The organism is Pseudomonas sp. B28(2017), from assembly GCF_002113025.1.
Taxonomy (GTDB): domain Bacteria; phylum Pseudomonadota; class Gammaproteobacteria; order Pseudomonadales; family Pseudomonadaceae; genus Aquipseudomonas.
In genome coordinates this window covers 57,672-114,551 of sequence record NZ_NEJH01000005.1, presented here as the reverse complement: position 1 = coordinate 114,551, position 56,880 = coordinate 57,672, and the positions used below count along the sequence as shown (strand labels likewise).

At 58.3% G+C, this 56,880-nt stretch carries 52 protein-coding genes and 3 pseudogenes (2 of these 55 running past the window's edge); 28 read left to right on the top strand and 27 right to left on the bottom strand.

What is annotated here, in order from left to right:
• Positions 1–1,563, bottom strand: partial view of an acetate--CoA ligase gene (gene acs, locus CAF65_RS16055; RefSeq protein WP_085717156.1) — the 5' portion only. The gene continues 393 nt to the left of window position 1, outside the view; the window shows 1,563 of its 1,956 coding nt (coding positions 1–1,563); it begins with the start codon at positions 1,561–1,563; its stop codon lies off the left edge, out of view.
• Between the two features lie 470 nt (positions 1,564–2,033).
• Here acs and CAF65_RS16050 point away from each other — a divergent pair, with 470 nt between their 5' ends.
• The 3 genes from CAF65_RS16050 (at position 2,034) to CAF65_RS16040 (ending at position 4,520) form a co-directional block, all read left to right on the top strand.
• Positions 2,034–2,297 (top strand): DUF2790 domain-containing protein, encoded by a 264-nt coding sequence (locus CAF65_RS16050; RefSeq protein WP_085717155.1) that lies wholly within the window; start codon positions 2,034–2,036, stop codon positions 2,295–2,297.
• 190 nt (positions 2,298–2,487) lie between these two features.
• Entirely contained in the window at positions 2,488–2,763 is a 276-nt protein-coding gene (locus CAF65_RS16045) for a hypothetical protein (protein WP_085717154.1), read from the top strand.
• A 509-nt stretch (positions 2,764–3,272) separates the two neighbouring features.
• Positions 3,273–4,520 carry a ribonucleotide-diphosphate reductase subunit beta gene (locus CAF65_RS16040; protein ID WP_085717153.1) on the top strand — a complete coding sequence of 416 codons (1,248 nt, stop codon included), beginning with the start codon at positions 3,273–3,275 and terminating at the stop codon, positions 4,518–4,520.
• Between the two features lie 183 nt (positions 4,521–4,703).
• Here CAF65_RS16040 and CAF65_RS16035 read toward each other — a convergent pair whose 3' ends face one another.
• Positions 4,704–6,383, bottom strand: coding sequence for a DNA cytosine methyltransferase (locus tag CAF65_RS16035; protein ID WP_085717284.1), 1,680 nt, complete (start codon positions 6,381–6,383; stop codon positions 4,704–4,706).
• 13 nt (positions 6,384–6,396) lie between these two features.
• On the opposite strand from CAF65_RS16035, the gene CAF65_RS16030 reads away from it, so the two are divergent.
• From CAF65_RS16030 to CAF65_RS16000, 7 genes and pseudogenes are all read left to right on the top strand, one after another.
• Positions 6,397–6,852, top strand: coding sequence for a very short patch repair endonuclease (locus CAF65_RS16030; RefSeq protein ID WP_085717152.1), 456 nt, complete (start codon positions 6,397–6,399; stop codon positions 6,850–6,852).
• A gap of 222 nt (positions 6,853–7,074) precedes the next feature.
• The gene (locus CAF65_RS16025) at positions 7,075–9,714 is read left to right on the top strand and encodes a Z1 domain-containing protein (protein WP_085717151.1); all 2,640 of its coding nucleotides are present in this window, start codon (positions 7,075–7,077) and stop codon (positions 9,712–9,714) included.
• On the top strand, positions 9,680–10,705 hold the full coding sequence (locus CAF65_RS16020) for a PD-(D/E)XK motif protein (RefSeq protein WP_143492117.1): 1,026 nt from the start codon (positions 9,680–9,682) through the stop codon (positions 10,703–10,705). The genes CAF65_RS16025 and CAF65_RS16020 overlap by 35 nt, the downstream gene beginning before the upstream one ends.
• On the top strand, positions 10,702–12,555 hold the full coding sequence (locus CAF65_RS16015; RefSeq protein WP_085717149.1) for a hypothetical protein: 1,854 nt from the start codon (positions 10,702–10,704) through the stop codon (positions 12,553–12,555). The genes CAF65_RS16020 and CAF65_RS16015 overlap by 4 nt, the downstream gene beginning before the upstream one ends.
• Positions 12,552–13,457, top strand: coding sequence for a hypothetical protein (locus tag CAF65_RS16010; RefSeq protein ID WP_085717148.1), 906 nt, complete (start codon positions 12,552–12,554; stop codon positions 13,455–13,457). Before CAF65_RS16015 ends, CAF65_RS16010 begins: the two co-directional genes overlap by 4 nt.
• On the top strand, positions 13,457–14,263 hold the full coding sequence (locus CAF65_RS16005; protein WP_085717147.1) for a DUF6339 family protein: 807 nt from the start codon (positions 13,457–13,459) through the stop codon (positions 14,261–14,263). Before CAF65_RS16010 ends, CAF65_RS16005 begins: the two co-directional genes overlap by 1 nt.
• Positions 14,264–14,665: 402 nt before the next feature.
• Positions 14,666–15,175: pseudogene (locus tag CAF65_RS16000) on the top strand (Bro-N domain-containing protein).
• Positions 15,176–15,437: 262 nt separating this feature from the next.
• Here CAF65_RS16000 and CAF65_RS15995 read toward each other — a convergent pair.
• The 4 genes from CAF65_RS15995 to CAF65_RS15975 form a co-directional block, all read right to left on the bottom strand.
• On the bottom strand, positions 15,438–15,683 hold the full coding sequence (locus CAF65_RS15995) for a type II toxin-antitoxin system Phd/YefM family antitoxin (protein ID WP_178076706.1): 246 nt from the start codon (positions 15,681–15,683) through the stop codon (positions 15,438–15,440).
• 390 nt (positions 15,684–16,073) lie between these two features.
• Positions 16,074–16,685, bottom strand: a complete 612-nt coding sequence (locus CAF65_RS15985) for a transferase (RefSeq protein ID WP_085717145.1) — start codon at positions 16,683–16,685, stop codon at positions 16,074–16,076.
• Between the two features lie 159 nt (positions 16,686–16,844).
• Positions 16,845–20,348 carry an alkaline phosphatase family protein gene (locus CAF65_RS15980; RefSeq protein ID WP_085717144.1) on the bottom strand — a complete coding sequence of 1,168 codons (3,504 nt, stop codon included), beginning with the start codon at positions 20,346–20,348 and terminating at the stop codon, positions 16,845–16,847.
• Between the two features lie 44 nt (positions 20,349–20,392).
• Complete coding sequence (locus CAF65_RS15975; protein ID WP_085717143.1) at positions 20,393–22,183, bottom strand: SulP family inorganic anion transporter; 1,791 nt, start codon at positions 22,181–22,183, stop codon at positions 20,393–20,395.
• A gap of 120 nt (positions 22,184–22,303) precedes the next feature.
• Here CAF65_RS15975 and CAF65_RS15970 point away from each other — a divergent pair, with 120 nt between their 5' ends.
• Both CAF65_RS15970 and CAF65_RS15965 read left to right on the top strand, forming a co-directional pair.
• Complete coding sequence (locus CAF65_RS15970) at positions 22,304–23,269, top strand: hypothetical protein (protein ID WP_085717142.1); 966 nt, start codon at positions 22,304–22,306, stop codon at positions 23,267–23,269.
• Between the two features lie 120 nt (positions 23,270–23,389).
• Positions 23,390–23,707, top strand: coding sequence for a helix-turn-helix transcriptional regulator (locus tag CAF65_RS15965; protein ID WP_085717141.1), 318 nt, complete (start codon positions 23,390–23,392; stop codon positions 23,705–23,707).
• 72 nt (positions 23,708–23,779) lie between these two features.
• Here the strand turns inward: CAF65_RS15965 and CAF65_RS15960 are convergent, their stop codons facing one another.
• Positions 23,780–24,838 carry an MBL fold metallo-hydrolase gene (locus tag CAF65_RS15960; RefSeq protein WP_085717140.1) on the bottom strand — a complete coding sequence of 353 codons (1,059 nt, stop codon included), beginning with the start codon at positions 24,836–24,838 and terminating at the stop codon, positions 23,780–23,782.
• Between the two features lie 216 nt (positions 24,839–25,054).
• On the opposite strand from CAF65_RS15960, the gene CAF65_RS15955 reads away from it, so the two are divergent.
• Entirely contained in the window at positions 25,055–25,663 is a 609-nt protein-coding gene (locus tag CAF65_RS15955) for a TetR/AcrR family transcriptional regulator (protein WP_085717139.1), read from the top strand.
• 91 nt (positions 25,664–25,754) lie between these two features.
• On the opposite strand, the gene CAF65_RS15950 is transcribed toward CAF65_RS15955, so the two are convergent.
• Positions 25,755–26,696: a LysR family transcriptional regulator gene (locus CAF65_RS15950; RefSeq protein WP_085717138.1), complete on the bottom strand. Its 942-nt coding sequence runs from the start codon at positions 26,694–26,696 to the stop codon at positions 25,755–25,757.
• Between the two features lie 15 nt (positions 26,697–26,711).
• Here CAF65_RS15950 and CAF65_RS15945 point away from each other — a divergent pair, with 15 nt between their 5' ends.
• Positions 26,712–27,419 carry a CTP synthase gene (locus CAF65_RS15945; protein ID WP_085717137.1) on the top strand — a complete coding sequence of 236 codons (708 nt, stop codon included), beginning with the start codon at positions 26,712–26,714 and terminating at the stop codon, positions 27,417–27,419.
• On the top strand, positions 27,416–27,739 hold the full coding sequence (locus tag CAF65_RS15940; protein WP_085717136.1) for an antibiotic biosynthesis monooxygenase: 324 nt from the start codon (positions 27,416–27,418) through the stop codon (positions 27,737–27,739). Before CAF65_RS15945 ends, CAF65_RS15940 begins: the two co-directional genes overlap by 4 nt.
• A gap of 71 nt (positions 27,740–27,810) precedes the next feature.
• Here CAF65_RS15940 and CAF65_RS15935 read toward each other — a convergent pair whose 3' ends face one another.
• Positions 27,811–28,137 carry a DUF2025 family protein gene (locus CAF65_RS15935; protein WP_085717135.1) on the bottom strand — a complete coding sequence of 109 codons (327 nt, stop codon included), beginning with the start codon at positions 28,135–28,137 and terminating at the stop codon, positions 27,811–27,813.
• Positions 28,138–28,369: 232 nt separating this feature from the next.
• Here CAF65_RS15935 and CAF65_RS15930 point away from each other — a divergent pair, with 232 nt between their 5' ends.
• Both CAF65_RS15930 and CAF65_RS15925 read left to right on the top strand, forming a co-directional pair.
• On the top strand, positions 28,370–29,500 hold the full coding sequence (locus tag CAF65_RS15930) for a glycerophosphodiester phosphodiesterase (protein WP_085717134.1): 1,131 nt from the start codon (positions 28,370–28,372) through the stop codon (positions 29,498–29,500).
• A gap of 153 nt (positions 29,501–29,653) precedes the next feature.
• Positions 29,654–29,959: a PepSY domain-containing protein gene (locus CAF65_RS15925; protein ID WP_085717133.1), complete on the top strand. Its 306-nt coding sequence runs from the start codon at positions 29,654–29,656 to the stop codon at positions 29,957–29,959.
• Positions 29,960–30,019: 60 nt separating this feature from the next.
• On the opposite strand, the gene CAF65_RS15920 is transcribed toward CAF65_RS15925, so the two are convergent.
• A complete protein-coding gene (locus tag CAF65_RS15920; protein ID WP_085717132.1) occupies positions 30,020–31,645 on the bottom strand; it encodes a methyl-accepting chemotaxis protein in 1,626 nt (541 codons plus the stop codon).
• A gap of 272 nt (positions 31,646–31,917) precedes the next feature.
• Here CAF65_RS15920 and CAF65_RS15915 point away from each other — a divergent pair, with 272 nt between their 5' ends.
• The 4 genes from CAF65_RS15915 to CAF65_RS15900 all read left to right on the top strand — a co-directional run bounded on the left by CAF65_RS15915 (position 31,918) and on the right by CAF65_RS15900 (position 36,594).
• Positions 31,918–32,940, top strand: a complete 1,023-nt coding sequence (locus tag CAF65_RS15915) for a transporter (protein WP_008022830.1) — start codon at positions 31,918–31,920, stop codon at positions 32,938–32,940.
• A 221-nt stretch (positions 32,941–33,161) separates the two neighbouring features.
• Complete coding sequence (locus CAF65_RS15910; protein ID WP_085717131.1) at positions 33,162–34,775, top strand: inorganic phosphate transporter; 1,614 nt, start codon at positions 33,162–33,164, stop codon at positions 34,773–34,775.
• 233 nt (positions 34,776–35,008) lie between these two features.
• Entirely contained in the window at positions 35,009–35,875 is an 867-nt protein-coding gene (locus CAF65_RS15905; protein ID WP_085717130.1) for a hypothetical protein, read from the top strand.
• On the top strand, positions 35,872–36,594 hold the full coding sequence (locus tag CAF65_RS15900) for a TylF/MycF/NovP-related O-methyltransferase (RefSeq protein WP_085717129.1): 723 nt from the start codon (positions 35,872–35,874) through the stop codon (positions 36,592–36,594). Before CAF65_RS15905 ends, CAF65_RS15900 begins: the two co-directional genes overlap by 4 nt.
• Positions 36,595–36,740: 146 nt before the next feature.
• Here the strand turns inward: CAF65_RS15900 and CAF65_RS15895 are convergent, their stop codons facing one another.
• Entirely contained in the window at positions 36,741–37,637 is an 897-nt protein-coding gene (locus tag CAF65_RS15895) for a LysR family transcriptional regulator (RefSeq protein ID WP_085717128.1), read from the bottom strand.
• Positions 37,638–37,759: 122 nt separating this feature from the next.
• On the opposite strand from CAF65_RS15895, the gene CAF65_RS15890 reads away from it, so the two are divergent.
• A complete protein-coding gene (locus tag CAF65_RS15890) occupies positions 37,760–38,518 on the top strand; it encodes an SDR family NAD(P)-dependent oxidoreductase (RefSeq protein WP_085717127.1) in 759 nt (252 codons plus the stop codon).
• A gap of 69 nt (positions 38,519–38,587) precedes the next feature.
• On the opposite strand, the gene CAF65_RS15885 is transcribed toward CAF65_RS15890, so the two are convergent.
• Positions 38,588–39,022 carry a multidrug/biocide efflux PACE transporter gene (locus CAF65_RS15885; protein WP_085717126.1) on the bottom strand — a complete coding sequence of 145 codons (435 nt, stop codon included), beginning with the start codon at positions 39,020–39,022 and terminating at the stop codon, positions 38,588–38,590.
• Between the two features lie 90 nt (positions 39,023–39,112).
• Here CAF65_RS15885 and CAF65_RS15880 point away from each other — a divergent pair, with 90 nt between their 5' ends.
• Positions 39,113–39,967, top strand: coding sequence for a LysR family transcriptional regulator (locus tag CAF65_RS15880; RefSeq protein WP_085717125.1), 855 nt, complete (start codon positions 39,113–39,115; stop codon positions 39,965–39,967).
• Between the two features lie 93 nt (positions 39,968–40,060).
• On the opposite strand, the gene CAF65_RS15875 is transcribed toward CAF65_RS15880, so the two are convergent.
• The 3 genes from CAF65_RS15875 to CAF65_RS15865 form a co-directional block, all read right to left on the bottom strand.
• Entirely contained in the window at positions 40,061–41,296 is a 1,236-nt protein-coding gene (locus tag CAF65_RS15875; RefSeq protein ID WP_085717124.1) for an RNA polymerase sigma factor, read from the bottom strand.
• A gap of 1 nt (position 41,297) precedes the next feature.
• Positions 41,298–41,642: a YciI family protein gene (locus tag CAF65_RS15870; protein WP_057713581.1), complete on the bottom strand. Its 345-nt coding sequence runs from the start codon at positions 41,640–41,642 to the stop codon at positions 41,298–41,300.
• A 66-nt stretch (positions 41,643–41,708) separates the two neighbouring features.
• A complete protein-coding gene (locus tag CAF65_RS15865; protein WP_085717123.1) occupies positions 41,709–42,134 on the bottom strand; it encodes a nuclear transport factor 2 family protein in 426 nt (141 codons plus the stop codon).
• A 141-nt stretch (positions 42,135–42,275) separates the two neighbouring features.
• Between CAF65_RS15865 and CAF65_RS15860 the strand changes: the two genes are divergently transcribed.
• Positions 42,276–42,761: an N-acetyltransferase gene (locus tag CAF65_RS15860; RefSeq protein ID WP_085717122.1), complete on the top strand. Its 486-nt coding sequence runs from the start codon at positions 42,276–42,278 to the stop codon at positions 42,759–42,761.
• A gap of 55 nt (positions 42,762–42,816) precedes the next feature.
• Here the strand turns inward: CAF65_RS15860 and CAF65_RS15855 are convergent, their stop codons facing one another.
• The 3 genes from CAF65_RS15855 to CAF65_RS15845 form a co-directional block, all read right to left on the bottom strand.
• On the bottom strand, positions 42,817–43,305 hold the full coding sequence (locus tag CAF65_RS15855; protein WP_085717121.1) for a GNAT family N-acetyltransferase: 489 nt from the start codon (positions 43,303–43,305) through the stop codon (positions 42,817–42,819).
• Positions 43,306–43,403: 98 nt separating this feature from the next.
• A complete protein-coding gene (locus tag CAF65_RS15850; protein WP_085717120.1) occupies positions 43,404–43,889 on the bottom strand; it encodes a GyrI-like domain-containing protein in 486 nt (161 codons plus the stop codon).
• Positions 43,890–43,955: 66 nt separating this feature from the next.
• Positions 43,956–44,618: a LysE family translocator gene (locus tag CAF65_RS15845; protein ID WP_085717119.1), complete on the bottom strand. Its 663-nt coding sequence runs from the start codon at positions 44,616–44,618 to the stop codon at positions 43,956–43,958.
• Positions 44,619–44,757: 139 nt separating this feature from the next.
• Here CAF65_RS15845 and alaC point away from each other — a divergent pair, with 139 nt between their 5' ends.
• Positions 44,758–45,969, top strand: a complete 1,212-nt coding sequence (gene alaC / locus CAF65_RS15840) for an alanine transaminase (protein ID WP_085717118.1) — start codon at positions 44,758–44,760, stop codon at positions 45,967–45,969.
• A 125-nt stretch (positions 45,970–46,094) separates the two neighbouring features.
• Here alaC and CAF65_RS15835 read toward each other — a convergent pair whose 3' ends face one another.
• Both CAF65_RS15835 and CAF65_RS15830 read right to left on the bottom strand, forming a co-directional pair.
• Positions 46,095–47,447, bottom strand: a complete 1,353-nt coding sequence (locus CAF65_RS15835; protein ID WP_085717117.1) for a GntP family permease — start codon at positions 47,445–47,447, stop codon at positions 46,095–46,097.
• An 81-nt stretch (positions 47,448–47,528) separates the two neighbouring features.
• On the bottom strand, positions 47,529–48,062 hold the full coding sequence (locus tag CAF65_RS15830) for a gluconokinase (RefSeq protein WP_085717116.1): 534 nt from the start codon (positions 48,060–48,062) through the stop codon (positions 47,529–47,531).
• 215 nt (positions 48,063–48,277) lie between these two features.
• Here CAF65_RS15830 and CAF65_RS15825 point away from each other — a divergent pair, with 215 nt between their 5' ends.
• A complete protein-coding gene (locus CAF65_RS15825) occupies positions 48,278–49,309 on the top strand; it encodes a LacI family DNA-binding transcriptional regulator (RefSeq protein ID WP_085717115.1) in 1,032 nt (343 codons plus the stop codon).
• Between the two features lie 223 nt (positions 49,310–49,532).
• Positions 49,533–50,171: a glutathione S-transferase family protein gene (locus CAF65_RS15820; protein ID WP_085717114.1), complete on the top strand. Its 639-nt coding sequence runs from the start codon at positions 49,533–49,535 to the stop codon at positions 50,169–50,171.
• 104 nt (positions 50,172–50,275) lie between these two features.
• On the opposite strand, the pseudogene CAF65_RS29045 reads toward CAF65_RS15820, so the two are convergent.
• The 6 genes and pseudogenes from CAF65_RS29045 to CAF65_RS15795 form a co-directional block, all read right to left on the bottom strand.
• Positions 50,276–50,692 (bottom strand): annotated as a pseudogene (locus CAF65_RS29045) (methyl-accepting chemotaxis protein); the annotation flags it as partial.
• Between the two features lie 132 nt (positions 50,693–50,824).
• Positions 50,825–51,595, bottom strand: a pseudogene (locus CAF65_RS29040) (PAS domain-containing protein); the annotation flags it as partial.
• Positions 51,596–52,110: 515 nt separating this feature from the next.
• Positions 52,111–53,124, bottom strand: a complete 1,014-nt coding sequence (locus CAF65_RS15810; RefSeq protein ID WP_085717112.1) for an ABC transporter substrate-binding protein — start codon at positions 53,122–53,124, stop codon at positions 52,111–52,113.
• Positions 53,121–53,669, bottom strand: a complete 549-nt coding sequence (locus tag CAF65_RS15805; RefSeq protein ID WP_085717111.1) for a sigma-70 family RNA polymerase sigma factor — start codon at positions 53,667–53,669, stop codon at positions 53,121–53,123. The genes CAF65_RS15810 and CAF65_RS15805 overlap by 4 nt, the downstream gene beginning before the upstream one ends.
• A gap of 168 nt (positions 53,670–53,837) precedes the next feature.
• Positions 53,838–54,629 (bottom strand): phosphate/phosphite/phosphonate ABC transporter substrate-binding protein, encoded by a 792-nt coding sequence (locus CAF65_RS15800; protein ID WP_085717110.1) that lies wholly within the window; start codon positions 54,627–54,629, stop codon positions 53,838–53,840.
• A 142-nt stretch (positions 54,630–54,771) separates the two neighbouring features.
• Positions 54,772–55,713: a fatty acid desaturase gene (locus CAF65_RS15795; protein ID WP_085717109.1), complete on the bottom strand. Its 942-nt coding sequence runs from the start codon at positions 55,711–55,713 to the stop codon at positions 54,772–54,774.
• Positions 55,714–56,042: 329 nt separating this feature from the next.
• Between CAF65_RS15795 and CAF65_RS15790 the strand changes: the two genes are divergently transcribed.
• The gene (locus tag CAF65_RS15790) at positions 56,043–56,462 is read left to right on the top strand and encodes a GNAT family N-acetyltransferase (RefSeq protein ID WP_085717108.1); all 420 of its coding nucleotides are present in this window, start codon (positions 56,043–56,045) and stop codon (positions 56,460–56,462) included.
• Between the two features lie 58 nt (positions 56,463–56,520).
• Here the strand turns inward: CAF65_RS15790 and def are convergent, their stop codons facing one another.
• Positions 56,521–56,880, bottom strand: partial view of a peptide deformylase gene (gene def, locus CAF65_RS15785; protein WP_085717107.1) — the 3' portion only. The gene runs 180 nt beyond the window's last position; only the last 360 of its 540 coding nucleotides appear in the window; its start codon lies beyond the right edge, outside the window; it ends in the stop codon at positions 56,521–56,523.

The following is a 56,880-nucleotide window of genomic DNA, read 5'->3' as shown; positions in this document are numbered from 1 at the left end:
GTTGAGCACGTCGTCCACGCGACCGGTGATCCAGTAGTAACCATCAGCATCGCGACGGGCGCCGTCACCGGTGAAGTACATGCCGCGGAACGTCTTGAAGTAAGTGTCGACGAAGCGGTCATGGTCGCCATACAGCGTACGCGCCTGGCCTGGCCACGAATCGAGAATCACCAGGTTACCCTCGGCCTCGCCCTCGACGATGTTGCCCAGGTTGTCCACCAGCGCCGGCACCACGCCGAAGAACGGACGCGCCGCAGAGCCGGGCTTGAGGGCGTGCGCGCCCGGCAGCGGGCTCATCATGTTGCCGCCGGTTTCGGTCTGCCACCAGGTATCGACGATCGGGCAACGGGACTTGCCGACATTCTTGTAGTACCAGTCCCAGGCTTCCGGGTTGATCGGCTCGCCGACCGAACCCAGCAGGCGCAGGCTGCTGCCATCGGCGCCTTCAACAGCCGCCGTACCCGAGGCCATCATGGCGCGGATCGCCGTCGGTGCGGTGTAGAGGATGTTGACCTTGTGCTTGTCGACGACCTTCGCCACCCGGGTGATGTCCGGGTAGTTCGGCACGCCTTCGAACAGCAGCGTGGTCGCGCCGTTGGCCAGCGGGCCGTAGACGATATAACTGTGGCCGGTGACCCAGCCGACGTCGGCGGTGCACCAGTAGATTTCACCCGGGCGATAGTCGAACACGCGCTCGTGGGTCATGGCCGCGTACAGCAGATAGCCGCCGGTGGTGTGCTGCACGCCCTTCGGCTTGCCGGTGGAGCCGGAGGTGTAAAGGATGAACAGCGCTTCTTCGGCGCCCATCTCTTTCGGCGCACAAACGGTGCCGGCCACCTTCATCAGGTCCTCGAACCAGATGTCGCGATGCTGGTTCCACTTGATGTCGCCACCGGTGCGCTTGCACACGATGACTTTCTGGATGCTGCTGGTTTCCGGGTTGGTCAGCGCGTCGTCGACGTTGGCCTTGAGCGGGATCTTCTTGCCGGCACGAATGCCTTCGTCGGCAGTGATCACCACTTTCGAGCGGCAGTCGATGATGCGACCGGCCAGGGCTTCCGGCGAGAACCCGCCGAACACCACCGAGTGAATCGCGCCGATCCGGGCACAGGCCAGCATGGCGACCACGGCTTCGGGGATCATCGGCATATAGATAGTCACCACGTCGCCACGGTGCACGTCCTGGCCACGCAGGGCGTTGGCGAACTTGCAGACTTGCTCGTGCAGCTCGCGGTAGGTGATGTTGCGGCTTTCGGAAGGGTCATCGCCCTCCCAGATGATCGCGACCTGATCGCCACGCTCGGCCAGATGACGGTCCAGGCAGTTGTAGGAAACGTTCAGGGTGCCGTCGGCGAACCATTTGATGTCGACATGGTGATCGTCGAAGGAAGTCTGCTTCACCGTGGTGAAAGGCTTGATCCAGTCGAGGCGCTTGGCTTGCTCGCGCCAGAAGCCGTCCGGGTTGACGACCGACTGCTGGTACATGGCCTTGTAGGTCGCCTCGTCGGTCAGCGTATTGGCCAGAACCTCGGGACGAACGGGATACAGGGAAGCCGCACTCATCTTTCTTACCTCGGTGGAATAGTTGTTTTTGTATGACCCTGTTGTAGCCCGGGCCGGGCCTATAGAACCATTCGACGATGGTAGTAACAAGCCCCTACAAAATGTCGTGAATACCCACCAGACATCACATAACACCTGTAGGAGCGAGCCCGCTCGCGATGGTCTCCAACGATAACGCGTCCAATCTGACACCCCGCGATGCCCTCTGGCTCATCGCGAGCAAGCTCGCTCCTACAAAAAAGAAGAGGCTATTCAGGGATTGTTACAGGATCCGCCAAAGGTGTTTATCAAAACCACGTCTATATGAACGTATTCGCCACCCCTAAAATCTGCCACGCCAACCCGGCAACCTGAGTTAACCAAGTTACAGCCCCCACGAAGGCAGTTAACCCAAACCCAGTAGTTCAGCTCCACACGCAACCCCAAAAAGGTTGCGTGAACCCACTCGACCTTAGAAAGGTAAAATTCAAATGAAAGCTTTATTGGTTCTGGCCCTCAGCAGCGTGTGCGTAAGTGCCATGGCAGGCGAGGTCCCGGCTGATGTCGCGCAGCAACAACCGCCCATTGAGGAATACACTTACTCGATGAATCTGGACATCGCCAAAGTGATCTCCATGAGCGAAGCCCCGAATGTTTGTGAAGTTGTGCCAATGAAAATGGAATACGAAGACTCCAACGGTCAACGGCATATCCTGCGTTACAGCGCGATGGGCAACGGCTGCTCTAACGGCTGATCCCCTGCTTCACCCCTCCCCCGAAAAGGTTCGACCCACCCGCCGCGATCAGGCAGATGAAGCGCCGAACCTTGATAATCTAATAATTCGATTATTTTAAGCATTTATTTGCGCTTTTTAATCGAAAAAGTCGGCGTAGTATCAATCTCAACCCAAGACAAACAACGCCTTCGAAACTGGAGCAACGACCATGAAAACCCAACTGATCCTCGCCCTGACCCTCTCCGTGCTGGCTGCCAACACCTTCGCCGCCGATGGTTACGACCGCACCGGCTCGGCCGCGTACACCAGCGAAGCCTCTGTCGCTTCCGACGGTTACGACCACACCGGTTCAGCGTCCTTCGCAGCCGATGGCGCAGACCACATTGGCGCAGGCAAACTGGCTGCCGACGGCGCTGATCACACTGGCGCCGCCCGCCTCGCCGCCGATGGTGCCGATCGCGTAGGTGCCGCTCGCCTGAGCTGAGCCGCCAGCACGACTTCATGGCCCGACTTCGGTCGGGCTTAGTTGTGTCTGGAGTCGCCGAAAAGCCATTCAAAACACAACATGTAGTAAAAAATCGCTTTTTCTGCTCATTTTTTAAGCAAAACCTGAGTCAAGCCATTTTTACGAAAAAAAATCTTCCCCCGGCAAAGCCCCATAAACCCTCGCTCTGACCGAAAAACCTGCCCTCTCGGCCGCTCCATGCGCGGATTCGCCCCACCACGGCCGGAAAAATTTCCCTATAATGCCGCCTTAAACGGGCCTGCAATATTCCCTTACAGGGACAACAGCCAGTCTGAAGCCCACGCCGAAATCCTCACCGATTTCCGCGCCCCTCAGAGGCTCTCGGAACCCCGTACAAAATCAGGTTTATTTGCCTGCGTGCACCGCGGCAAAAAACGACATCCAACGCGGCCAGTACGGCCGTGTGAAAAACCGACCCATCCAATTTCACACGGGCACACTGGCCCTCACGCAGGAGACGACACGTCATGCTGAGCTGGGACGAATTCGACAAAGAAGACACGGAAGTAGCAGTCAAGAGCGCCAACGCCGGCCACGCCGCCGAAGCCAACATGGACCGTCTCGACAGCGCTGGCGGTGCCGCCGCCCTGGAAGCCCGTGCCGTGACCGCCGCTGACTCCGCCGCCGTTGCCCGCGCCAAGGCCGCCCTGGACTCGCTCGACGTCGCCGAAGGCCTCGCCGAACTCGAAGGCGCCTCCGCCCGTGTCGCCGTTGACGAAAAACGCATGATCAACTGCCGCGCCGACCTCAACCAACTCGTACCCTTCAAGTACGACTGGGCCTGGCAGAAGTACCTGGACGGCTGCGCAAACCACTGGATGCCGCAAGAAGTCAACATGACCGCCGACATCGCCCTCTGGAAAAACCCGGAAGGCCTGACCGACGACGAGCGCCGCATCGTGATGCGCAACCTCGGCTTCTTCTCCACCGCCGACTCCCTGGTTGCCAACAACCTGGTCCTGGCCGTGTACCGCCTGATCACCAACCCGGAATGCCGCCAGTACATCCTGCGCCAGGCCTTCGAAGAGGCGATCCACACCCACGCCTACCAGTACTGCATCGAATCGCTGGCCATGGATGAAGGCGAGATCTTCAACATGTACCACGAGATCCCGTCGGTCGCGAAAAAAGCCACCTGGGGCCTCAAATACACCCGCTCCATCTCCGACCCGCAGTTCACCACCGGCACCGTCGAAACCGACAAGGAACTGCTGCGCAACCTGATCGCCTACTACTGCGTTCTGGAAGGCATCTTCTTCTACTGCGGCTTCACCCAGATCCTCTCCATGGGCCGCCGCAACAAAATGACCGGCGTCGCCGAGCAGTTCCAATACATCCTGCGCGACGAATCCATGCACCTGAACTTCGGTATCGACGTGATCAACCAGATCAAAATCGAAAACCCGCATTTGTGGGATGCCGAGATGAAGGAAGAAGCCTCGCAAATGATTCTGCAGGGTACTCAGCTGGAGATCGAATACGCCCGCGACACCATGCCTCGCGGCGTGCTGGGCATGAACGCGGCGATGATGGAGGACTACCTCAAGTTCATCGCTAACCGTCGTCTGTCGCAGATTGGGTTGAAGGAAGAGTATCCAGGGACGACTAACCCGTTCCCTTGGATGAGCGAGATCATGGACTTGAAGAAAGAGAAGAACTTCTTTGAGACTCGGGTTATTGAGTATCAGACTGGTGGGGCGCTGAGCTGGGATTGATTTCCTAGTTCATCCCGATTTGACGATTAGACCTGAATCGGCAAATCAAAAAATGCAAAAGCCCCGATCTAATCGGGGCTTTTTTGTTGCCTTAACATCGATTTCCTACATCACTTTGCGTACAACCACGCGACCGAATCGAGCCATCAGGCCTGTTTTGTTGTAGATCATTTTCGGCAATATCTAGACGCTTACTGTCAGGGCTACTGACGAAGTCTGATTATCGTGTAAATAAGTTTGCCCCTTCCCTTGGATTTTCTTGCAGGCTACAGCATACACAACCGAAGCTATTTTGCTCGCTAGCAATGGCGGTACCGCATTTCCAACCTGATGGAACTGTTGTGTGCGATTACCCTGAAAAAAGTAATTGTCGGGGAAGGTTTGAAGTCGAGCAGCCTCTCTGACTGTCAAACTCCGGCATTGCTTGGGATCGTAGTGAATGAAGTAATGACCATCCTTGGATATGTGGCTAGTGATGGTCGTTGCCGGGATCTCCTCCAACTGCACTCTAAAACGATCACTGAACTTTCCGCTTTCCCAGTTCTTATGAGCAGGTGCAAGACCTGAAAGTGTGAATTGTTGATGCCCTTTCGGAGAGGTTTTGTAGGCTCGAGCATAGACGCTCGCGAACATGTATCTGCGTAGATCAGAAAGCATATGACCGCGAGCATCGTGGTTTAGCCAATATTCCAATTTATCGTCGCGATACCATCGGTCCAGACTCTGATCTTTCGTTCTACCATCACCCTTACGGCGAGATACTCGTAACGCACCAACATCCAGAGAGGCAGAGAGCAAAGCGTCCCGTGCAATCTTCATTGCATAATCGAGCTTCGGCTCGACCCTACCATCGACTTCCGATCTGAGCCCGTCGAGCTGATTTGCAACTTCCCGGTACCAAGATTCGCTGTCATCTCGTTGCTTGGTCAACCGACTACGCAGCTCTGGTAGATCACCGAGAACTTGCTTTGTGCTGACTCGCTCAACGATCTCCGGAATGCTTCCGTGTTCAGGAATACATCCTTGATCATCCAAGGCAATACCTAAGAGGATTACTCGATGCCTAGCCTGAGGAATACCATGCTCTTCGGCTTTGATGATAAAACCGCGAGGATCCACCTTATTCACATCGTCATCAGGACCGAAGGACTGGTCAGTTACGAGCGAACATATTCGATATTTTGTGCCGGGAGTCGGATCGCCGAGAGCCTTGTTAGGGTCCGTAAGGTCCTGCAAAATCTGCGAGAAAATACTCTCACCTGCAACCTTAGAGGACAGGATACCCTTCACGTTCTCCATCACGAAAACAGCTGGCTTCCTCTCCTTGATGATTCGCAGATATTCCTTATAAAGGAAATGGCGGTGATCGTTTTCGGCATTGTAATCGGCTTTTGCCTGATTACGCGCCCGACCTACGATTGAATAGGCTTGGCAGGGAGGGCCACCTATAAGCACCCAAGGTCGATCCTCAAGTCTCTCATCAAGAATATCGTCGAGCTCCCGGTCGCCTTTTTCTGATCCCAAAGTGATGCATCTAGCCTCTTCATCGGCCTCCTGCCACTGTGCTTTGCTAGCATCACTGAAAGGCTCTTTACGATGACCATTACAAAAATCGTAGTAATCGCACAGCCGATCAGGATTTTTCAGCTTTAGAAGTCTGTAGAACGCTCTCAGTTTGAGCGTTTCCCTAGCAACGGGGTCCATTTCGGCTGAGACCACGATCTCGAAACGGGTTCCGTCACCCGAGGATGCGAACCCCTCACCAAGCCCTCCAGGGCCTGCAAAAAGATCGACGATCTGAATCGGCTTCGAAAGCTTAGTGTTGCTCTCGATAGCTGTAGCTCGGCCTAATGGCAAGTTCATTTGGGGCTCGGTCATGGACATAGTCAGTAAAGAAGTCAGGTCTCGGATGATGGCCGCTATTCGCGGTAGCAATACATCTCCCGAGATGAAGGTCCGGAAGCTGCTCCATCGGCATGGCTTCAGGTATCGACTGCATTCTCGGAAGCTTCCAGGTCGGCCAGACGTAGTGCTTCCTCGCTACAACGTCTGCATTTTCATTCATGGCTGTTTCTGGCACAGGCACCCAGGCTGTAGGTATGCCACAACCCCTCGGACTCGCGAAGAGTTCTGGCGATTGAAATTCGACCAGAACGTGGAGCGAGACCTCAGGAACAAAACTGAGCTGCTCCAGCAGGGATGGCGTGTTTTCGAGCTTTGGGAATGCGGTATTCGCGGGCCTGAAACAGAAATGTATTGGCTTCTGGAAGCCGTGCGGGATTGTAATCAAAAATACGTCTCCTGGCCCGAATTTCCTGTAGTGGGCATCTGATGACCTATGAATAGTCGATGCTTAGCCGCCTGCCGCCGCTTGTATGCTCGTCATTGCCTGAAGTAATCCAATCTGCTGCCCTGCGCAAAATAGGCTGGGCCAACAGAGCAGAAAATGGCAAAGTGATGTTACACATTGCAGACGGTCGGGAAGTTGGATGGAAGGCCATATTCAGCGAACCAGCTGCGCCGATACTAGGGATAGCAAGTAAGGATTGCTTCGATGACAAACCCCCAGGTTGAAACCTTCGCTCGTCAGATCCGCGAGAAACTTCCTACGCATGATTCTCCAGAGCAAGCTGCAGAGGCCTTGAAGAAGGATCTCACCAGCATTGGCTTCTCGTTTACCTCTGAGATGGACCAGAATCTTGCAGTAGCGCTTGAGCAAGTAGTCGCGTCTCTGGAGGATGTCGAGATTTTACGTCGCAGCTCGCTAATCAAGAAAAGAGACCCTTGGTACAAAGGGTCTGGTTTGAAGGATGTTCATTGGCCAGCCCTGAAGGGATACCTCACGAACAGCAAGGGCTGGGATGAAGACACCATTGCATCTATCGATGAGAGCTCGTCAGAAGTTGTCTCGCTGCTTGCAAATCCAAATAATGAAGGTTTTCGCCATCGTGGTCTTGTTGTCGGTTATGTTCAGTCCGGCAAGACAGCAAACATGACCGCAGTGATCGCTAAAGCTGTGGATGCCGGATATAACCTGATCGTACTGCTGGGCGGTGTGACCAATAAGTTGCGGGCACAGACTCAGCGACGTATCGAGCACGACATAGTAAATCGCCACCGCCATTTCTGGCAGTTGTACACCACCGAGCAGGATGACGGCGACTACACCTATCCTGCAAACGGCTCGTTCACGATGCCCGTTCCCGGGCGCGCGCAGCTGGTCGTGATGAAAAAAATCACTTCGCGGCTCGAGACCTTCCGCAAGACGATTGTTGATGACAAGGGCAAACCAAAAACACCCTTGGCAATCCTTCGACAACTCAAAGTGCTTCTGATTGACGATGAGTGCGATCAGGCATCAGTTAACTCGTCGAACAACGACTACGACATGACGAGGATCAATGCCGAAATCCGCAAGATCCTAAAAGCGCTTCCCGCGGTATCTTATGTGGGCTACACAGCTACACCATTTGCCAACGTTTTCATCGATCCGTACCCGCTGAATCAGAATGACCTGGACGACCTTTATCCGGAAGACTTCATTACTACTTTGCCTCGCACTGATGGTTACTTTGGTGCGCGTGAGGTCTTTGGATACGCCCCTGCTAATCCTGACGGTCCGGAGTCTCCCGAAGAAGCTGGCAGAAATATGATTCGCCATGTGCTGGATGAAAAGCTCAATTTGTTGCGACCAGTCCGCCCCAGCGAAAAGGATTCGTTCCACCCGCAGATGACCGAAGAACTAGTGCATGCGGTACTCTGGTTTCTGCTCAGTTGTGCAATCCGAAGGGCACGCGACCAACAAGACCAGCACATGACCATGCTGGTTCATACCTCTCCTTTCATCATTCAGCACAAGCGGATGGCAAAGCTCATCGAGCAATGGATCGAAGACAACCTAGCTGAATTGACCGGTGATTCTGGTGAACTTCAAAACAAGATGAAGCAGGTTTTGGAGGAGGAGACTATTCAGGTTCCGTTGGAGTACGACGGCATTCACTCACTGGCCGACCTGCGCCCTCATATCAAGAGCACTTTGGATGCTCTGGAATTCGCTATCGAGAACGGTGAAAGTTTTGAACGGTTGGATTACACCAAAGAACCCAAAACTTACATCGTGGTGGGGGGGACAGTGCTGGCCCGTGGACTGACACTTGAAGGCCTATCCGTTTCATTCTTTCTGCGCACGTCCATGCAGTATGACACTCTGCTTCAGATGGGCCGTTGGTTCGGCTATAGAAAGGGATACGAAGATCTTCCTCGCCTCTGGACGACTGCTGAGCTCGCGTCCAACTTCCGAGCATTGGCGCGTATTGAAGAAGAGATCCGCGAAGACATCAGCAACTACCGAAAGCATGACGTCACTCCCAAGGAGTTCGCCGTTCGGGTTCGTGCCATTCCAGGTATGGCAATTACTGCTGCATCCAAGATGCGACATGCCTATCGCAGCAATATCAGCTTCGAGGGCCGGCATGTACAAACCATTCGATTTGATCACCAGAGTTTTACCAAAGTAACGGGTAATTGGGAAACTGCGGTTCAGTTCGTTGACGATGTAAATGCAAAATACCCATTCCAAACCCAAGGCGGTGGTAAGCGCCATCTTGCACGAAATGTGAAACTCCAAGAGATACGTAAGTTTCTGGTGGCTTATGACATCTGTGAGCACCACATGGACCTGAAGAAGGACCTTCTTCTCGGCTACATCGATCAGGCAGCAGATAGTTTGCAAGAGTGGAATGTTGGCATCATCACTCCGACCGGAGAAAAATCGGCTGAAAAACCGCTAGGGGTGCTTGGCGAAGTGAATGCCGCTTGTCGCTCTCAGTTGAAAGACAACGAAAGAGGATATGCCGACATCAAAGCGTTGATGTCAAAAAGTGACATATTAATTGATGTCATAGACCCTGAAATAGTCAAAAACAACGGCAGCTGGGCAGATATCAAAAATGGACGTCCACAAACTCCCCTCTTATTACTGTATGTGATCGATGGTAAATCAAAGGCACAGTCGACATCTCGCAAGGATCTGGACGCCGTTGGTGACCTAATAGGTATTGGTATCGTTTTTCCGGGAGCACCCGACCAAGCGGGCGGTTATTTCTCAGTGGAGCTGGACGCCCCTGTACCCGAGCAAATTGCGTCAGAAGAAGAACTGCTTGCTGAAGCACTGGATGGGGCGATTAATGACTAAGAGGGCGATCGAGCGGTGGAAGCGTCTGAAAGCGACAGGCTCAGGTGATGGTGTGATTGAGGTCCCCAGTATTGATTCCGGTATCGCGACCGGCTTCGGCACGGCGCGTTATGCCATTGGAGCTCAGGGGGAGCCTCGCCTTTTGGTGCCTGTTGGTGGGCGGGTTGCGGCACGTGGACTGACGTCAACTTCAAAGCTCCTCGTTACAACGTCGAGCTACAAGGTGTCGAATACGAATACGCTGTTTATCGACATCATGTGCTTGGACCGAACTCTAGATGTAGTGTTTGCTGAGCTTGCGGACGAAATCCTTCGACGGATCAAAGAGGGATTTTCACCGCTCAAAGCCGTCACTGCATCTATCGATGACTTTCGGGAGCTCTTAAAGGAGAAGGCGCGAGAAGATATCCCGGAGAACAAAGTTCAAGGATTGATTGGCGAACTTGAGGTAATGCGGCGCCTAGTCACTCACAATCATGTTGCGACGGAAACCTGGACTGGACCTTTTGAATTCCGCCATGATTTTCGGCGAGGTGTCCATGCACTCGAGGTGAAGACTTCTGGTAGATCCGATACAACTCGAGTATCTATTCATGGCATCGACCAGTTAGCTCCGCCAGCAGGGGGAACACTTTACCTTGCTCATATTTGTCTAGAACGCGTCGAAAATGGCCAACTTTCGGTAGGCTTAGTCTTTGATAGATTGCTTAAATCGGGGGCTGATAGAGAAACGCTAGAAAAGGGGTTGAAGGCCCTAGGATGCTCGGATCCGCATGGTGAAGACTGGAATCGCCTCTCTTTTGATCTTGAAGGACTGAAGGTCTACAGGGTTTCCGATGGGTTCCCGCGAATAATTGACTCCAGTTTCGCTGGAGAGCATTTGCCTGCCGGCATCTCGTCTCTGGAGTATCAGATCGATCTGAGCCATGCGAAGTCCTTTGAGCTATCGACCAATGATTTAGAAATTGCCTTTGAAAGGATTGCTGGATGACGCGACTGGAACTTTTTAGCGAGCCTTTCGCCAAGACAGGAAATATTGCAGCGGACGGTTTCAGGCGACTGCTGGGCTGTCCTGCTCAGGACCTTCTGCAAACAATGCTCCGAGAGTCCATTCAGAACAGCATTGATGCTGCTTTGCCAGGAGTCGGCCCATCTCTGTTGATTCGATTGCGTACACTGACATCCCAGCAGTGCGCTGCTTTGAGGGATTTTGCATTGGCAGACCTTCCCTTGGGTGATCACACTCGGAATGAGATAGAAACCTCAATCGGAAAAGTGGGGCTTAAAGTGCTGGAAATCTGCGATTTCCGCTCCACCGGCCTGTGTGGGCCGACGTCGGGGGATGTCGCATCAGATGGAGGTGAAGCGCTTGACTTCGTGAACTTTTTGCGAAACGTCGGTGTTGCTCGCGACACCTATCACGGTGGAGGGACCTACGGTTACGGGAAGACATCTCTATATGCGATGAGTGCATGTTCGACGATTCTCGTGGATAGCCAGACGACTTGCGAAGGTAATCCTGTGCGTAGGTTCATGGGGTGTCACTTGGGTTCAGCGTTCGATGCCAATACGGTCGATAACAAGCGCAAGAGATTCACAGGGAGACACTGGTGGGGCATCAGTGATGGAGATGATGGCATCGATCCCCTGACTGGAATCCTTGCAGAAGAATTGGCAGCGTCGCTTGGGATGCCTGATCGAGATGTAAACAATACAGGGACTTCAATCCTGATCCTTGATCCTTACATCGAAGATAGAGAAGGGACTAGGTTAATCGACCACCATGTCCAGGAAACTATTCTCTGGAACTTCTGGCCAAGACTCACCAAATCAACACCTGAAGACAAGAGGTTAACCATTCGGGTGGAAATTGAGGGGCACGAAGTGGCATTGCCGGTTCCGGACGACTTCCCTCCGTTTGATTTGTTCGCATCGGCTATGAAGACCTACAGAGATGATTCTGATGATGTGCAAATTATCAGAAGTGAACGTCCTAAAAAGGATCTTGGCAAGCTAATTATCAAGAAAGGGCTTTGCGCCGATCGTTTGGGATCCGCTCTGGATGAGGACTCAGGGATACCTCAACAGGCCAGCCATATCGCCTTGATGCGACCTGTTGAGCTGGTCGTGAAGTATATTGAGGGTACACCTTTTGCCGATTCGCGCTTTGAGTGGGCCGGAGTATTTGTATGTTCCGATGAAGATGAAGTGGAATCCGCGTTTGCCATGTCCGAACCTCCTGCGCATGATGATTGGATTCCTGACAATCTTCCGAACCGTAACGCGAAAACATTTGTGCGTGGCGCTCTCAAGCGAATCGAGCAGGCCGCCAGTAACTTCGCGGCACCGGTTTTGTCAGTGGCAAGTGAAAGTAAGGAGCGCGGTCCTTCGCTTGCTGGTACTGCCAGCCGCCTAGGACGTCTGCTAGATTCAGTTTCCGGAAAAGGTCCGGGAAAACCTAGGCAAGGCGTACGACCAACATCTGTAAAGCAGGAACTTTTCATATCGCCAGCCCGCTTTATTCGTCTCGAAATTGACGCTAAAAATGGACGTTGCGCAATTTTTGAAGCGGACCTGCAAAACGATGGGATGAACGCAGCACTTGAAGTCTCAGCTGAATCTCATCTTGTTGCCGACGGTGCCGTAGCTGATGGTGAAGACCTACCAGCTGGCTTTGAAACCCGGGTAATTGGGATGTCGTTCGGTGCCATTAACGAAATCACTCTTGGGCCAACAATCAAGGTAGGTACTGAAAGTGGCACAATCAGTATTTCGGTTGTAAGTCCACTTGAAGCCGCTGTAGGAGTGCGACTTCGCTTTCTGAACGAGGCTAGAGAATGAGCCGTATAGCCCTCCCATTTCTGACCCTACCAAATGAAGTTGTCAATTTCAGCGGTTGGATGATCGGCCCCCCTAGTGAACCCTTATCCCCGGCTTCCGATATTCTGGAGAACTGGGATTATGAACAAGACATCCAAGTCAATGTTCATGTCGAAATAGACTTTACTGAAGCAGCAGATCGTTTGGGAATTAATGCTGCTGATCTGAAACTGGCGATAGTACTCGTGGCTGGTACCGGCTCTGGCGGCTTGCCCCGTCGAGTGGATCGCCTGAAGACTGCAGTATTAGATATCAACAAACCAGAGGTTACGCTTGAGGCAACAATTCCAGGGCGTACCCTTTCAGGGCAATTACAGCTTAGCCTCAGAATCGTTCTTGAAGCCCCTGCTAACTCTGGGGAGCCGTTATCGCCGAAGCAGCGGGGCGCACGTCTCTGGCAGTGCCACAAACATATTCTTATCGAAGATGGTGGCGACTCTAGGTTCCCTGTTGAGCTTGCCAACTTTTCCGAAAGTTTCAAGGGCAGGCCAGAGCAATATGCTCCTTGGCTTGTAGATTGGAGTCCCACAACATTGGATGCGGACTTCAGCGGTAACGTAAGGCTATACGTCAACTCCAGTATCGAAAGCATTTGCACAAGGTTTGTCGAAGGAGATGCGCTGACGCTCCAGGCAATGGTCGCAGATGTCATGACACAGATTATCGATGCCGCCTTGGACGTAGAGAATGAATCGGATATTGATCGGTATGAAGAAGGCTCAATCGGATACCAAGCGAGAGCGTGGATGGAGATGTCATTTCCCGGACAAAATCTAGAGAACATCCGACAGATGCGAAGCTATGCGCCTGGGAAGTTCAAGGCTTTGATTCTTGCAACAGCCGACTTTAGAGAGGGTGAATAATGCGCGTTCCACTTCTACCGCGGCTGAAAGCACACGGTGTCGCCACAATCCTTGAGAAAATAAAGACTGAAGCTCCTTCTGCCAGAGAAAGCATCGATCGCTTAAGTGAATACGCAGCCTTGAAGACCAGCGCCCCAAGTGGTGGGACCAGAGCTGACAGCGTGGCCGTCAATATAACTGCTGAGCTAAGAAGGATTGCTCAAAACGCGGGTTTTCCAATTACCAACACCCAAGCTACTAGAGCGCAATTTGACCAAGACGCAGCCATTTACCTTGGCCAGTTAGAGGAGTTAAGGACTGGCGAAGCATTACGTGATGACGTCTGGGCATTTATGACAACGGTATTGGCACCTGACATCGTCGCATGGCGTTTCACCGACAAGAATCGCGAGCGTGTGGCGCGGTTTGCAGGTGGTGTTCGCAACGCGTTTCAGCGACTGTGGGTACGAGGTACTTTGTTGGACAGAGGCGAGGGACACGCGTATCGCTGGGAGTTGTTAAAGCAATTGACTGAGGATGCAATGGTTCAGATTTTCGAGCGTGCATCAATAGGTGGGAACCCTCCCCTTGCCATCGCTATAGCTGAAGGTTGGCTCGACACGGCTGCTAAAATCGGTCGAGGTCCTATGGAGGATGTCATGCGTTCTGCCACAAAACTTCTTCGCGTGAAAAACCAGATCACTGATCTGGGATATCTAACTCCCGAGGAACTAAAACTCGTGGTCTCAAATACGTTCAATACTGCGGCACACGTGTTAATTAACACTGTTGAGCCTGAGCTTGTGACCTGTAAGTCAGCATCCTGAGTGCTGATAGTCAATTTCAGCTGACAATTGTTGAGCAACTATCGTAGGGTTGACCGTACGGCATTGCCCCCCTCCCCCCCTAATCTATCTATTCGGCGCCTAAGAAACGCCTTAAACCAGAGCGGTCCTCCGCACCCGACAGCCATGCGGCTTTTTTTCGTCTGCGGTTTCTCTACGTCTGCGAAAAATTCCCGTTATGTCAGGAGTGGGCGAATACAAGACCCGAAAGGGGAATATGTCCGGCCCGTCTCTGGTGGGTTTCTTAGCTCCCGACACCCTTAACGAATGCCCTAAGAAAGCAGCCAGAGGTAAAGGAAATGCCTGACTATCCGACCTTCACGATAAAGGTGACTCGCCGTGCCCACAGATCCAGCCACGTGCTTCCGCTCCAGGAGGCCCGACATGCCTGAATCACTCAAACCCACCCTGTTTACTCGTCACAACATCCAGCTGCATGCCCTCCTTTTGGAGAACTAGGCGTGGTTCTGCGCGCATGATCTCGGTCGACTGATGGGTAAACACCTTGATGAGCGTGTGACGCGCAAGCTCGATGCGGACCAGAGGCGAATGATGCTCGTTGATCTCTACGGCGCCGCTAAAGAGCGTTTGATGTTGAGCGAGTCAGGTGTGTATGCGTTGTTGATTTATCACTACTGCCCTGAGAATCGATTGCTGCGGGAGTGGCTGACTCATCAGGTGGTGTCTGCGCTGCGTGATGCGCGGCCGTCGCGAATGGTGGAGCGGCCAACGCTAAGTGTGCTGGACTGGCCTCAAATGTCGCTCGGTATGCAGCACTAGCAGAATGAACCCTGGATTCGGTTGCGGGATATGCCGTGTGTTCTGGCGGATGATCCATTCAACAGGCGTGAATCGTGGTGGCGGAAGGCATCACGGGTGATGCGTGGATACTGATTGTTCACCCACATAGAAAATTGGCTGCCTGTGTTTTCAGGCAGCCAATTTTTTCGAGAGCGATCCTCAATCCGCATAATTCGGTTTGTCTGATGCTCCGCGGTTGCAGATTTTGGGGCTGCTCTGCAGCCCAACGGGGGTAGGCCCCCTCGCCACAAGATTGGGGCTGGCCTGGTTACTGCGTTGTTCTTGCGAATCGCGAGCAGGCTCGCTCCCACAAATGATCTGCATCAGTTTGGGAAACATCAACTCAGCAAGCACCTCATAGACGGTCCTCAAATCCATCGATTAGATCATCGAGTGTTTTGTCGAAATCCGCAGACATCCGAATCTTCCCCTTCAACCGCCCGGGCTTGCGCACCCGAGGCGTATCGACATGGGGCAGCAGATCCAGATATGGCTTGCCAGCCTTGGTGATCACAACCTTGTCGCCATGCCATGCTCGCTCAGCAAGTTGGGAGAGCTTGGATTTGGCTTCGTGCATGTTTACTTGCACCAGTTCATTCATGTGGCACCTTCATGGAGTTAGCCAAACTAGCCGAAGCCGTAGATTTTCGATAGACCGGTCCCTCACCTCCCCAACCCACTAATCCGCCAAGGACAAACCGCCGCCCTAACCCCACTAGGCCCAACAATCTCCGACGTCTGCCCAAACGACCTGGCACTCAACACACTCCCCACCCGTTCAATCAACTGATCAAACACCAACGTCGCATCCTCCTGATGCAACTTGCGCAGTTGTTCAACCAAGGCATAGGTGAAGGCCCCATAGCTGTTCGACCCCACCTCATACTCATTGGCTTTTTCGTTCTCCCGCGCGGCGTAGAGCATCAGAAACTCACGGGCCCAGCAAGAGCAGCCACGAGCAGGGCCTGGCCGGCTTTCCAGTTGATGCTGCTTAATCGTAGGCAAACTGGTCAATCAACCCGAGACGTGGGACATGTGTGTTTGGCCGCAGTAGCGCACCGGGAGCGATGACTGCGTTCGCCCCAATTTTGCAGCCATCGCCGACCAAGGCACCGAATTTGTTAACTCCTGTCTCGATCACATTGTCTGCATAGCGGACTTTGATATCCGCACCATCTAGCTCGTTGCGGTAATTGGCTATGATTGCACCTGCTTCGATATTCACGTTCTCGCCAATCAATGAGTCGCCGACAAAGTTGAAGTGTGCCAGCTTGCTTCCGCCAAGCATGAAGCTGCTTTTCACTTCGCAGCTTGGGCCAACAATGCAATTGCTGCCGAGATAAACGCCTCCACGTAGGTAGGCACCCGCCGCCACGAAGGATCCTGCGCCGATGATAATCGCGCCCTTTAATACAGCGCCTTGCTCAACAACGGCAGTTTCGTGGACGGCACAGTTTCCATGGCGTCGATAACCTGCTCCAAGCCGTGCCAGCAAAGCCAGAACTTGGTTTTCGCAGTCCTGAGAAACCAGCCAAGCGGCAGGGGGAGCCAGGCCCAACAAGGGCCATCGAGCAATAAACGTACTGATCTCAGGTAGTTTCATCGAAAATCTTCCAGGCAATGAGGTACGGAAATATCCGCGCTTCAGACGTTAAAGACAATCGCGTCCTCTGAAAACTCAAGTGCACACCATGTCTTGGCTTGCAGGGCTGGGTAGATGACTTCGCCGGACGGACACTTTGGTGGTGATAACGCTAAAGCATCACCTCCCCAACCCACTAATCCGCCAAGGACACACCGCTGCCCTAACCCCACGAGGCCCAACAATCTCCGGCGTCTGCCCAAGTGACCTCGCACTCAACACACTCCCCACCCGCTCAATCAACTGATCAAACCCCAACGTCGCATCCTCCTGATGCAATTTGCGCAGTTGTTCAACCAACGCATAGGTGAACGCGCCGTAGCTGTTCGACCCCACCTCATACTCATTGGCTTTTTCGTTCTCCCGCGCGGCGTAGAGCATCAGGGGCATGTAGGGGCCGTGGTGGCCGTAGAGTCTGGTTTGGCGCAGCAGTTGGGCTTTTTTCTCGGGGCGCAGGCCGGTGGCGGCGCCTTGGGTGTTGCGGGCGCGGGTGAGGCCGCGGGTTTTGTTGTCTTGTTCGCTGAAATCGCGGCGGTCGGCGTCGGTGGCGTAGACGCGGCGGTCCCAGTCACCGGCGTAGGGGTCCCAGCGCAGCATGCGGTGGCGGATGTCGCTGGGTGGGGTGATGCCGCGCACGCGGCCGTTGCCGCGGGTCATGCCGCCGGCGTAGCAGCAGTCGAACATGACGGTGAGTCTGGCGCCGTGGCCGTCCGGGTCGAATGGCAGGTGGCTGTAGAACTGGCGGAACAGTTTGTCGGTGAAGTGGGTGCTTTCGTCGTCCCAGTCGAAATCGTGGAGCACCAGGGTTTCGTCCATGCAGTCGGCTTCGCCGCTGCTGCTGTAGACCGGCAGTTGAGTGCCGTGGCCGGAGTAGAACAATACGCGCTCGTCGCCGGCACGGGCGCCTTCCACCAGCCATTCGAGGCGCTCGACGAAGTTGGCCCGGGTCGCTCGGGCGTCGTGCAGCAATCGGATGTCGCCGGCGTCGTAGCCGCTTTCCTGAAGCATGCGGCTGATCAGGTAGGTGTCGTTGATGCAGCCCTCGAGGCGTGCGCTCGGGTCGAGGTAGTCGTTGATGCCGACCACCAGGGCGCGACGTTTGCGTTGGCCGCTGCGGGACAGGAATGCCGGCACTTCCAGCGCTCGCGCTGCCACCACATCGCGGGCCAGTTGCGGCCACAGGCCGGTCTGGCTGGTGGGTGAGGACAAGTAGGCCTGGGCGGCGTGATTGAGGTCGAGCAGGTCATCACGCAGCGGCACGCTGAATTCGGTTTGCAGGTCGACCCGCGCGGAATCCGGCGAGGTGATCGGTCGGGTCAGCAAGCCGTCGTTGGGGTTGTGGAGGTGGAACCAGCGGCGGATGCCTCGGCCGTTTTCGCTCAGGCGCAGCACCCGCCCGCCCCACACTTCGCGCATCACCAGCGGCAGTGCGATCGGTGAGCCGAAGCTGACGAACACTCGGCCATCGATGCGTTTGAGTGCCGAGCCTTTTTTTGCCACCGACCGGCGCAGGGCGTCATAGCCGATCAGGCTGCCCAGGCCTTGGGCGAAGATGATCTGCGGATTGAATGCCTCGACCTTCGCCAACAGATGTTGCGTCAGTTCAGTGCGCAACTCGGCGTCTTCGATCCATTGCACGATGGCGCCAACCGTGGTGCGCAACATCTGATTGACCGGCAGGCCCCAACTGCCGAAGTTCTCGTCGGCCTTGCCCCTGGCGTCGGCGCTCAGCATCGCCAGGCCTCGGGTGATCTGAGCGAAGTCCGGTCCCTCCTTGAGTTGCTCATCGAAGGACAGGAAGTCGATGTCCTGGTCATCGATGAGGCGACCGTTCTGTGCCAGTTGAGTACGGATCAATGAGCGCCACTGGTCCTGCCAGTTCGCATCGATGCCGCCCTGCCCCTGGCCGGCTGGCGTGAATCCGACACCAGGCAGGCACAGGACGCGCAGCCGCGTTGGCGCAGCTTCCGCTCCTGGTTCCGCCAAGGCTTTGCTGGCAGGTACCGCAACGGGGCGAACGGCTTGTCCTTGGGCGGTGACCATCAAATCCTGCAGGCGCCGCAATTTCGCCTCCAGGCTGTCGGCACTGGGCGCGGCAGGCGTGAGCGCGGCCTGAGCCGGATCAGCCAAGGCGCGGCTGCGGTTGCCGAGAAAACCGCTGACCCATTGGGCGCTGCTCTTCCAGATCTGCTCTGGGTCGAGGCCGTCGAGGTAACCGGTGGCGCTGTCCACCACTTGCCGACTCTGGGTCGCCAGTTCGGACTCGATCAATGGCAATCCAACACGACTTGGCACCACGGTGGCCGCCAGTTTTGGCGCAGCCGTTACTCCCGGTGCAGCGCGCCAGATAGGCGCGTTGCCGAAGTGCTGCGCCGCGACCACTCGCGGGCCGAGGGCACTGCGCGGTAATTTGAAGTGATCGCAAAGAAATGCCAGCAGGCTGGTGTGATCGTAATGCTGGGCCTGGACGTTGCCCGTCCAGGGAATCAAGCCTGGCTTGAGCCACGGCGAAGCCAGGATCGCCGGCACCCGAACGCCGAGACGGGTGAAGGGATTCTTCCACTCAACATCGGCCGTTGAACCGGTCGCCACGCAAGTCGGCGGCACCACGTGGTCATGGAAGCCGCCATGTTCGTCGTACAGCAGCACGAACAGGGTTTTGTTCCAGACAGCGGTGTTGGCCGACAAGGCATTGAACACCTCACCGACAAACTGATCGCCAAAGCGCAGGTCTTCGGGTGGATGATGCGACACATTGGGCCCGAGTTTGCCGTTGAGCAGGCCATAGCTCGGCTCGATCCAGGAAAGTTCGGGGAGCTTGTCACCGGCGACGTCCGACTTGAAGTCGTCGATGCTCAGGTGCTGCAAACCACCCTTGACCAGCGCTGCCAGCGGGATCGAGCCATCGGAATAAATCCGCACGTCGTGGCCGTTGTTGCGCAGCAGCGAAAAGATACTCTCGCCGCCGAACTGTGCGATCAGGCTTTTGATCCCGGCCAGCACTGTGCCCGTGGAGGGCATCAGCAGGTGACCATTGCAACTGCCGAGCATGGCAAAAAAACGGTTCGGCCAGGTGGGGCCCGGTACTGAAGAAAACCAGCGATCACACACGGTGAAATTGCGCGCCAACCCCTGGATTGCCGGCAACGTATCGTCCGCTGGCGTGGCGCCGAACGGGATGTAGTTCATCGCCCGTTGGGCCATGGATTGCGACCAGGTTTTGTACACCTTGAGGTCCTTGCGGGCCTTTTCGTAGGCGTCCTGAGCAAACCCGGCGAGCGTAGGGTTGGCCGGGCTGGTCTTGAAGGACACGCCCAGTTGTTTCTCCACGTTTTCGAACTCGTGGCCAAGGTCGAAACCCTCGCTGTCCCTGGCCGGCAATGCGGGCGCTAAAGGAGGCGGTGGCGCCCACAGGCTGTAGTCCTTCGGGTCCTCAAACGTTTGAGTGATCAAAACCGAACTGCCGCTGGCCAGCTTCAGCGTATTGGTACTGGGCGCATGACGGTCGATCCCATCGCACGCAGGGTTGATGCTGCTGAAATCCCCCAGCAAATGGTCGAACGAACGGTTTTCCATCATCAGTACGACGACGTGCTCAATCCCGGCGGGCCAGTTATTCGGCATGGTTCGCTCCTTGATGTGAAGTCTCTATTTCGATCTCGCGGGTTTCACGGCAATCCGTTCCCTTCATCTTCCCGCTCCCTGTAATCCACCTGATAGTTCGCCACATAACTCTCCACAGCCGTCCCGACCGTTGGAAAAAACGCCGTCTCCCCCAACCGTGCAAACAACCCGAAGCGCTTGAGCTTGTCCTTGACCGGGTCTTTCATCTCGGCAATGCACAGCTCGATACCCGCCGCGTGCAGGGTGTCATCCAGTTCGGCCAGCATGTCGGCAGAGGTCACGTCGACGCTGGTGACCGGCTCTGCGGCGACCACCAGCCAGCGCACGGGCGTGGGCGATGCCGCCACGGCATCCAGCACTCGGTCGCTGAACAACTCGGCGTTGGCGAAAAACAACGGCGCATCCCAGCGAAACAGGACCAGGCCGGGTATCAGGTGCGCGTTCGGATAGCGTTTGATGTCGTGGTAGCCCTTGACCCCGTCGGCGCGCCCCAATACCGCGGAATACGGGCGCCAGGCATCCCAGAGGAATTCAATGACTGCAATCACGATGGCCAGGCCAATGCCTTCGATCGCGCCGAACACGGCCACGCCGACCGTGCAGACAATCGATAGCCAGCACTCCCAGCGCTGGATGCGATAGATCCGGCGCAGGTCGGTGATCTCGATCAGGCCAATGGCCGAGGCGATCACGACCGCCGCCAGTGCGCTGGACGGTAAGTGTTGCAGCAGGTCCGGCGCCACCACCAGCAGCAAGGCCACCGCCAGTGCGCCGACGACGCCGGTCATTTGGGTTTTGGCTCCGGCGGCCTCGGCCACGGGCGTACGTGACGAGCTGCTGCTGATCGGGAACCCCTGAAAAAATCCGGCCGCCAGGTTGGCGATACCAAGGCCCACCATTTCCTGGTTCGGGTTGACGTAGGTTCGGGTGCGTGCCGCGTAGACACGGGATAGCACGCTGGTATCGGCGAACGAGACGAGGGCGACGGCGCAGCCACCGATCAAGACCGGGACGATATCGGCGCTGGTGATCCAGGGGATGGCGAATCCGGGCAAGCCTTGCGGGAGCGAACCGAGGACCGACACACCGGCGCGTGTCGCAAGGTCGAGTACGCCCACGGCGACCGTCGCGCCTGCCACGGCGATCAGGATGCCCGGCCATTGCGGTCTTCTTTTGAGCAGCAGGATCACTGCCAGGGTGAGCCCGCCGACCATGAAGGTGGTCCAGTTGACCTTTCCCTCCATCACCGCCGAGGCGATGGCCCATAGGCTACTCAGCGGACCACCAGACTCAATCGAAAAACCGAACAGCTTGGGCAGTTGGCTGATCAATACGGTCAGTGCGATGCCGTTCATGTAGCCGTAGCGGATCGGCTTGGACAGCAGCTCAGTGATAAAACCCAGGCGCGCCATGCCGGCCAGGATACACACCGCTCCCGAGACGATTGCCATCATCCCCGCCAGGGCGACGGCTCGCTGCGGGTCGCCGCCGGAGAGTGGAATGATGACAGCGAGGATGACGGCCACCAGGGAGGAGTCCGGCCCCATCACCAGAATCCGGCTGGGGCCGAACAAGGCATAGAACAGCAGCGGAACGATCGTCGCGTACAGGCCATAAATGCCGGGCACGCCCGATGCCACCGCATAAGCAATACCGACCGGCACCAGCATCGTGGTCAGCACCAGGCCGGCCACGATGTCGTAACGCAACCATGCCGATTGGTATTCGCGCAGCATGCCCAACCCCGGTAGCCAGCGGCGCCAACCGCTCTGTTCATCCCGGCGTGCTATCCGGCCCGGCTCCGGGAGGGGCGGCGAAGCATCTGAATGGTTCATGAAACCGCTCTCTGTTGATGGACTGTGCAGACCCGGCCATATCGAAGTGATCTCAGTGTAGCTATTGCTTCGAATGCGCCATCACTGGAAGCTGTTCACCTAAAGGACTTGGAACCCGACATGAAATTCGACCTCGCCTACTGCCTCAGCCTCAACGACAAGTTGTCGATCTACGACGTTCGGGATCTGAATTTCGACGAGACGATGGATTTCGACTCCGCCAGGGAGCATTTCCAGTGCCCCAACGATGCCTGCCGTTTGGCGTTCGATACGAGCAATGAGCTGGGCACGTTCAACGCCAGGAATGTGAATTACGTGCGCACACCGCACTTCAAGAACCTGCCGGGCACGCGACATGTCGAGGGGTGTCCTTACGCGAGCCTGAAGACGCCGGCGTCGGGTATGGAGGATGCGGAAACGGATGACAGTCGCGAGGAGCATTTCCCTTCGGAATTGTTACTGACCAGGCGCGAGTATGTGCGCAAGCCGTCCAGTCCGAAGGTCGCGGCGGATGGGAGGCGAGAAGAGTCACTGACGCCTTCGGCGCCAGGCAATGTCGAGCAACCGGGCAGGGAATCGGCACCGGACAAGACCAGCGTTTTCGCCCACCCGGTGGAGTGTTTTGTGTCGAACTTCGACGACAAGGATTTGCTCAAGCGTGTACCGCTGAAGATTGGCGAGCACACCGCGCCTTACGGCTCGTTTTTCAAGAAGATCGAGTACCTGCAGGACAACAAGGGGCTGATCTACTGGGGCAAGGTCAAGGAGATCAAGGACTACACCCAGAGTTTTCGCATCGATTTCGAGAAGAAGGTCTGGTTCGAGAAGAAGCCTTACTCGGTCAATGTCTACCTGAGCAAAAAGCTGATCGACAGCTACCGCAAGCGCAAGGCGTTCCTGGAGGAGATCAAGCACGCCATCGAGAGCGGGCGCGAGTTGTACTGTTTCTTTTATGGGGTTCAGCCTGCGCTGAAGCAGGTGCCGAGCAAGAAAAACCCCGAGCAGACGTTCGGGGTGTTCAGCGCCAACATCGAGAATCTGGATCACTTTATCGTGCGGGAAGCGCCGGGGTTGGCGGGCAAATAAGCCCAGCGCCGTTCGTCTGCCTGAAAAGACAAATCAAAAAATACGTTTGATCCGGGCTCAAAACAACTGTACAAAAACACAGTATATTTTGAACTGACACTCTCGAGCCCGGAGAACACCATGGCCTCTCAAGCGATGAAAATCACCCTGGAACGTATCGCCCTCTTCCAATTCACCCCGGTCCACTGCGCCCAGGCCCGAGCGATGCTGGGCTGGAGTGTGGAAGAGCTGTCGCGGGAGTCCCGAGTCTCGGTGGATGCCATTCAACGCTTCGAGGCGCGCCAGGAAGTGCTGGATGTCACGCGCCTGGCGCTGGCCTACCGACTTGAAGCCGAAGGGTTGGTGTTCTTCCCGGGGTTTGCGCCGGGTCGAGGGATGAATGTGAAAGGGTCTACGCCGAATCCGGTTGGGCGGGCGGATTTTGCGATGGTGGAGTGAGCCAACTCTTTGACTGACGATAAATGCCCCCCTGTAGGAGCGAGCAAGCTCGCTCCTACAGGGCTCATCACTCTACGCGCTCTGCGCCACCACCCGATCACTCTCCCCTTCCACTGCCAGCCACCACGCACCGCCGCGCTGCGGATGCATCAGGTTGAAAGCTTCTCTCATCTGCGGTGTGGTGATCGATACGTTGCGTTCCCAGGCCAGGGCCAGGATGCGGTCGAAGGGTTCGTACCAGGCGTGCATCGACAGGTCGAACGTGCCGTTGTGGATCGGCAGAAGCCAGCGGCCCTTGAGGTCGAGGTGGGCTTGCAGGGTTTGTTCGGGTTGCATGTGCACGTGCGGCCAGTCGACGTTGTAGGCGCCGGTTTCCATCAGGGTCAGGTCAAAAGGGCCGTGCTGTTCGCCGATGCGCTTGAAGCCGTCGAAGTAGCCACTGTCGCCGCTGAAGAAGATGCGTGTGTCACCGTCGATCATCACCCACGAGGCCCAGAGGGTGCTGTTGCTGTCGAACAGGCCACGGCCGGAAAAATGCTGCGATGGAGTGGCGATGAACTGGATGCCATCGACTTCCGTGCCTTGCCACCAATCCAGTTGGCGGACTTTGCTGGCGTCGATGCCCCACTTGATCAGGGTGTCACCTACGCCCAGCGGGGTCAGAAAGTGTTTGGTCTTGTCCGCGAGCTTCAACACAGCCGTGTGATCCAGGTGGTCGTAGTGGTCGTGGGACAGGATCACCGCTTCAATCGGTGGCAATTGCTCCAGGCTGATCGGTGGCTGGTGAAAACGCTTGGGGCCGGCCCATTGCACGGGCGAGGCCCGCTCGGCGAACACCGGGTCGGTGATCCAGAACTTGTCGCGCAGCTTGAGCAACACGGTGGAATGGCCCAGGCGATAGACGCTGTGATTGGGCGCTGCGATCAGCGCGGCTTGAGTCAGGGCTTGCACCGGGACGGGCGCACTCGGGCGAGTGTTTTGCGGTTTGTGGAACAGCGCGTTCCACAGAATGCCCATGGTTTTGCCAAAACCTAAACGTTGAATCGGCGTGAAGTTTTGATACTGCCCTTGAGCCTGTCGGGACGCTTCAGGCGTGGAGGCGTTGTCCGCCGGGGAGATTGAATTGGCCATGACTGAATGACTCCAGAAAAACCGCGGATCACGCGATTCTCCGCTTTGGGACGATAAATGGCCAAGGCACGCACGCATCAGCCGGACTTTCTATTTTTTACTGGGCAGGATTAACAAAACATTACACTGCACAGTGTAGTTTCTAGGTTGCATCAAAATCGATGACAAGTAAACTACCGAGTGTAATTCTCCCTTTCTTCCTGCCGAAGCGTACTTATGACAGCTCCACAGCGCCTCACCGACCGAAAACGCCAAGCGATCATTCAAGCCGCGATCGACGAATTCCGTGACAACGGTTTCGAGATCACCAGCATGGACAAGATTGCTGCCACTGCAGGCGTGTCGAAGCGCACGGTGTACAACCACTTCCCCAGCAAGCAAGAGTTGTTCGCCGAGATCCTCAATCAGTTATGGGCCAGGGTGACGGCAGAACAGGAAACGGCCTACCGTCCCGACTTGCCGTTGCGCGACCAATTGCGCGTATTGCTGATGGCCAAACTGCAAATGTTGGGTGATGACAATTTTCTCAACCTGGCTCGGGTGGCGATAGCGGCGGCGATTCATTCCCCGGAGCGGGCGCAGGATATGGTGGCGCGAATGGGTAAGCGCGAAGAAGGGCTGACGGTATGGATTCGCGCCGCTCAGGCCGATGGCCGGTTGAAAGCCATTGCCCCTGATTTTGCCGCACAACAGGTGCAGGGGCTGCTCAAGTCATTTGCATTCTGGCCGCAGATTTCCATGGGCAAGCCGGGCTTGCCACCCGAAGAACAACACCGGGTGGCCGAGTCGGCGCTGGACATGTTTCTGGCCTGCTATCAGGTGTAATAAATGACAACGTCGACGGTGGCGCCGAACGATTGCCGGCGCTGATTTGAACGGCCGATGTGTTTCAGAATGAAACTGGCGCTGAACGGCTTCACGGCAGTTTCAGCGCCCGCCCCAACTCATCGAACAACGTGACCACCGAGCGCAAGGCGCGGCAGTCGGGACGGGTCAGCAGCCACAGCGCGGTGTCGTATCCGTGCAACGGCTCGCCCAGTGGCTGTAATTCGTCGCCGATCAAAAAGTCCGGCAATGCCGCGACGCCCAGCCCCGCCCTGACCAGTTCTGTAACCGAAAGCATGCTGTTGCAGCGATAGCCCGGCGTTACGCCCGGCAAGGCCTGGCGACGCCAGGTAACGGTTGGGTGATCGGGCAGGAAGTCGTCCGGGGCGATCCAGGTCAATGAGGCCAGGTCTGTGGTGTTGGCCGATTGCAGGTATCGCTTGCTGGCGCACACGCGGTAGGAAATATCCGCCAGTCGCCGTCCTACCAGGTGCTCCGGTGGCGAGCGGGTCAGGCGCAGAGCGATATCGGCATCCCGACGGCTGAGGTTGGCAAAATCGTTGGACGTGCTGAGTTCGAGCGTCAGCGCCGGATAGTTCGGCATGAATTGCGCCAGCGCCGGCAACAGCAAACCTTGCAGCACCGAATCGGTACAGGTCAGGCGCACGATGCCGCTGATCACTTCACCGCCCTGCTCCACACCAATGCGCGCCGCCTCCAGCGCCTGCTCAGCGCGCTCGGCCTGTTCAGCCAGGGACTGCGCCAGGGTGGTAGCCAGGTAACCGGCGCGGCTCTTTTCGAATAGTTGCTGACCCAGTGCAGCCTCCAGCCGGCGAACCGCTCGAAACACCGTCGAGACATCCACCTTCAACAGCTGTGCGGCCCGGGCCAGAGAGCCGCCGCGCACCAGCGCAAGGATCAGGGCCAGGTCCGGGTAGTCCAGTCGATAGTGCGTCGCTGCATTGATCACTTGGGAAAACGCCAATATTGAGTGCGTGAACGCCAATCTATAGTGGGCACCAGGAATCAACAAGTGCAGAGGCCCCTCATGGAAACCCGTTCGATTCGCATCGCCCTGATCGGCGACTACGACCCACACGTCACCGCCCACCAGGCCATCCCCATCGCGCTCGAAAGGGTCGCCGCGTACACCGGCCTGAACCTGCAATGGCAATGGCTGGCCACCGATGAAATCCACACCGATTCACCGTTGCACACATTCGACGGTTTCTGGTGTGTACCGGCCAGCCCGTATCGCAACATGGACGGCGCATTGCTGGCGATCCGTTTTGCCCGCGAACAACGGCGACCTTTCCTCGGCACTTGCGGTGGTTTTCAACACGCGGTGCTGGAATATGCGCGCAATGTGCTGGGCTGGTCGGATGCCGAACACGGCGAGACGGCGCCCGATGCAGCACGCGCGCTGCTGACACCGCTGACGTGCGCGCTGGTGGAAGCGGTCGATAGCATTCATTTACGTGAAGGTTCGTTGATCGCCGAGGCGTACGGATGCACCGAGATTCGCGAAGGCTATCGCTGTCGTTATGGAGTGAATCCACAGTTCGAAGGGGAGCTGCTCAAACATGAACTTCACGCCGTCGGCCACGATTCGCAACAAGAGCTGCGCGCGTTCGAACTCAGCGACCATCCGTTCTTTGTTGCGACCTTGTTCCAGCCCGAGCGGGCGGCGCTCAAGGGCGTCTTGCCGCCGTTGGTTGGCGCCTTTGTCGCAGCCTGTGCAGGGCAGCCATCATGATCGCCGATACGCCAGCAACACCTTATTACGCGGTGATCTTCACCTCGGTGCGCACCGAGGGCGACCTGGGTTACGCCGAAGCGGCCGCACGGATGCTGGAACTGGCCCGTGAACAGCCGGGGTTTCTCGGAGTGGAATCGGCTCGCGGCGAGGATGGGTTGGGAATAACCGTGTCGTACTGGGCCAGTGAAGCGGCCATCCTGGCGTGGAAGCATCATCCACAGCACAGTGCGATTCGCGAACGTGGGCGCTCGACCTGGTATGCCCGGTGTCATACGCGGGTGTGTCGGGTTGAGCGGGCCTACGAATTCAGTCTGTAAATGATGTGGTGTGTTTAAGGCCGTCTTCGCGAGCAGGCTCGCGAAGGGGTCCGTCAATTCACCGCAATGACTCAGCCCTGAACCAGACTGCGAACCGCCGAAATCTCCGGCACGTCCCGCCGGTTCATGTACACCCGCAAGGGCTCGGTGATGTTGATACGCTCATCGATATTCTGCTCCAGCAGCAACTGAATCAATTCGCGCTTGAGCGTCATGGCCTGTCCGGGCCCCGCGGCCCAGACGAACTCGCTGGTCGGGATGATGCCGTCGTCCGCCACGTCCATACCGAACGAGTCTTCGCCCAAGCGCACGATGTAGTGACCGGTCTTGCGATTGAGGCCGACGAAGCCTTTGAGTTGGTCGGCAGCCTGGCAGATAAGCTGGGAAGTGATGCGCATGGTGAACCTCACATAAGGTCGCAACGGACCGCTGATCGATGGTTTACACGCAAGGCATTTGCATGGGTTTCCCTCTGCCGGGGAAATGGCCGAGGCCAAGGTTACTGCAAAGAACCGAACAAAAGCGCTGAAAAAATTCTGCATTGAACAGGTTTGTGTCGCTCTCGCGATAGCGTGTGCAATGATCAGTTGTTAAAAGGAACCGCCCCCTCATTGCGAAAGGATCTCGACCATGCCTGCACCCTTTACTAAAAGTAAAAGCGCTCTGTTACTGAGCCTGTTGCTCGGCTTCGGCCAGGCACAGGCCACCAGCGAACCCGGCCCGACGGCGCTGGCAACCCGTTTGGGTATTCCGCATCCAGCGGTGATCGCTCACCGTGGCGCGTCTTTCGATGCACCGGAATCCACTGCCGCCGCCTACAAGGCTGCTCGCGACCTGGGTGCCGACTACCTGGAAATGGACCTGCAGCGCAGCAAGGATGGCGTGCTGTTTGCCCTGCACGACAACAACCTGCAACGCACCACCGACGTCGCCAGCAAATTCCCCGAGCGCAAGGACAGCCCGGCCAATGCGTTCACCATGGCCGAGCTGAAAACCCTGGATGCGGGCAGCTGGTTCAACGCCGCATACCCGGATCGCGCGCGCCCGGCCTTCGCCGGCCTGAAGATTCTGACCCTTGATGAAGTCATCGACATCGCCGAGGGCAACGCCTTGCACAAGCCCGGTCTGTACATCGAGACCAAGGAGCCGAAGCAGTTTCCCGGCATCGAACACGACCTCAAGGAAAAACTTCAGGCGCGTGGCTGGCTGAACCCAACCGGTTCGAAACTGGCGAAAAGCGAACTGGCGGTCGGCCAGGGTAAAGGCAAGGTGGTCCTGCAGACCTTTGAGAAGAGCAGCCTCGAACTGCTGCAAAAGGAAATGCCGGCGGTGCCGAAAATCCTGCTGTTGTGGGTGGGTGAAGGCAGTATCGAGCCCAAGTCCAAGGTGACATTTGCCGAGTCCGGCGAAAAGGACAAAGCCGCTTACTACGCCAGGCAGGAACCTAAGGACAAAGCCGAATTCCAGCAGTGGATCGATTACGCCAAGGCCCAAGGTGCCATCGGCACCGGACCGTCCGCCGCACTGACCCAGGGTGGCGACCAGAGCTACTCGGACCTGGTGCAACCGTGGATGAACCAGTACACCCACAGTCAGGGCCTGTTGGTACACGTCTATACCGTCGACGAGGCGGTGGACTATCAGAAAGTCATGGACGCCGGTGTCGACGGCATTTTCACTAACCGCGCCAGAGAGTTGTTGGCGTTTTATAAACGTCCGGCGGCGAGTGTCGATCAAGTGTTGAAGAACAACGGCTATTGATCCCTGCCTGTCACGACACCGAGGAGCCTGCATCGCGAGCAGGCTCGCTCCCACAGGCATTGATGCAAGGCATGCAGGGGGGTTTTAAGGGTGGATTAAGTTACCCACGCTAACCTGATCTCACTTGAACGGATCGCCCAAGGATAGAATCCCATGAAGACCCTGACTGCTTTGTTTACCGCTGCAACCCTGACCCTCAGCGCGGGCCTGGCCCAGGCCGATGTGCGGGTCGATGAGATCCCACAACTGGTCAAGGACGGCAAGATCAAGCCGCTGGAAGACCTGAACAAGATCGCGCTCGACCTGCACCCGGGTGCAACGATCACCAAAACCGAACTGGACAACCACTTCAACGGTTACGAGTACGAAATCGAACTGCGTGACGCCAAAAACGTCGAGTGGGACGTGGACATCGATGCTTCCAACGGCAAGGTCCTGAAAAACAAACAGGACACCTGATCCCGAAACACACAAAAGCCGCACGATTGAGAAGTCGTGCGGCTTTTGTGCATTCGGGATTCAAGCGCTCAGTCGCGCCGTCACCTCGTTCAACTGCCCTGACAAACCGTGCAGGTTGTTGCTGGCCGCTTCAGTACGCTGCACGTTGTCCAGGTTGGTGCTGGCGATGCTGGTGATCTCGGTGAGGTTGCGCGAGATGTCTTCGGCCACCGAGGTTTGCTCTTCGGCGGCCGTGGCGATCTGGCGGTTCATATCGCGGATGGCTTCCACGGCCAGGGTGATGCGTTCGAGCATGGCGCCAGCCTCGGTCACTTGCTGCACGCTTTCTTCGCTGCGTGACTGACCGCTTTCAATTGCCTGGGCCGCTTCCACCGCACCGGTCTGCACGGTATGGATGATCTGGTTGATCTCGATAATCGACGCCGCCGTGCGCTGGGCCAGGCTGCGCACTTCATCGGCCACCACCGCGAATCCGCGTCCGGCCTCACCGGCGCGGGCCGCTTCGATGGCCGCGTTGAGCGCCAGCAGGTTGGTCTGTTCGGCGATGCCGCGAATCACTTCCAGGACCTTGCCGATGCGCCCGCTGTCGGTTTCCAGTTGGCGGATGACCGTGGCGGTGTTGGCGATTTCACCACGCATCCGGGTGATGGTGTGGATGGTGCCCTGCATGACTTTTTCGCCCTGCTGGGCGGACTGGTCGGCATCGTCGGCGGCCCGCGCCGCTTCGGCGGCATGCCGGGCAACTTCCTGTGCGGTGGCGGACATTTCGTTCATCGCCGTGGCCACCTGATCGGTGCGGCTGAACTGCTCGTTGGTGCCGCCAGCCATCACGGTGGCAATCGAATTCAACTCACCGCTGGCGCTGTCCAGGTCCGACGCGCTGCGCTGCAAGCGGCTGAAAGTTTCGGCGAGGAAATCGCGCAGGGTGTTAGCAGCCATCGCCAGTCGGCCCAACTCGTCCTGACGGGTGCTGGCCACACGCTCGGCAAAACGACCCTGGCTGAGCTGCGCCACGTATTCGATCAGTTTGCGGATCGGCTCGACCAGGTTGCGGTTGACCAGCCACAAGCTCAGCAAGCCGATCAGCAGCCCCGACACCAGCATCACGATCAGCCCCAGCAACACCGTGCGATCGGCACTGGCGCTGATCAGGGTCGATTGCTCGGCGCCCTGCTTGCGCAACTCGCTGACCAGTTCACTCATTTGATCGCTGGTGGCGCGATCCACGCCCTTGACCGCCGTGTCGCCCGCCGTCGGGTCGCCGCCTGCGGCAACGAACGCGTCCCGGCCCTTCTGATAGGCCGCGCCCAACTGACGATGCTCGTCACGCAAGCGTTCAATGCGGCGCTTGAGTTGGGGGTCGATGCCCTTCTGCCCGGCCAGTTCGCCAAGGATGTTTTGCACATCGCGCTGACGGTCTTCGAATTGCCCCCAGTACTTGCTCAGGTCCGCCGGTTGCTTGCCGCGCAACAGGACGTTTTTCCATTCCTGCACCTGCACCTTGAATTGCAGGTTGGCTTCATCGATCAATTGCGAGGTATGCAGCGGGCCTTCGATCAGATTGGCGTAGCTCTGCACGCCGCTGGACAGGAAGTGAAAGCACGCCAGGGCGATCAACAGCATCGCCAGCAGGCTGCCGCTCAACAGGGCGAGAATTTGCGCTCTCAGGGATTTTTGCAAAAGCATCGGATGGTACTCATGACAGGAATGAGGCACGCCCCGCAAAGGCGTGAAAGGTGTCCGGACATCCCTGTCTGCGATCACGGCCAATGGCCGGGGCGCGCAACTTAACCCAAGCGTGATCGGCGGGCCAGAGCGGTTCTTGAGAAGAATCCGACCGCCGGTAGGGCAATCGTTTGCGTTATTTCCCCGTCACAAAAACGTCATCCCGGCTTGCGATGATGCCGCTCAAGTGAACCTGTAAAACACGTGACAGGCGCCTCCCCTTGCGAGTCCTCATGAACCACAGCATCGATCAAAGCCATCGCGACACGGATCTGTTCGGCCTGCTCTACGGTTTCAGTTTTCGCCCCGGTGAGGCCGGCCGGGAAATCAATTCCGCCGAGGCCTTGCAGTATCTGCAACAACCGGAAAGCGACGAGCAATTTCTGTGGCTGCACCTGAACCTCGCCCATGCAGCGTGCGAACGCTGGATGAAGAGTCATCTGGAGTTGCCCGAGGAGTTTTTCGAAGCGCTGCACGAAGGCTCGCGTTCTACGCGCATCGAGCATGTCGACTCCGCGTTGCTGGCGGTGGTCAACGACGTGGTGTTCAACCTCAGCAACATGGTGTCGTCGGATGTCTCGACGCTGTGGGTGTGCGCCCGCAGCCGGCTGATCATCAGCGCCCGCCTGCAACCGTTGCACTCGGTGGACAAATTGCGCTCGTCGGTGAAGGCCCGGGAATGCTTTCGCTCCCCGCTGGAACTGCTGGTGCATCTGCTGCGCGATCAGGGGGAAGTGCTGACCCAGATCGTGCGCAAGACCAGCCAGAGCGTGGATCAGATCGAAGACGAACTGCTGTCCTCGCGGCTGTCGACCAACCGCGCCGAGCTGGGCGCCAATCGCCGGGTGCTGGTGCGATTGCAACGGCTGCTGGCGCTGGAGCCAGGCTCATTGCTGCGCCTGCTCAACCGGCCGCCGCAATGGCTGCAAAAGGAAGACGTGAAGGAATTGCGCAAATCCACCGAGGAGTTTGCGCTGATCATCAACGACCTCACGGCGCTGGGTGAGCGGATCAAGCTTTTGCAGGAAGAGATCGCCGCCAACATCAACGAACAGACCAACCGCACGCTGTTCACCCTGACCGTGGTGACGGTGCTGGCGCTGCCGATCAATATTATCGCCGGTTTCTTCGGCATGAACGTCGGCGGCATTCCGCTGGCCGGTGATCCGGAAGGTTTCTGGATCCTCGTGGCGCTGGTCGCGACGTTTACCGTGATCGCCGGGCGCTGGGCGTTTCGCAAGCAGCAGGATTACTGAACGCACCTTGCCCCCTGTGGGAGCGGGTTTGCCCGCGATGACGGAGTGTCAGCCAACATCAATGCTGGATGTGCCGGCCCAAGCTCGCTCCTACAGGAGTCAGCGATTGATTCCAGATCAGCGGCCCTGCAAAAAACCCAAACACTGACCCAGAGCAGCCTCCCTGTAACAAATGCCAACGATTATCACCGGTACTCCTTCCCTCCTCAGGAATGTCCGTGATGGCTACGCCCTCCTTCACCGCCACCTCGGCACCCGCCAGTAGCGCTAAACCGCAATTCGACAAAAAACCCGGCCTGATCACCATCGTGGTGTTTGTTGCCGTGCTGGCCATCGGCTTGTTGTTTACCGCCTACAGCCTGATGCACGACATGAACGAACTCGGCACGGTGGTGACCACCTGGACGCCATTTCTGCTGCTCGGCGTGGCGCTGCTGATCGCCCTGGGCTTTGAGTTCGTCAACGGCTTCCACGACACCGCCAACGCGGTGGCCACGGTGATCTACACCCACTCGCTGCCGCCGAACGTGGCGGTGGTCTGGTCCGGTTTCTTCAATTTCCTCGGGGTGCTGCTATCCAGCGGCGCGGTGGCGTTCGGCATCATCGCCCTGCTGCCGGTGGAGCTGATCCTGCAAGTCGGCTCGTCCGCCGGATTCGCGATGATCTTCGCCCTGCTGATCGCCGCGATCCTGTGGAACCTCGGCACCTGGTGGCTGGGGCTGCCGGCGTCGTCGTCGCACACCCTGATCGGTTCGATCATCGGGGTCGGCGTGGCCAATGCCCTGATGCACGGCCGCGACGGCACCAGCGGTGTGGACTGGGCCCAGGCAACCAAGATCGGTTACGCCCTGCTGCTCTCGCCACTGGTCGGCTTCGGCTGCGCCGCGCTGCTATTGCTGGCCTTGCGCGCGTTCGTCAAGAATCGTGCGCTGTACAAGGAGCCAAAGGGCCAGACCCCACCGCCATGGTGGATTCGCGGCCTGCTGATCGTGACCTGCACCGGCGTGTCGTTTGCCCACGGTTCGAACGACGGCCAGAAAGGCATGGGCCTGATCATGCTGATTCTGGTGGGCACGCTGCCAATGGCTTACGCCTTGAACCGCACCATGCCGGCGGATCAAGCGTTGCAGTTCGCGGCGGTCGCCGAAGTCACCCAGCAAGCGTTGGTGAAAGCTGCGCCGCTGCCAGCACCCGCCGACCCGCGCCCGGTGCTGTCTGAATACGTGCGTTCCAAGGAAGCGACCCCGCAATTAGTGCCGGCGCTGGCTGCGCTGACCGGCAGCATCGGCGCTCAGGTGAAAAGCTATGGCTCGTTGTCGAAAGTCCCGGCCGAGGCCGTGGGCAACGTGCGTAACGACATGTATTTGAGCAGCGAAACCATTCGCCTGATGGACAAGAACAAGGTCGGCAATTTCGACGCCGACACCAGCGGTAAGCTGCAACTGTTCAAGCAACAGATCGACAACGCCACGCGGTTCATTCCGTTGTGGGTGAAAATCGCCGTGGCCATCGCTCTGGGCCTGGGCACCATGGTCGGCTGGAAGCGTATCGTGGTGACCGTCGGTGAGAAAATCGGCAAGACCCACCTGACCTACGCCCAGGGTGCCTCGGCAGAAACCGTGGCGATGCTGACCATCGGCGCCGCCGACATGTTCGGCCTGCCGGTGTCGACCACTCACGTGCTGTCCTCAGGCGTGGCCGGGACCATGGTCGCCAACGGTGGCGGCTTGCAGATGAAGACCATCCGCAACCTGCTGATGGCCTGGGTGCTGACGTTGCCGGCAGCGATCCTGCTGTCGGGCAGCCTGTACTGGTTGTTCACACAGTTGTTCTGAATCGCGGCAAAACATGTGTGTGGGAGCGGGCTTGCTCGCTCCCACAGGGTACAGGTTCGAAGCACATCATCCCGGCGGGTTTTCCCGCCGGGATTTTTTTCGTCCAGCGGCACGGCATTTGCTCACAAACTCGAGGGCTTGCGCTTTATTGACGCACCACGCCTCCGGCAACCCTTCAGTTTGTTAGCGCGATGCCGACTCATAAGACACTCGATGTATTCAGGAGAGGAACCGTGAATCTGTACATCAATCAGCTGCAACAGAAAGCTGACTTTAAAGAAGCCATTTACGCGGGCGATATTTTCCTGAACACGCAGTTACGCGCCGCCAAAGAACTCTGTGCGTTCGCGCAGGAAAGCATCACGGCCGCCTTCGATGGCGAAACCAACCACCAGGCGCTGCACACGCTGATGCCGGTGGAGGAATTCGTGGTGCTGGTGACTCGCCTCAAGGGCCAGTTCACCAACAGCCTGCGTGCCAAGGAGCTGATCCGCAGCTTCACCGACGAGATCGGTGCCGCTCCCGAGGAATTCATTTTCGACGTACCGCGCATCCGTGTCGTGCCCAACTACGACTACCTGCACGCCGGCGTCAGCTATGCCTACAAGCCCCATCGCGACACCTGGTACGGCGGTGTCGACTGCCAGATCAATACCTGGATGCCGGTCTACACGATCCAGCCTGACCAGACCATGATGATCAACCCGGCCTACTTCGACGTCCCGGTGAAAAATACCTCGGCGCAGTGGAGCCTGTCTGACTGGATCGATGTACAACGCCAGCGCGCCAAGGACAACGTCAAGGAAGAGGCGCGCCAACACCCGGTGCCCACCGAAGCGATCAACGACGCCAGCGAGCTGCGCATCGCCGGCAACACGGCCGAGATGCTGGTGTTCTCCGGTTCGCACCTGCACGGCACCGTGCCCAATTACACGCAACAAACCCGCTTCAGCGTGGACTTTCGCCTGATGCACCTCGACGACCTCAAGCACCAGCGCGGCGCGATTAACGTCGACAGCGCCTGCCCGGATGTCGGCGCCGGTTTCAAAGACTACTTCCACGTCCACGACTTTTCGAACTTCCGAGGAATCCCGCAATGACCAAGCGTCGCATCACGCCCGCCGAGGCCCAGTACAACGAAACCCGTTCCGGCGTCCTGAAACGAGTCGATGCCGAATACGTGGCCGACGCCCCATTCGTCTTCGCCAACCGCATTGGCGTGACCGCTGCGTTGTCGCGCATGGAGCTGTTCAAGAAGGTCGCTGAAGTACCGGGCGCGATCATCGAGTGTGGCGTGTACAAGGGCAACTCGTTGATGCTCTACATGCACCTGTCGATGATTCTCGAGCCGTATGCGATCAACCGCTCGATCGTGGGCTTCGATACCTTCGAAGGCTTCCAGAGCATCGACAAGAAAGAAGACCCGGCCGACGTCAACGAGACCATGTTCGCCGACACCGACCAGTCGCTGATCCAGGACATGATCGACGCCAACGACCTGTTGCGCCCGGTCAACCGCATTCCGCGCTGCGAGCTGGTCAAGGGCGACATCGTCAAGACCGTACCGGAGTGGGTCAAGACTCGGCCGGACCTGGTCGTGGCCATGCTGATCCTCGACACCGACCTGTACGAGTCGACCAAAGTCGCGCTGGAAACCTTCCTGCCGTACATGCCCAAAGGCGCGATCGTGGTGCTCGACGAAGTCGCCTACCGCAACTTCCCGGGCGAAACCAAGGCCCTGCGCGAAGTGCTCGACCTGAACAAGATCGAACTCAAGCGCCTGCCGTTCGATTCGTGCGTGGGTTACTTCCACGTTTGATCCGAAGGCCTGGGAACTGATGCAAAACCTGTGGGAGCGAGCCTGCTCGCGAAAGCGGTCTGACATTCGGTATTGATGTTGACTGTCACACCGCTTTCGCGAGCAAGCTCGCTCCCACAGGGGCCTGTCACCTACAGGGTCCGGTCTCAGGCTTCTGAGCGGATCACCTCCCCCAGCCAGTCCATGAATGCCCTGACCCGCAACGGCAAATGCCGCTGCCGGGCATAGAGCAGCGACGCCTCCATGGACGGCGCGTTGAACTGCGGCAACACCTCCACCAAATCACCATTTTGCAGGTAGTGCTGCATGCCCATCCTCGGCGCCTGAATCAAGCCGAATCCACCCAGGCAGGCGGCCTCGTAGGCATCGGTGCTGTTGACCGTGACACTGCCGGCCATCGGCATTCGCTGCACCTGCCCCTTGTCGACGTACACAAACCCTTCCGAACGCCCGCCCAGTACACCGACATAGTGCACCAGCCGATGCCGCGCCAGATCCTCCAGCCGCTCGGGCACGCCATAGCGCTGCACATACGCAGGACTGGCGCAGTTGACCATGGTGAAGTCACACAGGTGTCGCGCCACCACCGACTGATCCGGTTGGGCGCCGATGCGCAGCACGCAATCGAAGCCCTCGGCAAGCAGATCGACCCGGCGGTCGGTGCTGCTGATTTCCAGTTCAAGCAATGGGTGCTGCGCCATGAACTCCGGCAAGCGCGGCATCACCACCCGACGCGCGAGAATGTTCGGCAGGTCGATACGAATCCTCCCGACCAGCGACGCCTCGTCCTGGCGAAACAACCCCTCGATTTCGTCCATGTGCGACAACAGGTCCTTGCTGCGCTCGTACAACACCAGGCCATCCTGGGTCGCCTGCACTTTACGCGTGGTGCGTTGCAACAGCCGTGTACCGAGCAAGGCCTCCAGTGCCTGCACATGCTCGGACACCGTTGAGCGAGGCAGGCCCAGGCTTTCGCCGGCCAGGGTGAAACTCGACATCTCGCTGACACGGACAAAGGTGCGCAACAGTTCAAGTTTGTTCATCGGCCTGCTCTTGTATTGTTCGACTTATCCGACCAGTGATTCCGGTTTAACTCTGTTTATCACCACCAAGCGGATAAATAAACTTCCTCACATCAACCGCCCACTGCACCTGAGGAAGTCCCATGAACCGTAAAATCGCACTGATCACTGGCGCCAGCCGCGGCCTCGGCAAAAACGCAGCCCTGCATCTGGTCGCCCAAGGCATCGACATCATCGGCACCTACAACAGCCGCGCCGATGAGGCGCAGGCACTGGTTGCCGAGATTGAAAGCCTTGGCGGTCGCGCCGTCATGCTGCAACTGGACGTTGCCCGGAGTGAGCAGTTCGACACCTTCGGCAGCGAAGTGGCGAAGGTCTTGCACAGCCACTTCGAGCGCGAGCACTTCGATTTTCTGGTCAACAACGCCGGGATCGGCCTGCACGCCAACTTCGTCGACACCACCGTCGAACAGTTCGACCTGTTAGTGAACATCCACTTCAAGGGGCCGTTTTTCCTCACGCAAACGCTGTTGCCATTGCTCAATGACGGTGGTCGCATCATCAACATTTCCAGTGGCCTGGCCCGCTTCAGTCTGCCGGGGCACAGCGCCTACGCGGCGATGAAAGGCGCGATGGAAGTGCTGACCCGCTACCAGGCCAAGGAACTCGGCGCACGCAACATCGCGGTGAACATCCTGGCACCGGGGGCGATAGAAACGGATTTCAGCGGTGGCGCCGTGCGCGACAACCCCGAGTTGAACACCCTGGTGGCGAACAACACCGCCCTGGGTCGCGCCGGTTTGCCGGATGACATCGGCGCTGCAATTGCGCTGCTGTTGGCGCCGGGTAGCCAGTGGATCAATGGCCAGCGCATCGAGGCGTCGGGGGGGATGTTTTTGTAAGTCACGTAACAACGGCAGTTGGAAAAACTTGTGACGAGGGAGCAATCTCCCTCGCCACAAACACACTATTCAGCAGACCTCGCGAGTCATCACCATCCGCTCACGAACCACGTCATACACCCAGTGATAGATATAGGTGTATGGCAGGAAAAACAGCAGCACGCCGATATCCAGCACAAACGCCTGCCACAGGCTGACATTCAGCCACCAGGCAATCAGCGGCACGCCAAGCGCGACCAGCCCGCCTTCGAACAACAGCGCATGCACCACGCGGACCCAGGCGTTGTGCACGATGGCCAGGCGCTTGAGCAGGCGATCGAAAAAGCCGTTGAACACCACATTCCAGGCCAAGGCCAAGGCTGCCATGGCGATGGTGACAGCGCCCATGTCCAGCATCGGCTTCTTCATGATCCAGGCCAGCAACGGGGTACAGATCAGGATGGCCAACAGTTCGAAACCGACGGCCTGGAAAATACGTTCAGTAATGGACTTGTTGGCGCTCATGGCCGAACTCCCTTGAGTGACTGTGGTTGCCATGATCCGTCATCACACCGATACTTCATAACCAATAACCATCGATCAAGGCGATAGTTCATGGCTTCTCACGAAGTGTTGCTGGCGTTTGTCGAAGCCGCGACCCAAGGCTCGTTTTCCGCAGCGGCGCGCAAGCTGGGCCGCAGTCAGTCGACCATCAGCGCGGCGGTGGCCAGCCTGGAAATCGATTTGAACCTGACACTGTTCGATCGCAGCAGCCGCAAGCCCGGACTGACCCCGGCCGGGCACGTCATGCTGCAACGGGCCGAGGACATCCTGGCCGCTACCAGTCGCCTGGAAATGACCGCCAGCCAACTGTCGCAAGGGGTGGAAGCCAAGCTGACGGTGGCGCTGTCCGATACCTATCAATCGGACCGCTTCGAAGCCGCCCTCAGCGCCTTCGAGCAGCGTTACCCGGACCTGGAGCTCGAATGCCTGATCGCCGAATGCGATGACCTGGTGTCCCTGGTGCAAAGCGGCCGGGCGCAGATTGCCTTCGCCGAAATGCAGGACAGCTACCCGCCGGACCTGGTCAACTCGACAGTGGACGAGCGCACGGAAATCGCCTTGTTCGTGTCCCCGTCACACCCGTTGGCAACGCTGGACCATGTCGATCAGGACGCACTGCAGCAGCACCGCGAGCTGCGTCTGGCCACCATCATCAATCCCTATGAAAGCCGGGCGAAGGGTCGCGTCTGGTCGGCACCGAGTTATCTGATGTTGCTGGAAATGGCCCAGGGCGGATTCGGCTGGGCGCCGCTGCCCCGCTGGCTGGTCGAGCGCTTCGGGCCAGGCACGTTGCAGGAACTGGTGGTGCGCGGCTGGCCGAAAGCGGTGTCGGTGGATGCGTTGTGGTCGCGACTGAACCCGCCGGGGCCGGCGGGGAGCTGGTTGCTGGGCAAGATGCTGGAATAGTGGCGCGGCCATTCGCGAGCAGGCTCGCTCCCACATTCAGACCAAGTCAAGTGTGGGAGCGAGCCTGCTCGCGAAGAGGCCAGTAGGATCACATTACTCCAATGCCCTTAGCCGCCCTTCGATAAACCGCCGCTCCGGCTCTTGCCGGGTCAACGCCAGCGCCCTCTCCCACGCCGCCCGCGCCTCTTGCTTGCGGCCCAGTTGCCGACAAAATTCCGCCCGCGCCGAATGCGCAAGGTGGTAGTCGAGCAGTTCTCCCCGCTCCAGAATGGCCTCCACCAACGTCAGCCCCGCCAGTGGTCCATCCCGTTTCGAAATCGCCGCCGCCCGGTTCAACTCGATCACCGGCGACGGCACCGCCCGCAGCAGCACGTCATACAGACCGACAATCTGCGGCCAATCGGTTTCCCCCGCCGCCGGGGCTTCGGCATGCACCGCCGCGATGGCCGCTTGCAGGCAATAGGGTCCGAATCGCCCCATGCTCAATGCCTGTTCGATCAACGCGCAGCCTTCAGTGATCAACCCGGCGTCCCACAGCGAACGGTCCTGCTCATCCAGCACAATCAGCTCGCCGCTCGCCGAGGTCCTGGCCGGGCGGCGAGACTCGTGCAACAGCATCAACGCCAGCAAGCCCATCACCTCCGGCTCCGGCAACAACTCCACCAGTAACCGGCCGAGACGGATCGCCTCGCGGGTCAATTCCTCACGGATCAGTTCGGCCCCGATGGACGCCGAGTAGCCCTCGTTGAACACCAGGTAAATCACCCGCAATACGCTGTCCAGACGCTCGGGCAACTCAGCCAGCGTCGGCACTTGATAAGGGATTTTCGCGTCGCGGATCTTCGCCTTGGCGCGCACGATGCGCTGGGCGATGGTGGCCGGGGCCGAGAGAAAGGCCCGGGCGATTTCTTCCGTGGTCAGGTCGCAGACTTCCCGCAGCGTCAGTGGCACTTGCGCGTCCGCCGCCAGGGCCGGGTGGCAGCAAGTGAAGATCAGCCGCAGGCGATCGTCTTCCACGTCTTCAGCACTCCAGTCGGCCTGCTCCAGCTCCTCCAGTTGCGCGATCAACAAGGGTTGCGACGCGGCAAAACGCGCACGCCGGCGCAAGCCATCGATGGCCTTGAAACGCCCGGTGGACACCAGCCAGGCCCGCGGATTGTCCGGCACGCCATCACGCTGCCAGCGTTCGACCGCGATGAAAAACGCCTCGTGCAAGGCCTCTTCGGCGAGGTCGAAATCCCCCAGCAAACGAATCAGGGTCGCAAGAATCCGCCGCGACTCTTCGCGATAGACCCGCTCGACCTGCGCCTTAACCGGCAGCCCCGGCATCTTAAGGATTCAACTGCCGAACGGGGCGCACTTCGACACTGCCGACCCGGGCCGCCGGAATGTTGCCGGCGACTTGAATGGCTTCGTTGAGGTCCTTGGCATCGATCAGGTAGAAGCCGGCCAGTTGTTCCTTGGTTTCGGCAAACGGGCCGTCGGTGATCGACATCTTGCCGTTGCGCATGCGCACCGTAGTGGCGGTCTGTACCGATTCCAGCGCCTCGGCGGCGACCATCCGGCCGCTGCCCTGGATCGACTCGGCGTAGGCCATGCACTCTTCGTCCTTCGGGCTTTCCGGTAGCGAATGCAACAGACGCTCATCGCTGTAGACCAGGCATAAATACTTCATCACGCTCTCCTTATCGAACGATCAACTATGGCCGCTGATTGGCATTCTGGCTCGGTTTCCCGACGATCAGGGTTTGAGGTCGAACAGCGTCGCGCCGCTGGTCATGTCGAACGGCGCCGACCAATGTTCGTGGACGATCTGCCACAGCCCGGCTTCCTGCCGATAGCAAGCGGTGACGCGCATCCAGCAGGACTGGGTTTCGCCCTTGTCGTTGGTGCCACCGCAATTTGCCAGCCAGTGAGCGAACGCAATTTCCTGGGACGGCTCGATGGTGATTTCGTGGAATTCGAAGATGTGCGGGCCGGGGCACATTTCCATGCAGGCCTGCCAATGCGCGCGATACGCCGGCTTGCCTTTGAATTGCAGGGCTTTGACCGCGTCGAAGGAGACGATGTCATCGGCATACAGGGCCATGACTTTTTCAATGTCCTTGGCCTTGACTGCCTGACGATAGTTCTCGATGAGGTTCTGGATCTGGGTTTGCGAGTTCATGGTGGTTCTCCGTGGTTTTTATAGTGAAGACACCCTTAGTCGTCCGGCGATCCGGCAAATCGACAGGTGAAATAAAAATAATCCAAACGAGCAGACTCGCTAGAATCCGGGATTCACTCATGCAGGAAAAAGGACACGCCCGTGACAGCCCGACTGGTGCCTTATGAAAGCCTGAACTCGCGGCAGCGCCAACAAGTCGAGGCCATCCAAGTGCATCCGCAGCAAGTCAGGTTCTCCGGTGATATCCACGGTGCCCTGCACACCCTGCTGTCCCGGCCCGGCCCCGGCGTCAAGGGATTCGCCCTGCTGGCCGAAGGTGTGCCCGTCGCGTTCCTGCTGCTCAAGCGCCCGCCGGTGTTGCCGGCCTGGGCCGATGAACACAGCGCCACCCTGCATGCACTGCAAGTCGATCAACGCGCTCAAGGCAAAGGCTACGGCAAGGCCTGCCTGCAGGCGCTGCCCGAGGCGGCGCGCCGGGCCTGGCCGGAAATCAAGGGGCTGGAATTGTCGGTGGATGCCGACAACGCGGCGGCAATCGGCCTGTACGCCAGGTTTGGCTTCGTCGACAGCGGCGAGGCGTACAAGGGCCGGATCGGCTATGAACGGCGGATGGGGTTGGTGTTCTAGGTACGACCATTGTGGGAGCGAGCCTGCTCGCTCCCACAGGGGATCTGTGCTGGGTTTAGAGTTCCAGCACCATCTCATGCCACGCCATGCCGCCATGGTCGGACGCCGAGGGTTTGACGTAGGCAAAACCGAACCCGGCGTACAACGGAATGTGCCGCTCCTTGCACATCAGGTTGATGCTGACCTTGCCCATCGCACGCATGCGCTCGATGAACTCGCCCATCAGAAGTTTGGCCAGGCCTTGCCCCTGATAATCCGGGTGCACCACCACCGACATGATTACCACGTGCGGCCCGGCCGGGTCGTGGCCGATCAGTTCCTTGAACGCCTCGTCCGACATTTCCACCTGAAACGCCGCCCCGGAATTGATGAAACCGGCCACTGTCCCGTCCACTTCAGCGACGATAAAACCCTCGGGCCAGGTGGCGATGCGGGTGGCGATCTTCTCGCGGGTCGCGGCTTCATCACCTTCATAGGCAAGGGTTTCGATGGCAAAGCAGCGGTCAAGATCGGCGGGGGTGACGTTGCGGATGACGGTGTTCATGGCAGCTCGGGATCAGCGTGGGAAAGGCTGGGGATCATAAATCAGCCGCCGTGGGACATCGAGAGACGAATCGGCTGATCCGCCTCCCGCTGCAGGTGTCATGCCTTGATCGGCAACCAGATTTCCAGCCTGCCGGTGTTGAGCCTGGGGTTGAAGTCTTCGCTGTAGCGCTCGAACTCCGGGGCCGCCAACAGCTCGTGGCCGGACTGCGGCAGCCACGTACCATGGATGTACTGAAAGGTTTGCGGCAGGGTGTCCAGCGGTCCCTTGTGTTCGAACACCACGTACTGCTGCGGCTGAACTTCCACCCAGCGATAGGTTTCCGGCAAGTCGTCGAGTTTGCTGATCTCGACGCCTGCGATGTAATCGAAGCCGCCCTTGCCATCGAAATTGCAGCAGACGCCGTAGGTCACTTCGCCCTTCTGACCAGGAACATTGCCGATGTGGGGAATGAATGTATCCCAGAGTGCTGGAATGTCCTGGGTGGTTTGCTGGGTAAATCGTCCGCCTAGCCCTGCGATCAGCAGGAAATGTCCATGTTCGAAGCGTGGTTCCGTCACTTCAACGCGTATTTGCTCATCCATGGCTCGACTCCTGGAGCGAAAAGTGGGTTCGGCTGGGAGTATAGAGGCCAAACCCGATTCGCCCAATTACAGCGCGTGCAACTGCTCTACGGCAGCGGCACCGACGAACTCGTTATAGCCAGATAGAATCACGTAGACCGCGAAATAGCAGAAGATCGCCGCCGATGCCATATAGGAATAGCGCAGCAGCTTGTCGCCCAGCAACTTGCCGCCATGGCTTGCGGCGAAGCACAAACCTGCCGACCAGAGCAGCCCGGCACAGAGGAAACCACCGAGAAACAGTGCCGAACTGAGCGGGCCACCGCCACCGGAACGGGCGATCAGGGTGCCGCCAACGGCCGCGAACCAGAGAATGGCACTGGGCGAGGACATGGCGAGAAAGATCCCACGCAAGAATTCCTTGCGGTGGGAGTTATTCCCGACCTCCGCCGTCTCGGCCAGCAACGCCTCGTGGTGAATCGCCGAATAGATCATCTTTGCCGCGAAGTACACCAGCAGCGCCGAGCCACCGATCCACAACACCCAGCGCACGCTTTCGTACTGCAGCAACACGGTCATGCCAGCCAGCGCCAGTACCGCATAAATCAGGTCGCCGACGCAGGTGCCGAGGCCCAGCGCAAAGCCCTGGAAATAACCGCGCTGCATGGCCAGGGTGATCATCGCGATGTTGGCCACGCCGATATCCAGGCACAGCGAGAGGCTCAGCAAGAAGCCGCTGGTAAATTCCATTGAACCCTTTCCCTCGGAAAAATTTGTTTACATGGAGGCTGGACAGTCTGCCACAGCTGCCCGTACATTCCGTCACAGGTCACCGCAGTGACCAGCGTCGCTCGGACGGTTCCGGGCGCTTACGTTATCCGAGGCAACAATGGCCGAACAAGGTTCGCCGCGCCGCTTTGCGCGCATCGATCGACTCCCCCCTTACGTGTTCAACATCACTGCCGAGCTGAAGATGGCCGCCCGTCGTCGTGGCGAAGACATCATCGACTTGAGCATGGGCAATCCCGACGGCGCCACGCCGCCACACATCGTCGAAAAACTGGTGACGGTGGCCCAACGCGAAGACACCCACGGTTACTCCACCTCCAAGGGCATTCCGCGCCTGCGCCGGGCGATTTCCAACTGGTACAAGGATCGCTACGAAGTCGATATCGACCCGGAAAGCGAAGCCATCGTCACCATCGGTTCCAAGGAAGGCCTGGCGCATTTGATGCTGGCCACCCTGGATCAGGGCGACACCGTGCTGGTGCCGAACCCGAGCTACCCGATTCACATCTATGGTGCCGTGATTGCCGGCGCCCAGGTGCGGTCGGTGCCACTGGTGCCGGGCGTGGATTTCTTCGCGGAACTGGAGCGGGCCATTCGCGGCTCGATCCCGAAACCGAAGATGATGATCCTCGGTTTCCCGTCCAACCCTACCGCCCAGTGCGTGGAGCTGGATTTCTTCGAACGGGTGATCGCCCTCGCCAAGCAGTACGACGTGCTGGTAGTGCACGACCTGGCCTACGCCGACATCGTCTACGACGGCTGGAAAGCCCCGTCGATCATGCAGGTGCCTGGCGCCAAGGACATTGCGGTGGAGTTTTTCACCCTGTCCAAGAGCTACAACATGGCCGGCTGGCGCATCGGCTTCATGGTCGGCAACCCGGAACTGGTCAACGCTCTGGCGCGGATCAAGAGCTACCACGACTACGGCACCTTCACCCCGCTGCAAGTGGCGGCAATTGCCGCGCTGGAAGGCGATCAGCAATGCGTGCGCGACATCGCCGAGCAGTATCGGCAGCGACGCAACGTGCTGGTCAAAGGCCTGCATGAGCTGGGCTGGATGGTCGAAAACCCGAAAGCGTCGATGTACGTCTGGGCGAAGATTCCCGAGGCTTATGCGCACCTGGGCTCACTTGAGTTCGCCAAGAAACTGCTGGCCGAGGCCAAGGTGTGTGTCTCGCCGGGTGTCGGTTTTGGCGAGTACGGCGATGATCACGTGCGCTTTGCACTGATCGAAAACCAGGACCGGATTCGTCAGGCCGTACGCGGGATTCGCGGGATGTTCCGGGCGGATGGGCTCGTAACCAAATCCTGACACCCTACACATAACATTGTGGGAGCGAGCCTGCTCGCGAAAGCGGACTTACATTCAACATCTTCATTGAATGTTAAGCCCTCTTCGCGAGCAGGCTCGTTCCCACATTTGTTTTGCGGTGCTGATTAGACGAACAACGACAACAGCAGGATAAAGCCCAGACCCACCACCGACAGGATGGTTTCCATCGCGGTCCAGGTCTTGAAGGTTTCAGCCACGGTCATGTTGAAGTACTGCTTGACCAGCCAGAAACCGGCGTCGTTGACGTGAGACAGGATCAACGAACCGGCACCGGTGGCCAGTACCAGCAGCTCACGATTCACACCCGGAATCATCCCCACCACCGGCACCACGATACCAGCGCCGGTAATGGTCGCCACGGTTGCCGAACCTGTGGCGATACGAATCACCGCCGCCACCAGCCAGGCCAGCAGGATCGGAGAGATCTGCGCGGCCACCGCCATGTTGCCGATCACGTTACCTACACCGCTGGTTACCAGCATCTGCTTGAAGCCACCACCGGCACCGATGATCAGGATGATCGCAGCGGTCGGCGCCAGGCTCGCATCCAGCCATTTCAGGATCTGTTGGGAACCGATGCCCTGCTTGTGACCGAAGGTGTACAGCGACAGCAGCAACGCCAGCAGCAGCGCCGAGATCGGGTGACCGATCAGGTCCATGAAGGTGCGGAAGAAGTTGCCGTCCGGCAGCACCACGTCGGCAAAGGTCTTGAGCAACATCAGGAACACCGGCGACAGCACGGTGACCAGGGTGATGCCGAAGCTCGGCAGATCGGTGGAGTCCGTCTCGCGCGCCAGTTGATCCACCAGCTCCTGATTCGGATGACCGGGGATGTGCTTGGCAATGAACGTACCGAAGATCGGACCGGCAATGATGGCCGTCGGCAGCGCCACGATCAGGCCGTACAGAATGGTCTTGCCGATGTCGGCACCGAACACGCCGATGGCCAGCAACGGACCCGGGTGCGGTGGCACCAGGCCGTGTACCGCGGACAGCCCCGCCAGCAGTGGAATACCAATCTTGATGATCGACACGCCGGTGCGGCGGGCCACGATGAACACCAACGGAATCAGCAACACGAAGCCGATTTCGAAGAACAGCGGGATGCCGACCAGGAACGCGGCGAACATCATCGCCCACTGCACCTTGTCCTTGCCAAAGGCGCGGATCAACGTCTGCGCAATCTGATCCGCACCGCCCGATTCGGCCATCATTTTGCCGAGCATCGTGCCCAGCGCAAGGATGATGCCGACAAAACCGAGTACGCCACCGAAGCCGTCCTGGAACGCCTTGATGATGGTACCGATCGGCATGCCGGAGGTAAGCCCGAGGAAAGCGGCGGCAATGGTCAGGGCAATGAACGGGTGGAACTTGAACCTGGTGATCAGGACGATAAGCCCGATCACCGTGACCACTGCATCGAGCAGCAGGAACGTCTCGTGGGACATGCCAAACATTGGGGGTGTCTCCTGGTTGTTGTTGTTATTAAAGCGGGTTGATCAAAAGTCGAAAGGACAGCGCTGTCTTTGCAAGCACACTCATACCGCCTGCTTCAGGCCGTTCGCCAGCCACCAGTCATGAGCCTGCGCAGCCAGTTGCTCGACGCTATGGGTCGAAGCATCCAGCGCCAGGGTCAGCGGCTCGCCGACGGGCGATTCGAGCGTGGCGAACTGGCTGTCGATCAAGGTCGACGGCATGAAGTGGCCCGGCCGATGGGACACACGGTCGGCGGCCACCTCGGGGGTCAACTCAAGGAACACGAAGCCCAGGCCCGGCAAGGCACTGCGCAGGCGTTCGCGATAGATGTGTTTGAGCGCCGAACAGGTCAGCACCGGGCGCTGGCCCATGGCGTCGACACGGCACAGTTCATCGCACAGGCTGTCGAGCCAGCCGGCGCGGTCTTCGTCGTTCAGGGGGATCCCCGCGCTCATCTTTTCGATATTGGCGGCAGGGTGGAAAGAGTCGCCTTCAATGGCAGTGGCGCCGCTCAGTTGGCACAGGGCCTCGCTGACGCACGTCTTGCCGCAACCGGCAACGCCCATGATGACCAGGGCGGTGATGGGATGATTCATGTAACACCTCAGCGCGCAGACAGCGCTACCTTTGCCAGTTATGACACTAGACCAAAAGCAGGAGTTGCCGACGCCTTTCTTGTCATTTTGTGGGTTGCAGCAGGTTATGTCCCAACACCAAAAAGCGAGGATCAGGCGAACCCCCGCTCACGCATTTGCAGCTGCATCGAGACAGCGCTACCTTAGTGCCTTGAATTTTGTTTGGCAAGCCGTCGATGAACACAACCAAGAACGATAAAAATACCCGCACCACTGGCCGCCCTACCCTCAACGAAGTTGCCCGACTGGCCGGTGTCAGCCCGATTACCGCTTCCCGCGCCCTGCGTGGCGTCAGCACCGTGGCCACCGAACTGGTGGAAAAAGTGCAGAAAGCGGCGCTGGAACTCAACTATGTCGTCAACCCTGCCGCCCGCGCCCTGGCCTCGGCCCAGAGCCAATCAGTCGTGGTTTTGGTGCCGTCGCTGTCCAACCTGCTGTTCATCGACACCCTGGAAGCCATTCATCAGGTTTTGCGGCCCAAGGGCTTCGAAGTGCTGATCGGCAACTTCCACTATTCGCGCGATGAAGAAGAAAACCTGCTGCGCAATTACATGGCTTATCAGCCACGTGGCTTGTTGCTGACCGGTTTCGACCGCACCGAAAGTTCACGGCGGATGATCGAAGCCAGCAATATTCCTTGCGTGTACATGATGGAGCTGGACAGTGCGGCCGGGCTCAATTGCGTTGGCTTTTCGCAACTGGCAGCCGGCGAAACGGCGGCCGAACACTTGCTGTCTCGCGGTCGCAAGCGTCTGGCCTACATCGGCGCGCAACTGGATCAACGCACCTTGCTGCGTGGCGAAGGGTTCCGCAAAGCCCTGCAAAAGGCCGGCTTGTATGACCCGGACCTGGAAGTGCTGACGCCGCGCTCGTCTTCGGTCGGCTTGGGTGGAGAACTGTTCCTGCAATTGCTCGCCAGTCATCCCGATGTCGATGCGATCTTCTTCGGTAACGATGACCTGGCCCAGGGCGCCTTGCTTGAAGCCATGCGCAATGGCATCAGGATTCCCGAGCAGGTGGCGATCCTCGGCTTCAACGATTTGCCCATGTCCGAACACATGGTCCCGCGCCTGAGCAGCATCAACACCCCGCGCGAGGCCATTGGCCGACGTGCGGCGGAGCAGATGCTCACGCTGATGGCCGGCAATACCGTGGCCAGGCCAGTGCAGGACATGGGGTTTGAGTTGAAGGTGCGCGAGAGTACATAGGCACGACACTTCACCTTTGTGGCGAGGGAGCTTGCTCCCGCCGGATTACGACGGCTGCGCCGCCGAACGGGGTGGTGTTCCGACAAGCCCCCTCGCCACAGGTAAGCCCTTTCACCCCACGCAAGCGGATTTCAACTAACCTTTTCAGAACAACGAATGTCGCTCATCGGTGGACACCCTGCCAGATTCCCGTAGCGCGTCGATTCGCTAACGGAGTAGCTCAATGGAACACTCACTGAAAATTCTCGGCAAAGCCTCGTCCATCAATGTCAGAAAAGTCCTGTGGACCTGCGAAGAACTGGGTATTGCCTACGAACGCGAGGACTGGGGCAGCGGCTTCGCGTCCACCCACAGCCCCGAGTTTCTCAGATTCAACCCCAACGCCAAGGTGCCGGTGATCATCGACGACGCCGGAGTGCTGTGGGAGTCCAATACCATTTGCCGTTACCTGGCCGGCAAACACCACCACCATCACAACGAATTGCTGCCCACTGAACCTGCGGCACGCGCCCGGGTGGAACAGTGGATGGACTGGCAAGCCACCGAGCTCAATCCGTCGTGGAGTTATGCATTCATGGCGCTGGTGCGCAAGGACCCGGAGTTCCAGGACGCCCATCGCCTCGAAGTCGGCGTCCGCGGCTGGAACCAGATGATGGGCATCCTCGAACATCAACTCGCGACCACCAGGGCCTATGTCGCCGGACCACGGTTTACCCTGGCTGACATCGTCATCGGCCTGTCCGTCAACCGCTGGCTGATGACCCCGATCGAGCGTCCGGACTACCCCGCTGTCGATGAGTATTTCAAACGCCTGGCGCAACACCGCGGGTTCCTGAAGCATTGCTGTAACGGCTTGCCTTGAATGGCCGCGGGTTGCCGCCCGTGGCAAGCTCGCGATGGACTCAAGAGCGCTGTGTTCAGCCAGGCAACACGCGTTATCGTTATCAACCATCGCATTTGCCGCGATCAGTTCAGTTGCAACGTCGAGTTGAACTGACTGATCGCATCCACCACATGTCGCGATCCCTGCTGAATTTCCAGGATCACTTCTCCCGCCTCGTTCGCCAGTTCCACACCAAGGCCGGTTCGGCTCAGGCTCGATTGCATGCTCGACACCGCGCTGAGGGACAAATCGTGGTTCTTGCGCACCACCTCGACAATCTCCAGCGTCGCCTGACTGGTGCGCGCCGCGAGGCTGCGTACTTCATCGGCCACCACCGCAAACCCGCGCCCGTGCTCACCGGCCCGTGCCGCTTCAATCGCCGCGTTGAGCGCCAGCAGGTTGGTCTGATCGGCAATGCCGCGGATGGTCTGCACGATAGTGCCGATGATGTCGGACTGCTTGTTCACGGCATCGATACTCAGTGCCGCTTCGTTCAGGTCCCGGGAAATGTCCTGGATAATCTGCACCGTCTGCTGCACCACCTCTGACCCCTTGCGGGCACAGGCGTCGTTTTGCACTGAGGTACTGTGGGCCGATTCGGCGGCGGTTTGCAGGGTGGTCATCTGGTTGGTGATGTCGCTGGCAAACTTGACCACTTTGTACAACCGCCCCTTGGCATCGAACAACGGGTTGTAGGACGCTTCGAGGAATATGGTCTGCCCCTGTTTGTTTCGGCGCTCGAAACGATGGGAGTGGTATTCGCCGCGATTGAGTGACGCCCAGAAATTCCGGTAACCCTGGGACTCGGCTTCGGCACGGTGGCAGAACAGGCTGTGATGCTGCCCCACCACTTCGTTGAGCGAGTACTGCATGGTTTTCAGGAAGTTTTCGTTGGCGGTGATGACCTTGCCTTCGGGCGTGAATTCGATCACGGCCATGGAGCGACCGATCGCGGAGAGCCGGCTTTCGTTTTCGTGTTCCTTGTTGACCCGGGCGGTGATGTCGGTAGCGACCTTGATCACGCTCCTGACTTGCCGGTCGGGGCCCAGCACCGGCATGTAGCTGGCTTCGAGCCAGATCTCCCGGCCGCTCTTGTGCAAGCGCAAAAAGGTTCCGCTCAGCGGCTCGCCCCGCGCCAGGTCGCGCCATAACCTGGTGTAGTCATCGCTGCGGTAATACTGCTCTTCACAAAAGATCCGGTGATGCTTGCCGCGCACTTCTTCGGCGCTGTAACCCATCGCACGGCAAAAGTTTTCATTGGCATCGATGACGATGCCGTCCGGGGTGAATTCAATCATCGCCATCGAACGACCGATCGCCGCCAACCTGGCATTAGCCTCGCTCAGCGCGCAGCTGAATCGTTCGATTTCCAGCAGGTCAGCCTTGTGATGTAGGTTGAACATTGTTGTATCACCTTCCGCGCGATTTCTTGATTGATGAAAGTTGCAGGTCTTTCAAATCCACCACTGCGTTCCGCAGAACAGGCACACGCATCCCTCCAAAAAGAAGGACTTGTCAGGTGATAAATGATGATCAAGCGGAGGGTCCTTATCGCGACACACTCATCAAGACATCCTTTTCTTGATAGCCCGCATGCGGGCCAGCCCTAACAGATTCAAGACAAATTCCATTTAGCGGACAGCTCCCTGTCATCAAGTGTCGGTGCCTTCGATTGCGCACTCTTGCGACCAGACATCGACCGCCTCATGACGGTCGACACAGTTAGTTACATCTGATCATAGACAGCAACCTTGGGCTTGCAAGGCCACTAGTCGGCCACTACTGAGGACAAAATCGGTTCAGCGACTTGTCGAGGGGGAAATGCTCGGAGAGCAAGATAGATCAGCGGCCGACAGTGAAAGCGGCGCTGGCTGCCGAATGATCTACAGCTCAAACACTGCAGAACTTTCAGAACAGACTACAAGCTGGCACTCACCCTGGTAGCCACCTCCCCCGGCACCCAGCCCTTCCACACCTGCGGCTGCTCACGCAAAAACGCCTCAGCGACTTCACGGGGTTTCTGGCGTTTTTCACTCATCTGGCCCAAGGTCTGGTTCAACAGATCAATCGGCAGGTCGACTTTTTCAAAGAATGTCACCAGGTCCGGGTATTGCGCCTTGAACGGTGCCGATACACCGATGGCCAGGCTGGCCGGCATCGAGCGTGTGCCTTTGGGGTTCGGGTTGTTGGCATCGGCCAGGGTTTTCCAGGCTTCAGCGTCGAACGGCGGCTCGTCGAGTTTCACCAGTCTGAATCGCCCCAGCAGTGGGGTCGGCGACCAGTAGTAGAACAGCACCGGTTTGCCACGGCGGATCGACGACGCCACCTCGGCATCCAGTGCGGCACCGGACCCCGTGCGGAAGTTGACGTAGCTGCCGGACAAGTCGTAAGCCTTGAGCTTCTGGCTGTTGACGATTTCCGAGGTCCAGCCGGTCGGGCTGTTGAGGAAGCGTCCGCGACTCGGGTCTTCGGGGTCGCGGAACACGTCCTTGTACTTCGCCAGATCAGCAACGGATTTCAGCTCCGGAGCCAACGGCTTGATGCCGCGTTCGGGATCGCCCTTGATCACGTACTCCGGCACCCACCAACCTTCGGTGGCGCCCTTGACCGTATCGCCGAGGCCGAACACCTTGCCCTCCGCGGCAGCCTTGACCCAGGCCGGGCTGCGTCCGGCCCACTCTTCACCGATGACCTGGATATCGTTTTTCGCCAGCGCCGCTTCAAGGCTGACGGTGCTGCCCGGCAGCGTGTCGGTCGGGTAGCCGTAACCTTTTTCAACGATCAGGCGCAGGATTTCGGTGATCAGGCTGCCGCTTTCCCAGGTGATGTCACCGAAGTGAATGGGTGCGGCTTTTTCCGTGGCCGATACCGGATGGGACAACAGGCTCAGGGCCAGCAACGAACTGCCGAGCAGGGTTTTGATCGATCTCATGCGGACCTCTTGTTCTGGAGTGGACGGTTCAGGGATTGATTGGCGCTGTGCCGGTCGCACAGGACCTGGGAACGGGTCATGTAGTCGCTGACCGAACGCAGCGAGATGCCCAGCGCAGCGGCAATTTGCGGATAGGTCAGGCCGTCGATCCGCGACAGCAGGAAGGTCGAGCGCACTTTGCCTGGCAGCCGCTGAAGACTGCGATCCACACGGGTCAGGGTCTGGGACAACTGCGCCAGCTCTTCCGGCGATTCGGCGTGGATCGGCCCGGCCTGTTGCAGTTGCTGTAGATACTGGCGCTCCAGATCACCTCGACGCCAACGCTGATAGAGCAGGCGCCGAGCGATGGTGGTGAGCAAGGCACGGGGTTCACGGATTGCCGTCAGGCCAGGCGCTTCGAGCAGTTGCACGAAGGTTTCGCAGGCAATGTCTTCGACTCCGGCGGCATCGTTCAGAGACTGACGCAGGCGTGTGCAGAGCCAGTGGTAATGAGCGCGGAACAGTCCGTCCACGTGTTTGCGATGAAGAATATCGGCGCCGGACATAGGGGCTCCTGGGTTAGGGGTCGCTGAATGTCCGGTGGTCCGGTGAGGCGAATCCTAGCAAGGAGCCTTATTCATTAATAATACTTAAAATTTATTTTTATATTCACTTTAGGAATTAAAAATTGCTTGCCCGCGAAAGAATAGATCTGTCGACCCAACACTCAGCCCCTACCGCAAAATCCCATACCCCAACGTCTCGGCTTCACGCTGATAGTCGAGCACTACCTGATAGTCGCTTTCGTTGGCCGGCAACACCTCAGACAACCCGAGGATTTCGGTGACATCAGGCAATTCACGCAACGCTTGACTCATCGCCTGCAACAGCGCTTGAGCCTGCTGATCGCTGACGGTGGCTGAGGTGATGTAGGGCAACGTCGGGCTGAAAGCACTGCGAGTGATCACGCGCAAACCGGCCACCTCCTCTGCGGCGTGGCGCGCCAGGTAGGCAAAGGTCACGCTGTCGATTGCCGCCAGATCGGCCAGGTCTTCGCGCAACCAGCGCAGGCTTTCGCGATGGCTGCCGCTGATTCCGACCTGAGCAAAAAACTGCCCGTCACGTTGCAACGGCGCCAACCGGTGGCGCAGCAAATTCATGCCGCTGTTGGAGTCCCGGCCATTGATCACCCCTCGGCTGTCGCGATAATCCGCCAGGGTTTGCCGTGCATCTTCGAGGCGTCCCAGGATCAGGCTGCAATGATTGCCGCCACTGCTGTCCGGCAGTTCATAACGAGGGCGCGCCAGCACCCGGACCTTGCCGCGCAATGCCGTCATCAGCGGATAGCCGCAGGTTTGTGTGAGCAGCAAGTGCGGCGACAGCCATACGTCCGGCAGTGACAGGCCTTCGGCATCAAGGCGGGTTTCGCCCAAGTGCTCGAGGATGCGCACCAGCCAGCGTTCGTTGGCCTGGTGGATGGGTTCGGGGGAGGTGTACATCAATAATTCGGTGAGGTGGTGGGTCATCGAAACTTCCTCATGCAACGCATATCCCCTGTGGGAGCGAGCCTGCTCGCGAAGGCGGCGTGTCAGTCGACATCAATGCAATCTGGCACAGCGCTTTCGCGAGCAGGCTCGCTCCCACAGCAGATCAGTGGCGATTCAAAAATCAGTAAAACGGATGCCTGGGGCTGTCGATGGCTTTGACGCCATGCTCACGCCACAACTGCCCATAACCTTGCACCAGAAACCCGCCACTGCGCGCCAACCATTGCTCGCGGCGGGCCCTGTAGGCGCGGGGCAAATCGTACCAGGGCAACCCCGGCAACTCGTGATGCACCAGGTGGAAATTAAGGTTCAGGAACAACCAGCGCCACGGCCAGGATGCCTCATTGAGCACGGTTCGTTGCTCCGGCGCCGCCTGAGGTCGATGTTCATAGTAGGAGCGAATCATGGCGATCGACAGCGCCGGCACACTGATCAAAAACAGGTAATGCCAAACCGGCAATACGCTCAAGCGTGTAATGAACAGCAGCATCAACCCGGTCATCGCGCCGTGACTCAGCCACATCAGCCAGGCCTGGCGCTCACCTGCCCTCAGGCGCTGCAGTTCTTCGCGAGCCAGCGTCAGCAAGGCCAGCGGCGCGCCAAAGGCAAAGCGGCCGAGCACGGTTTTGTTCAGCCAGTGCAGGCTGCGCACCAGGCGTGAACTGCCCTGCCACTGCTCGGCGCTCAGATAACGGCTTTCCGGATCGCGACCGGGGATCGTCAGGTCCTCGTCGCGGTGATGCAGCAAATGGCTATCGCGATACAAGGTGTACGGATACCAAACGGCAAACGGCGCGTAGCCAAGGATTTTGTTCAGGGTTGGCCAGCGCGTGGGATGGCCGTGCAGCAGTTCGTGTTGCACGGATAACCACAGCACCAGCAATGGGATCAGCAACAGCGTGCTCCACCACAAACCCAGCCGATGGCTATTCAGCACGATGCCAAACCAGCCGCCATACACGCCGGTCAACAGCAACCAGGTCGGCCATTCGGTGCGTGCGGTGAAGCGTCGACGCAAAGTTTCGATTTCTTGTTGGTGGGCGCTATCGAAGTAATGGGGCATGGCGTTGCTCAGATCGGGGACCAGTCCCCTTCTGTGCAATGGCCTTGGGAAATCCTGCAGATTATTTTCAGGAGGATCGCTCCCATGTTGCATGGGAGCGATCAATCAACGCGGGATCAGTGACCGAACACGCCGACCTTTTTGGCTTTCTTGTCCGCACGCTTTTCAATGGCGGTTTTCACTGGTTTCTTTTTCGTCGCTTTCTTTGCATCCATACCTTTGGACATGACGCGTACTCCACTCACAGGGATGTGAGATCAGGTATACACCTATCCCGGCGCGTGTGTTCTTTTATAATCGCGCGCTTTGCCTACCGACAGTCCAAAACCATGTCCGACATCCAATACACCCTGCTCGACGAGCCGTTATGGCCATTGATGAACAAGTTCTACCGCGCTCACCAATCGTCGATGAAGGCCGTGCGCGACGCACAGTTGTGGGTGGCCCGGCGTGACTGCATTGTTGCCGCGCTGTGTTTGCGTCCGGTGTCCGGTGGGCATTGGCTGACCGGGTTGTTTGTCGATCCCGGGTGTCGCGAACAAGGGATTGCCGCCGGGTTGATTGCGGCCGCGGTGCAGGATTGCGAACAGCCGGTGTGGTTGTTCTGTCATCCGGATTTGCGAGGGTTTTATGAGCGTCGCGGCTTTACTTTCGATCCGCCGATGCCTTACGCGATGGTTGAACGCTTGAGCCGATATGCGCGCAGCAAGCCGATGATTGCCATGGGGCTGGGGCTGGAGCTGAAGTAAACGAAATCAACAATGTGGGAGCGAGCCTGCTCGCTCCCACATTGGTTTGTGATGTGCATCAGTCGTCCGCGTTGGGATCCAGATCCGGGAACATCACCTCGGTGAAGCCAAACTTGCTGAAGTCAGTGATGCGCGACGGGTACAGGCGGCCGATCAGGTGATCGCATTCATGCTGTACCACCCGTGCATGGAACCCCGAGGCAATGCGCACGATGGGCTCGCCCTTGGGATCGACGCCTTCGTAGCGAATCTGCTGGTAACGCTGCACCGCGCCACGCAGGCCCGGTACGGACAAACAGCCTTCGAAACCCTCTTCCATGATCGGGCTCAGCGGTGTGATCAACGGGTTGATCAGGATCGTCTGCGGCACGGCCTCGGCATCCGGATAACGCTCGCTGTGCTCGAAACCGAAGATCAC

Excerpts from the sequence above, each read along its gene's own strand:
- CAF65_RS15850 (WP_085717120.1), bottom strand. The coding sequence starts at position 43,889 with ATGGATGAGCAAATACGCGTTGAAGTGACGGAACCACGCTTCGAACAT.
- CAF65_RS15920 (WP_085717132.1), bottom strand. The coding sequence starts at position 31,645 with ATGCTTTTGCAAAAATCCCTGAGAGCGCAAATTCTCGCCCTGTTGAGC.
- CAF65_RS15890 (WP_085717127.1), top strand. The coding sequence starts at position 37,760 with ATGAACCGTAAAATCGCACTGATCACTGGCGCCAGCCGCGGCCTCGGC.
- CAF65_RS15885 (WP_085717126.1), bottom strand. The coding sequence starts at position 39,022 with ATGAGCGCCAACAAGTCCATTACTGAACGTATTTTCCAGGCCGTCGGT.
- CAF65_RS15810 (WP_085717112.1), bottom strand. The coding sequence starts at position 53,124 with ATGAGATCGATCAAAACCCTGCTCGGCAGTTCGTTGCTGGCCCTGAGC.
- CAF65_RS16015 (WP_085717149.1), top strand. The coding sequence starts at position 10,702 with ATGACGCGACTGGAACTTTTTAGCGAGCCTTTCGCCAAGACAGGAAAT.
- CAF65_RS16005 (WP_085717147.1), top strand. The coding sequence starts at position 13,457 with ATGCGCGTTCCACTTCTACCGCGGCTGAAAGCACACGGTGTCGCCACA.
- CAF65_RS15865 (WP_085717123.1), bottom strand. The coding sequence starts at position 42,134 with ATGAACTCGCAAACCCAGATCCAGAACCTCATCGAGAACTATCGTCAG.
- CAF65_RS15925 (WP_085717133.1), top strand. The coding sequence starts at position 29,654 with ATGAAGACCCTGACTGCTTTGTTTACCGCTGCAACCCTGACCCTCAGC.
- CAF65_RS15910 (WP_085717131.1), top strand. The coding sequence starts at position 33,162 with ATGGCTACGCCCTCCTTCACCGCCACCTCGGCACCCGCCAGTAGCGCT.
- CAF65_RS15980 (WP_085717144.1), bottom strand. The coding sequence starts at position 20,348 with ATGCCGAATAACTGGCCCGCCGGGATTGAGCACGTCGTCGTACTGATG.
- CAF65_RS16010 (WP_085717148.1), top strand. The coding sequence starts at position 12,552 with ATGAGCCGTATAGCCCTCCCATTTCTGACCCTACCAAATGAAGTTGTC.
- CAF65_RS15945 (WP_085717137.1), top strand. The coding sequence starts at position 26,712 with ATGGAAACCCGTTCGATTCGCATCGCCCTGATCGGCGACTACGACCCA.
- CAF65_RS15875 (WP_085717124.1), bottom strand. The coding sequence starts at position 41,296 with ATGCCGGGGCTGCCGGTTAAGGCGCAGGTCGAGCGGGTCTATCGCGAA.
- CAF65_RS15845 (WP_085717119.1), bottom strand. The coding sequence starts at position 44,618 with ATGGAATTTACCAGCGGCTTCTTGCTGAGCCTCTCGCTGTGCCTGGAT.
- CAF65_RS15965 (WP_085717141.1), top strand. The coding sequence starts at position 23,390 with ATGGCCTCTCAAGCGATGAAAATCACCCTGGAACGTATCGCCCTCTTC.
- CAF65_RS15935 (WP_085717135.1), bottom strand. The coding sequence starts at position 28,137 with ATGCGCATCACTTCCCAGCTTATCTGCCAGGCTGCCGACCAACTCAAA.
- CAF65_RS16040 (WP_085717153.1), top strand. The coding sequence starts at position 3,273 with ATGCTGAGCTGGGACGAATTCGACAAAGAAGACACGGAAGTAGCAGTC.
- CAF65_RS15960 (WP_085717140.1), bottom strand. The coding sequence starts at position 24,838 with ATGGCCAATTCAATCTCCCCGGCGGACAACGCCTCCACGCCTGAAGCG.
- CAF65_RS15800 (WP_085717110.1), bottom strand. The coding sequence starts at position 54,629 with ATGACCCACCACCTCACCGAATTATTGATGTACACCTCCCCCGAACCC.
- CAF65_RS15835 (WP_085717117.1), bottom strand. The coding sequence starts at position 47,447 with ATGTTTGGCATGTCCCACGAGACGTTCCTGCTGCTCGATGCAGTGGTC.
- alaC (WP_085717118.1), top strand. The coding sequence starts at position 44,758 with ATGGCCGAACAAGGTTCGCCGCGCCGCTTTGCGCGCATCGATCGACTC.
- CAF65_RS15830 (WP_085717116.1), bottom strand. The coding sequence starts at position 48,062 with ATGAATCATCCCATCACCGCCCTGGTCATCATGGGCGTTGCCGGTTGC.
- CAF65_RS15805 (WP_085717111.1), bottom strand. The coding sequence starts at position 53,669 with ATGTCCGGCGCCGATATTCTTCATCGCAAACACGTGGACGGACTGTTC.
- CAF65_RS15985 (WP_085717145.1), bottom strand. The coding sequence starts at position 16,685 with ATGAAACTACCTGAGATCAGTACGTTTATTGCTCGATGGCCCTTGTTG.
- CAF65_RS15895 (WP_085717128.1), bottom strand. The coding sequence starts at position 37,637 with ATGAACAAACTTGAACTGTTGCGCACCTTTGTCCGTGTCAGCGAGATG.
- CAF65_RS15790 (WP_085717108.1), top strand. The coding sequence starts at position 56,043 with ATGTCCGACATCCAATACACCCTGCTCGACGAGCCGTTATGGCCATTG.
- CAF65_RS16045 (WP_085717154.1), top strand. The coding sequence starts at position 2,488 with ATGAAAACCCAACTGATCCTCGCCCTGACCCTCTCCGTGCTGGCTGCC.
- CAF65_RS15870 (WP_057713581.1), bottom strand. The coding sequence starts at position 41,642 with ATGAAGTATTTATGCCTGGTCTACAGCGATGAGCGTCTGTTGCATTCG.
- CAF65_RS16030 (WP_085717152.1), top strand. The coding sequence starts at position 6,397 with ATGGACATAGTCAGTAAAGAAGTCAGGTCTCGGATGATGGCCGCTATT.
- CAF65_RS16035 (WP_085717284.1), bottom strand. The coding sequence starts at position 6,383 with ATGAACTTGCCATTAGGCCGAGCTACAGCTATCGAGAGCAACACTAAG.
- CAF65_RS15940 (WP_085717136.1), top strand. The coding sequence starts at position 27,416 with ATGATCGCCGATACGCCAGCAACACCTTATTACGCGGTGATCTTCACC.
- CAF65_RS15955 (WP_085717139.1), top strand. The coding sequence starts at position 25,055 with ATGACAGCTCCACAGCGCCTCACCGACCGAAAACGCCAAGCGATCATT.
- CAF65_RS15880 (WP_085717125.1), top strand. The coding sequence starts at position 39,113 with ATGGCTTCTCACGAAGTGTTGCTGGCGTTTGTCGAAGCCGCGACCCAA.
- CAF65_RS15995 (WP_178076706.1), bottom strand. The coding sequence starts at position 15,683 with ATGAATGAACTGGTGCAAGTAAACATGCACGAAGCCAAATCCAAGCTC.
- CAF65_RS15855 (WP_085717121.1), bottom strand. The coding sequence starts at position 43,305 with ATGAACACCGTCATCCGCAACGTCACCCCCGCCGATCTTGACCGCTGC.
- CAF65_RS15930 (WP_085717134.1), top strand. The coding sequence starts at position 28,370 with ATGCCTGCACCCTTTACTAAAAGTAAAAGCGCTCTGTTACTGAGCCTG.
- CAF65_RS16025 (WP_085717151.1), top strand. The coding sequence starts at position 7,075 with ATGACAAACCCCCAGGTTGAAACCTTCGCTCGTCAGATCCGCGAGAAA.
- CAF65_RS15795 (WP_085717109.1), bottom strand. The coding sequence starts at position 55,713 with ATGCCCCATTACTTCGATAGCGCCCACCAACAAGAAATCGAAACTTTG.
- CAF65_RS15975 (WP_085717143.1), bottom strand. The coding sequence starts at position 22,183 with ATGAACCATTCAGATGCTTCGCCGCCCCTCCCGGAGCCGGGCCGGATA.
- CAF65_RS15900 (WP_085717129.1), top strand. The coding sequence starts at position 35,872 with ATGACCAAGCGTCGCATCACGCCCGCCGAGGCCCAGTACAACGAAACC.
- CAF65_RS15820 (WP_085717114.1), top strand. The coding sequence starts at position 49,533 with ATGGAACACTCACTGAAAATTCTCGGCAAAGCCTCGTCCATCAATGTC.
- CAF65_RS15915 (WP_008022830.1), top strand. The coding sequence starts at position 31,918 with ATGAACCACAGCATCGATCAAAGCCATCGCGACACGGATCTGTTCGGC.
- CAF65_RS16050 (WP_085717155.1), top strand. The coding sequence starts at position 2,034 with ATGAAAGCTTTATTGGTTCTGGCCCTCAGCAGCGTGTGCGTAAGTGCC.
- CAF65_RS15825 (WP_085717115.1), top strand. The coding sequence starts at position 48,278 with ATGAACACAACCAAGAACGATAAAAATACCCGCACCACTGGCCGCCCT.
- CAF65_RS15970 (WP_085717142.1), top strand. The coding sequence starts at position 22,304 with ATGAAATTCGACCTCGCCTACTGCCTCAGCCTCAACGACAAGTTGTCG.